This is a genomic window from Bacillus sp. UNC322MFChir4.1 (assembly GCF_000746135.1).
In the GTDB taxonomy this organism is placed as follows: domain Bacteria; phylum Bacillota; class Bacilli; order Bacillales; family Bacillaceae_G; genus Bacillus_A.
Window position 1 is genome coordinate 1 of the sequence record NZ_JQKQ01000035.1, and the last position, 45,617, is coordinate 45,617.

Consider the following 45,617-nt stretch of genomic DNA (forward strand, 5'->3'; position numbering starts at 1 on the left):
CCGTTCTCCATTCGGATCAAGGCTATCAGTATACGTCTTATGCATACAACAAGCGATTAGAAGCATATGGCATAAAAGGCAGCCACTCTCGCAAAGGAAACTGCCTAGATAACGCCTGTGTAGAATCCTTCTTTTCGCACCTCAAGACAGAGAAGTTGTATCTACACCAGTGTAAATCAGAAAGTGAGTTAAGACAAGCCGTCGAAGATTATATTTACTATTATAATTATCAACGATTTCAATCTAAACTCAATCAGCGTGCGCCGATTGAGTTTAGACACGCACTAGCTGCATAGCTTTTTTATATTGTCTACTTGACAGGGATAAGACCACCGATAGTCTTTCCGTGAGACGTGAGCGGAATCACAATTGCCGCTTGTAATAAACACCCTCCATGCTGACAATTAATTTCTTCGCGTGACTTTGCTTTCATAATTTCCCCGGTCTTTAGCACATCTTTTGACAATTCGGTAATTAAGCTATGGGAAGGAATATGATGATCAGATCCTAATCCAACATGTGCTAATATTTTTTCCGTATCTGTTAGAGATACTGCATCTGTTCCTGTAAAGTGGTGGATAATTTGTGCTACATGCGTACATGATTCTTCCGTTAATCCTTGGCGAAAATACGGAAGTGTTTTATCAGCAATGCGCAATACTTTATGCGTTTGTAATGCCTTCGCATGTTCTTCTTGCCGTAAAATAGACTGAATCATTGACATTAAAATAAAACTTCCGAAACCATTTACGATAATCATTGGGATTGCAATTGTTTTCACAATACTCCAGCCGTCATTGATTATGAAAAGAATCATAAGCATTTCCAGCGATACCATGCAGATACTAAGCATTGCAGAAAATTTAGGAGTTACAACGCGATTTCGTTTTTGATATAAATAACCAATATAACCTGTCACAATCCCAGCCAAAATAGAAGAAATTGCACAGCTAAGCGCAGTTGTTCCTCCTAGTACATAGCGATGAATACCGGCTATAAACCCTACTCCTATTCCAACAATTGGACCTCCAAGTAACCCGCTAATCCCAATTCCCATAATACGCGTATTCGCAATCGTACTAGAAGAAGAGACGCCCTGAAGCCAATTTTCATTCATAATTGTATTGCCAGAAATCTCAATACCTGTGTAGTTGCTTACAATTGTAAATAATGAAAATATGCCAATTAACATAAAGCTACCTTTATAGCCATCTTGCTTATGCAGCAGCCAACGGAACACTTTAATATGTGAAAGTAAAAATCCTAAAATAACAATTAAACCAACGCGTTCAATCATCATTAATAATAAATTTCCCATTTTACGTCCATCCTTCGTGTATTCACTTTATTTCATTCAATATATTACATCATTATGTCTATATCTGCAGGATATATTTATTTTATGGAAATAACATTATGATATAGGAATAATTTAACAATGGTACAAAAAAGAAGCTCCCTCAAATGAGGAGCTTCTTCTTTGTATTATTTATGAAAGAAAATTGGTTTCAGCACTTGATTTGGATATGGCTTATTCCAGCCAAGATTTTAACAAAAATTTGTAAAAAGGAGTAAATAGAAATTACCAATCACACCCTTCTCAAATTTCTAATCTTTCTGCTTATAGAGTAAAAACTTAGTATCCGATCCTTCTACAAGTTGCTGTTGCTCAGCAACTAAACGATAATTTTTGTGAAGGTAAGGAACGTCAACCTCACTTGGAATCGTCTTTGGATCAACTCTTAATACAACAAATTTAATCTTTTTCTCTTTTATATAACGATGTTGCTCATCCATATTTTCAGGATATTCTTCATAGTTAATGTTTTGTCTTTCAAAATAGCGGATATTCGGTACAATATCTGCAGCTAAATAAAATCCACCGTCTAAAGAACCATAATTTAATAACGTTGGATTCGGTTCTTGATTCATGATTTCAGCAAATGTTTCCTGTGCAAGAGGCCCCTTCTGATAGAACTTTGAAGCCTTCATATTGGAATTATAACCGAAGCAGAAGAAAATCGTTGCCATCGCCATCATTGATAGAGCAAACCATTTACTTTTACCAAGAGTAATCTGCGACTTTATGTTAGCATTTTGAATAAAATGAGCGATTGCTATCAATCCAAATAGCCCTAAAGGCGTTATAATAAGGAAATAGTATGGATAGCCTCTTCCTCCAATATATACTCCTACAATTAAGAAAATGATAGTACTTAAAAGCATCCATTTTTGACTTCTATCTTTAAAGTACTTCCATGTAAACATAAAATCAATTAAACCGACAATAATCAACACTTTACTTTCAAAATTACCATTAAATGCATCGCCAAAAGTAAATGCGAAATTCATAAGTTTCTCAGCTTTACCTACTTGTGATGAATAAGTACCAAGATTAAATTTCAAATACACATCTATCAAATCTTGAATTGCATGATTCATACCAAAATAGATAAACCATGGAACACTTGCAAGAGCTAGTCCCGCAAACGTGAAAACAATTGCGTTCATTAAGTCCTTCCATCTTTTTTCACCTATACAAATAATTAAAATTGCAAGGTAGAATCCGATCCAAGCTCCAACAAGGGTAAATTTAATCCAAAACACACAGGCAATCATAATCCCATTTAAAAGATAAATTCTCCGGTTAAAAAGTGAGTCAGAGCCATACTTAAAATATTTAAATATCATATAAAGAAGAATCATTATAAAAGGAATCGAAAATTCTTCAGCACTATCCCCAAAACGAAATGCATTTTGATTTAATACTAATACTGGGAAAAAAATAGATATGAACGCAGAAGGCATCCAATTCAAATATAGGCGGGAAATCTTGAATGCTAAAACAACGTTAACAAACATTGCAAGACTTTCCAGTATGTAAACTCCAACGAAAGTGGAATGAGAAAACGAATAAGCTAATGCATGCAAACCATATAGCAAAGGACCCTTCTGTTCAAAAATATCTTGATAAGGAACTAATCCATTCGCCATAGCTTTTCCAACTGTAAAAAAGGCATTAGAATCTACCCACTCACTTAACGTAAAGAATGGGGATGTCTGTGTAAAAAACAACATAATAAAAAAGGAATAAAAAAATAAAAAGATATTTAGTTTTTCAAATGATGATTCATTTATCCTGAGATCATTAAACCTAACTGACTTTTTCATTTCTTTTAAGTCTTCCTCTCATTCATTTAATTAATGCCGGGGCCATTTTATAACAAGCTTATCCCCCGTTAAAACTTCATACCTATACTAAAAATTTATCCCCATCTTCAGATACGTGCTAGGCAATAACCCAGCAGTAAGATGGGGATGATTTTAATTAAACACAGCCTAAAATAATTAATAGTAAATATTTATAAGGTTTGTCCAGCCTAAGAATATTTTTATGAGGATGGGCCTTCTTAGTTTCTATTTACTTTTTAATCAAGTCTGATACGTATTCTTTTTGTTTCTCAAGAACGCTATTCTTTTCAATTGTATATCTCGGACGCCCTTTTGTTTCTTTAAAGATTTTTCCTATATACTCACCAATAATTCCAATTGCCAACAACTGTACTCCTCCAACAATCCAAATGGATAGCATCAATGAAGTCCAGCCACTAGTCGTATATGAAAAAACTTTTGCAAATAATGCATAAAGAGCAATTCCGATTCCGATAAGCACCATCAAAAATCCTAAATATGAAACGAATCTTATTGGTGCAACGCTAAATGAGGTAAGTCCATCAAAAGCAAAAGCAATCATTTTCTTTAATGGATACTTTGATTCACCAGCAAATCTTTCTTTACGGTCATAATAAACATTAGTAGATTTAAAGCCTAATAGAGGAACAATTCCTCGAATAAATAAGTTTTCTTCTTGATATTTTATAAATTCGTCTAACGCTCTTTTACTCATTAAACGATAATCTGCATGATTGGGTACTAACTTAACACCCATTTTCCCCATAAGACTGTAAAACCATAAAGCGGTGTTTCGTTTAAATTTTGTGTCCGTGTCTCTCTTATCTCGAACTCCATATACAATCTCATAACCTTCTTGATACTTATCGATAAATTGATAGATAACGTTAACATCATCTTGAAGGTCTGCATCTATTGAAACCACACAATCTGAAAAATCTCTTGCTGATTCTAAACCAGCGATTAATGCTCCTTGATGGCCAAAATTTCTACTTAATTTTAATCCTTGAACATAAGGATTTGTTTCGGTTTTTTCTTCAATTATGCCCCATGTATTATCAGAGCTTCCATCATCTACATAAAAAATGATACTTTCATTACTTATTTTGTTATTTACAACTAAATCGTCCATAACTCTTGTTAGTTCTTTTGTTGTTTCCTCTAATGTAGCTTCTTCATTGTAGCAGGGAACAACAATCGTCAATAGAGGTATATTGTGCGCCATTTTTCCACTCCTTAATTTTAAAAAACCCATTTAATATATCTTAAAATTTACAAGATTCTGTACGCACAAATTATCTTAACATATTTAACTATAAAATGTAATAATACCCATTGACCTTTCGATTAAAATTCCTTAACAATACCATAAATTTAGCTTACTTATATATATAAATTAAAAAAACAACATAAAACCCTCTTCTTTTTTATGGGAGGACGAGAGTGTCTGGCTGTGCATAGGAGCGGTCAGTGCCTTTTCCTGCCACATGCAATGTTGTAAAACAAAGGGAGCGCCAGTAGCGGTCATGATGTATTCTACATAACAACAATTTATATGCCGAAACATTAAAACGGATTTATATAGTTAAAAATTAAACATCTTCTTGATTCGGCCCAATCCCTATGTACTTCTAATCTCAACGTATCATTTATTTATCCATACTGCCTTCAATATCATTAACTATTCATAGATTTTCATATTACTTATATACATAGAATATATATAACGTTGAATATATTCTTGTCCTTCTTCGAATTGACTGAGGTATAAACAATAAACAGTTAAGGGAGGAAATAGATGTTATATACCGACGAGTTTATGGAGAGTTTACGGATGGAAGGTGACCCTATTCCGGATGAAATTATTAAAGAATTGTTCAAAAATGGTCAAGTTGATGCAGTAAATTCTTTGTTGAAACAATTAATTAACAATGACCAGTCTTATCCAGGGGAACTTCCTGATAACATCGAAAGTTGGCTGAGAGATACAGCTTATTGTCCAGAAGGAGTTGACTGGGCCCGAATGAGAAACGCAACTGACTTATTTCGAGAACATGGTATTGCTATCACTTTACTATTAGCAACAGGCTCACTTGTATATTGTTATGCAGCACGCAAAGGTGTTAAGGTCCTTACATTCAGTTATCGCTTAGGTCAAAATGCCTATCGCAGGATCGCTGAAACAGGACAATTCGTCCTTCATGTCATGGCACCAGATGGTCTTGAATCCGAAGGACAAGGAATCAAAGCGATCCAAAAAATCCGTTTAATGCATTCGGCTATTCGTCACTTGGTCCAACAAACCGATAGATGGGACGAAAAAGAAAATGGTATCCCCATTTGTCAGGAGGATCTGCTCGGTACTCTATTAACTTTCTCTAGTGTTATCATTGATGGCCTTCGTCGTTTAGGTATGAATATAACAGAAAAACAGGCCGAAGATTACCTGTATTTTTGGAAAATCGTAGGATCCATGTTAGGAGTTCGGGAGGACATTATCCCAGAGACCATGGAACAATCAATAATGTTAACAGAAATTATTGGAAGAAGGCATCATGGTCCGTCTCCCGAAGGAATTGAGATGACTCAGGCTCTTCTTGAATATCATGCAGATCTAATTCCGGGTCAGATGTTTGATAATATTATTCCTGCTCTAATTCGAGAAATCGTAGGGGACGAAATTGCTGATTGGATGGAAGTTCCCCGCTCCAATTGGCAAAAGTTAATGAAACTTAAAGAACTAATGGGTTTTCTTGATTCTGATTATTCAGGTGTTTTTGGAAGTATGGCTAATCATCTCGGTCTGGCATTGCTCAGACGTCAGTCACTTGCTATGACCGATTATGAATATACCCCGTTTCTCATACCAACAGAGCTACGAAAGGCATGGGGAATAGATGGAGATGCAAAAAAAGTGGGTAAAAATGAATAAACCATGCACACCCTTATACTTGGCAGATGATATGTGGTAGGCTGCATCCATTGGTAGTCATACCGCTGTTGGAGATAATAACCGATTACTTGAATAATATGACTCCTGATTTAATATAGGGATTATGTGTAATATTCCATAATCCCCATCCCATATGTATAAAAATAGAGGAACATCGCCTAATTATAAAGGGAGATGATATGCGACATTATTTAACATTTACATGGAACAAAAAAGACCAACTCTCAATTGTAAGAGTTAGTCATAATTTTGGTTAATTTATTAATCTTCGGCCTTCTTTTACTTATGGTAAGGTTCATTCCGATTAATTCGAAATGCTCTATACACCTGCTCTAACAGTACCAAACGCATCAACTGGTGAGGCAACGTCATTTTCGAGAACGACAATGACTCGTTGGAGCGTTTCATCACTTCCTTACTTAGTCCAAGCGATCCTCCAATAACAAATGCCACTTTGCTCTTCCCATATGTAGCGAGACGGTCTAAGTTTGCAGCAAATTCTTCTGATGATTTTTGTTTCCCTTCAATTGCTAATACAATCACATGCGTATCATCAGAAATTCTATCTAAAATGCGAATTCCTTCTTTTTCTTTTACCATTTGCATTTCTGCTTCACTTAAATTTTCTGGTGCTTTTTCATCTGGTAATTCAACAACTTCCACTTTCGCGTATGAAGATAATCGTTTTAAGTATTCTTCAATGCCTTGTTTTAAATATTTTTCTTTTAATTTTCCGATTGAGATAATTAAGATATTCACATGTACTCCCCACCTTACAAACACATTATCCACAGAAGTTATCCACATATCCACATACATCATCCACATATTGTGTGGGAATCTGTGTTCGACACAACATATATCGCCTTATTTTGACAAAATTCACATGTTTTTTTCTCATCACTTTCGTTATCCACATTGTGGATAACTGGAGCTACTTCACATTCATCCACAATAATATCTAGCGCTAACTCTACATGTTCTAAACAACAAGGTAACTTCATAATTTCACCTCACTTATCCACAACAGAAAACAGGAGGGGCCGCCTCCTGTTTTAATACTGCTGACTGCCTAATTTTATAGTTGTTGTTTCTCGCTTTGCACCACGATAATATGTAATCGTCATCTTATCGCCAATTTTTTTATTGTATAGAGCTTTTCGAAATGCAATAATATCCTGAACTGTTTTTCCATCAATTGCTACAATGACATCATATTCATGTAAACCAGCATCGCTACCTGGCGATGGGCTTTTTACATCTAAAATACATACACCTTCCGTTACATTTGCTGGGAGATGCAATGTTTTATCCCAATAATAAGTAGGAATTTCATTTAAAGATCTAAGCTCAACCCCAACATATGGCCGTCTTACTTTCCCATACTTTTCGAGCTCATTCATCACTGGGACAGCTCTTGCAACAGGAATTGCAAGGCCAATTCCTTCTACCTCTTTTGCAGCAATTTTCATGGAGTTAATACCAATAAGTTGCCCTGCTTCATTTATTAAAGCTCCGCCACTATTACCAGGATTAATAGCAGCATCTGTCTGCAATACTTCTACTTGCCAATCATAATGTCCATCTTGATCTAGATCAACTGGTACAATGCGTTCATTTGCGGAAATAATCCCTTGTGTTACAGTACCTGAAAATTGTAAACCAAGCGGATTTCCGATTGCAAGTGCAGATTCACCACGTTTTACTTTCGTAGAATCACCAAGGTCAATGACCTTTTTCGCATATTTTTCATCAATTTGTACGACAGCTAAATCTGTTACAACATCAGTTCCTAAAATTTTTCCCGGAACCTTTTTTCCATCGCTCAAACTTACTTCAATACGATTGGCTCCTGCTACAACATGATTATTTGTTACAATATACGCGTGCCCATTTTCTTTCTTATAAATCACTCCAGACCCTGTTCCAGCCTCAGCATCTGCTTCTGAAAAATTATCACGCTGGATATTAATAATACCAACTACTGCTTCTGAAGCACGGTCAACAGCCTTAACAAAGCCATCCCCTGTATTCACAACCTGAGGAGTAGACTGCGCTATATACTGTTTCTCTTCACTTGCTTCTGTTTCTCTAATTGTAGTCCAACCTAATTTCGAAAACGTTGGCATAGCAAAAGCAAATAATGTAGCACCAATGACAGTTCCCGCTACACCAGAAATAAAAATATGTTTATGCTTTTGCTTTCTCTTTCGTTTCCTCTGAACATCTTCTTCATCAATAAAGGACATTTATGCTCACCTAACCTTCCGAAAGCATTTATATTCCCCTTTATTGTTTACCAAAATGAAGAATTATACGTATTGAATTTTAGTTGGCGTTTTCGGATCGGTATCGTGCAGTTGGAACGCTTCTCCTACAGCAAGTCCTCTCTCTTCAAGCACTTGCGCAACAGACATACGAGCAAGCTCTTTCATATTGTTATCTAAACTAAGATGAGCCAAATATATATGCTTTGTTTCATCTGTAATTACATCAGTCATTGCCAGCGCTGCATCTTCATTACAAACATGCCCTACATCACTTAAAATTCTTCGTTTAACACTCCATGGATAACGTCCCATTCGGAGCATCTCAACGTCGTGATTACTTTCAAATACAAAAGCATTAGCTCCCTTAATAACCCCTTTCATTCGGTCACTAACATACCCTGTATCTGTAATAAGCGCTAACTTTCTTCCGTTGTGATGAAACGCATAAAACATTGGCTCCGCAGCGTCATGTGAAACGCCAAACGATTCGACTTCAATATCTCCGAATGTTTTCACTTCTCCAATAGAGAAAATAAATTTTTGCTCTGTTGGAATATTACCGATTAAGTGCTCCATCGCATTCCATGTTTTCTCATTTGCATAAATGGGTAAATGATACTTACGAGCTAATACACCTAGCCCTTTAATATGATCACTATGTTCATGTGTGACAAAAATACCAGATATACTATTTATATCTAATTCAGCTTGCTGGAACAAAGATTCCATTGCTTTTCCACTCAATCCCGCGTCTACTAATAACTTTTCACGTTCTGTCCCTACATACAGCGCATTTCCCGTACTGCCGCTTGCAAGTACACTAAAATGTAGACTCATTTTCCCTCACTCCATTGCTCAATTTCCTTGTTGTCCTTACCTAATTGAATAATTTGTCCTTCTATCGCGTTTACAAAGTAGTCCACTTTGTCTGTATACAGATTCCAGGTTGGAACAAGGACTTGTACATTTGAGGAAGAAGGAGCTACGACTGTTGCATATCCTAATTTTGCTCCTTTTATATGAATTCCTTGTTTCAATCCAGTTTTCGTATACAACGTTTCTAATGCATTGCGGGCAGAAATAATATCTAAATCTTTATTTCGATCTCCCATCTCTTTAAAGTCATATAGCATTGTTTGTGTATACGATATAATTTCTTTCTTTTCATTTAGTTCGGCAACAATCATCCCATGTTGATTATAAAAAAGTGGTTTATCTTTATATTTTTGAAAAAAATAAACTCTTGATCCTTCTACTTTTCCTATAGCATTGTATTTTTGTCCATCAACTACATAAGAACGCAAAAATTCGCTATAGTTATCACCTGTCGTTGCTTTCGCATTCCAAAATGGTTCCTTAAGCTTACTTACAAGTGTATTTGGCTCTTGTAAGGACACCGTTTGATTTTTTAAAGGATGTATATCTTCATCGGAAAAAGCTCTATTTTTCGCCATAATATACGTATCTTTCGGCGACTCTTTTGGTAAATCCTCAAATGTAATTTTATCCGCCTTCATTTGGTCTTCAATATTCGTTTCCGTCATATAATCAAGTTGATTACTATCCTTTTTTTGTACAAACTGAAAGATAAGGAAGAGATCTAAAATGAAAAAGGTAACAATAAAAATTGTTTTAATCCTATTCCAATCCAATGAGCTCTCCTCCTTTCTCTTCGCACCATTCTTTAACCTTATTGTCTTCACCGTACACAACATACCAAACGGGTTTTAAATTTATTGCAGCTATATTTTTTCCATCTGTTCCTGACTGTGGTGTAAGCTTATATCCTAATCGAATATCTTCAATTAATTTCATATCCACATTTTCATTCTTCTCTAGAGAGCGTATAACTGTCTTACCATCCGCAAGAGAGATTGTTTGGTCATCAACATATTTTAATAATAGCTTAAATAATGGACGCTTATAGGAAATTAATTCTTCTCCCCCCCATACTTCATCTAATGTTGCCATGCCATTTTCATTAAATACAGGTAAGCTATCAACATATAAACGATACGTTGTTTGTCTTTTTCTAGAGCTCATATATTCAAAACGATAAGAATCTGTTAAACCACTATGACCGTTAATAAAATCAAAACTGCGTTGAATAAGCGCATTTCCAGATATATTCGCTTGTTCTGATACAGCTGAATTTGTGTACTGTAACATTTGATTTTTCTTTAATACTTGCATGAGGCGAATTCCATCTGTATATGTGTTTTCACGTTCACCAGGTATTTTTTTTACATAACGAGGATCTGTAAATAATGCATTTATAAATACATCCTCGGTAATTTCATTTACTAAATACCCCATACTCTGCACATCCGTTTTCGTATCTGGTAAAAATATTTCTCTCGTATCACTTAATGTGTATTGAGAGTAATCCCTCGCACTAGCTGCAAATTGGTCACGTGCCGTTTCAAGCTCTCGAAGCATTATTCCTTTTAACACCATATGATATACCTTGCGATTTTCATATGAGATAAAGTAGACAGAAATATTACCATCGCGACTTTTTGATAAGTCAATCATTATACGATTAAAGCTATATGAATCTGGGATTTTTTCCTTGATGGCAAAAACGCCCCTCATAGAATCCAATGGGATATGTGTAGGGAAAAGCATTTCAATCTTGTTTTTCCCACGAACAAAGGAGAAAAATTGCTGTTTCGGAATATCATTTGATATATCTTTAAAATCGTACAATTCTCCTCGTTGAAGTAATTTATATAATGGATCAATAGCGTCTATATTTTCGCTTCCAAGATGTGTATTCTCTTTATGGAAAAGAACAACAGAAGGTAAAATGACATTCGCAAGATTCTTCTGTTCTCCCTCCGTATTTTCTTGAAGATATTTCGCATTTTGCAATTTGCTGGAATCAGGTACATAAGTCCATAAATTAAAAGTAAGAAATACGCTAATAACAACTAAGTTAATTAGCAAGACTGATTTTAAGTTCTCCATATTCATTCCCAGTCATCCTCTTCTTCCTTTTCCATCGGAAGCGTGAAATAAATGGTTGTCCCTTTTCCTTCTTCACTTTTTGCCCAAATCGAACCGCCATGAGCTTGAATCATTTCCTTGGCAATTGCTAGACCTAATCCTGTTCCACCTAATTTACGTGAACGCGCTTTGTCAACGCGATAGAAACGCTCAAAAATCTTATCAACGTTCTCTTTCGGAATCCCCATTCCTTGGTCGCTGATGCTTATTTCTAACATATCTTCTCTTTCTCGTAAACGATATGTTATTGTTCCGCCTTCTGGAGAATACTTTAAGGCGTTTGAAATAATATTATAAAGAACTTGTGTAATTTTATCCTCATCAATCTCAATAAAACGTGTTCTCTTAGAAAATGAACGTTTAAACGATACATTCTGCTCTTTTGACATTTCAAAACGATCAATGATATTACTAAAGAATTGTGTAAAATCTACCCATTCTTTCATTAAACGATATTCTGTACTATCTAATTTTGAAAGCTGTAGCAGCGCATTAACAAGTCGAATCATTCGCTCCGTTTCTTCTTGCGTCACTTGTAAGAATTGCGGTGCAATATTCGGATCTTGCCACGCACCTTCACCTAATGCTTCCAAATAGCTTCGCATCGTTGTTAATGGTGTACGAAGTTCATGAGAAACGTTTGCCACAAATTCTCGGCGCTCGCCCTCGATTCGCTCTTGTTCCGTCACATCATATAATACCGCAATGAAACCATTTACCTTTCCATTGTCTTTTTGAATAATAGAAAAGCTAGCTCGTAAAATATACGGCTCATCTCTTGTACTAAAATCTAATATAACAGAGTCTGGTTCTTCATATAAATTATCTAATGTGTACTCTTCTTGAATGCCTAATATTTCTAAAATCGACTGATCTAATGCTGTTTCACGTGAAACGTTAAGCATTTTTTCAGCTGGATCATTTAATAAGATAATATCTCCTTTTCGATCCGTTGCAATTACTCCATCTGTCATATGAGATAATACAGACGAAAGCTTTCTTCTCTCGCTCTCCGTAGAAGAACGAGCTTGCTGCAACTTCTTCGATAAATTATTAAATGCCAATGCTAATTGGCCAATTTCATCATGACCATGCACTTTTACTTTCCGAGCGTAATTTCCCTTTGCCATTTCAATCGCTTGCTTTCTCATATCTGAAATTGGTCTTGTAATAGTTTGTGCTAATAAAATACCTAGCACAGCTGTTACTAACAATGCGATAACCGTTCCCGTTGCAAAGATTTGATTAATGAGTTTCATTTGTTTATAAACATCTTCCATAGAAGCAACAATATAGATTACACAAGGTTTATCATTATTTGCTTGGATGGGTACCTTGATTGGAGTAGCAACAACCTGCACACGATTTCCTGTGTTGCGGTCTAGTTCCATTTTATCAACAGGTTTTTCTTGCACTAATGCTCGTTTTACCAATAAGTCTGTTGTTTTTTTTCCGACAATACTTTGATTATATTGAAGTGATGTTGCTAACACACGACTATTCTCATCAATGACCCGAACCTCTTGAATATCAGCTTTTCGATCAGAAGCAAAACCTTCCAGACTTGTTTTCAGTGCCTCTTCAATGGTAGGATCTTTTGGTCTATCTCTTTCTTTTCCAAATTCTTGCTTTAAGTTGTAAGCAAGTAAATTCGTTCGTTGTGTTAATGATTCTTTAAAACTCTTCACAAGATTTTTCTCTAACTCCCGAACAAAATAAACACCAATAATTTGCATTGCCATTAAAATTAATAGCATGTAAATTAATACGAACTTTAAATGAATCGACTGAAAAAAACCAACTTTCTTCATATATTACTCCTGCTCTGGATCGCGTAAGTAATATCCCACACCACGTCTTGTTACAATTAAAGTTGGATGACTTGGATTATCTTCAATTTTCTCACGTAAACGACGAACTGTTACATCTACTGTACGCACATCACCAAAATAGTCATAACCCCAAACAGTTTGTAATAAATGTTCGCGCGTCATAACTTGTCCTAAATGCTTCGCTAAATAATGAAGCAATTCAAATTCGCGATGTGTTAACTCAATATTTTCTTCGCGCTTTGTTACACTATATGCATTGGGATTGATTACAATCGGTCCAATAACCATCTCTGCATTTTCTTCTTTTTCAGCTGCTCCACCTTGTTGATGACGACGTAAATTCGCTTTTACGCGTGCTAATAACTCACGTGTACTAAACGGCTTTGTTACATAATCATCTGCCCCTAGTTCTAATCCAAGGACTTTATCAATTTCAGAGTCTTTTGCTGTTAGCATAATAATTGGCATTTCATAGTTTTTTCGTATTTCACGACAAACTTCTAAACCATCTTTTCCCGGTAACATAATATCTAATAAAACCATATCTGGTTGTTCTTCATTTGCTTTTTCAATGGCTTCATCACCATCATGAGCCATTACAATTTCAAAACCTTCTTTTTCTAAATTAAACTTTAAAATATCTGCAATTGGTTTTTCATCATCAACGACTAAAATTTTCTTTCCCATCATTTTAGTTTCCTCCTGAACATTTAATTGCCTTCTTTACAGAAAAACCTCTAGCTTCAACTGCTAGAGGCTTCCCTTCCTTCTATTTTAAAAGAACTAATCTCATTTGTAAAATTGTACAATATAAAAAGGATATTAAGCGGGCCCTCTTAATATCCTGAAAGTGGCTCGGGACGGAATCGAACCGCCGACACGAGGATTTTCAGTCCTCTGCTCTACCGACTGAGCTACCGAGCCAAAACATATATATAAAACCACTAATTGTGGTATTAAACAAAAGTGGCGGTCCCGACCGGGGTCGAACCGGCGATCTCCTGCGTGACAGGCAGGCATGTTAACCACTACACCACGGGACCAAAATAAAACAAAAAAAAAAGTGACCCGTACGGGATTCGAACCCGTGTTACCGCCGTGAAAGGGCGGTGTCTTAACCACTTGACCAACGGGCCACGAAAATAAAATGGTGAGCCATGAAGGACTCGAACCTTCGACCCTCTGATTAAAAGTCAGATGCTCTACCAACTGAGCTAATGGCTCATGTTCACCAATGTCATGTTTTCGTGACGACAAGAGTTATAATATCATGAAATGATATATTTGTACAATACTTTTTTATATTTTTTTATAAAAACATAAAAAAAGAACCCATTTAAATTGGGTTCTTTTTTCATATATCGTATTTTTAAGAAAAAAACAAGATTAGATACCGTATACGTTACGAACAATATTTGTTTGGCTACGGTCTGGACCAACAGAGAACATAGCTAACGGAATACCTGTTAATTGAGACACACGTTCTACATAATGTCTTGCATTTTCAGGAAGTTCAGCTAGTGTTTTTACGCCTGTAATATCTTCTGTCCAACCTGGAAGCTCTTCGTATACTGGCTCACATTTCGCTAAAATATTTAAGTTTGCTGGAACTTCGTCAATAACTTCACCGTTATATTTGTATGCAATACAAATTTTCACAGTTGGAATACCTGTTAATACGTCGATAGAGTTTAAAGACAAGTCTGTAAGACCGCTAACGCGACGAGCATGTCTTACAACAACACTATCAAACCAACCAACACGGCGTGGACGACCTGTTGTTGTACCGTATTCACGACCAACTTCACGAATTTGATTACCAACTTCATCATGAAGCTCAGTTGGGAATGGACCGTCACCTACACGGCTTGTATATGCTTTACATACACCTACTACGCGTTTAATTTTAGAAGGTCCTACACCAGAACCAATTGTTACACCACCAGCAACTGGGTTAGAAGATGTAACGAACGGGTACGTACCTTGATCAATATCAAGCATAACACCTTGTGCACCTTCAAATAATACGCGGCGTCCTTCATCTAATGCATCATTTAATACAACAGACGTATCACATACGTATTGTGCAATTCGTTGACCATATTCGAAATATTCTTCGAAAATTTCTTCTGCACTAAATCCTTCTGCATCATACATTTTTTCAAACAAACGATTTTTTTCTGCTAGAGTACGCTCAAGCTTTTCTTTAAATGCTTCACGATCTAAAAGGTCTGCCATACGAATACCTGTACGAGCAGCTTTGTCCATGTATGCAGGACCGATACCTTTTTTCGTTGTACCAATTTTATTATCACCTTTACGCTCTTCTTCTAACTCGTCTTGCTTTAAGTGATAAGGTAAGATAACATGTGCACGGTTACTAATACGTAAATTATCAGTGCTTACACCGCGATCATGTAAATATTTTAATTCCTCAAGCAAAGCTTTTGGATCTACTACCATACCGTTTCCGATAACACAAACTTTTTCTTTATAGAAAATACCAGATGGAATTAAGTGCAATTTATATTTAACACCGTTAAAAACAATTGTATGTCCTGCGTTATTTCCGCCTTGATAGCGCGCAACTACTTCTGCATGTTCAGAAAGGAAATCAGTAATTTTACCTTTTCCTTCATCGCCCCACTGTGTTCCTACAACTACTACTGAAGACATTATTCAAGCACCTCCGAAATTTTCAAACGAACTTTTCAAACAATATAATTGTACCAAAATGCAAAGAGAAGTCAATTTAAAAACGAACATTTTTTTCTCTTTTATCTTTTTTGTTCGTAAGAATTTCATTTTACGCATGAAAACATTATTTCACAAACAAAAAAAGAAACACATTTTATTATAAGAAATGTGCTTCTTTTTTATACTCTCGCTATGCTTGCTATGCATGCCCATCCTCAAAACGTCGTTCTAAGTTTACGAATTTGTTAAACTCCTTTACAAACGCCAGTTCAACCGAACCTACTGGACCATTACGCTGCTTAGCAATAATAATTTCAATTGTATTTTTATTTTCTGTTTCTCGGTCATAGTAATCTTCACGATATAAGAATGCTACTATATCAGCATCTTGCTCAATACTTCCTGACTCACGAATATCCGACATCATCGGACGCTTATCTTGACGAGATTCTACACCACGAGAAAGCTGCGATAAGGCAATAACCGGAACTTCTAGTTCACGCGCCAATCCTTTTAGTGTACGAGAAATCTCCGATACTTCTTGCTGACGGTTTTCACCAGATTTCCCGCTACCTTGAATAAGCTGCAAATAATCGATTAAAATCATTCCAAGACCATGTTCTTGTTTTAAACGTCTACATTTTGCCCGAATTTCACTAACACGAATACCTGGCGTATCATCAATAAAAATACCTGCATTTGAGAGACTGCCCATAGCCATCGTCAGTTTCGCCCAGTCTTCTGAAGTTAAAGTCCCTGTACGAAGACGCTGTGCATCAATATTCCCTTCTGCACAAAGCATACGCATAACGAGCTGGTCAGCCCCCATCTCTAAACTAAAAATCGCAACATTTTCGTCCGTTTTCGTCGCAACGTTTTGAGCAATATTTAAAGAAAATGCTGTTTTCCCTACAGATGGACGCGCCGCTACAATAATTAAATCATTGCGCTGGAAACCTGCTGTCATACGATCTAACTCGGTGAAACCCGTTGGAATTCCTGTAACTTCACCTTTTTGATTATGCAGTAATTCAATTTTATCGTAAGCTGCTACAAGAACATCTTTAATATTTTGGAAACCTTTTGTATTCGTACGCTGAGATACCTCTAATATTTTTTTCTCAGCTTCATTTAATAGACTCTCTACATCATCTTCTCGTTCATAACCATCCGACACAATATGTGTTGCTGTCCGAATAAGCCGACGCAAAATCGATTTTTCTGCGATAATGCGCGCATAATATTCTACGTTAGCAGCTGTCGGTACAGCTTCCGCTAGTTCAGCTAAATAAGAAACACCGCCAATTTCTTCTAACAAGTTTTGATCAGCAAGTGCTGCTGTTGCGGTAACTAAATCAATGGGCTCTCCTTTATCAGAAAGATCAAGCATCATTTGATAAATTTTTTGATGCGCCGTTCGATAGAAGTCTTCTGGCATTAGCATTTCCGAAGCTGATGTTAACGCTTCTTGATCAAGAAAAATGGCTCCTAATACAGCTTGTTCAGCCTCAATATTATGCGGAGGGGTACGATCAGCAAACATATCACTCATGCGCAATCCTCCTTTTCAATCTTTTCTTTATTGTTCAGTAACATGAACCTTTACTGTTGCTGTTACTTGTGGATGTAATTTCACAGTAACGTTCGTATATCCTAATGCACGAATTGCATCGTCCATTTCAAATTTACGTTTATCAAGTTTAATATTATGAGCTTTTTGTAAGCTATCTACAATTTGTTTACTTGTAATAGAACCAAATAAACGGCCGCCCTCACCTGATTTTGCTTTTAATTCTACTGTTAATTTTTCTAGCGTTTCTTTTAATTCCTTGCATTTTTCAAGCTCTAATTCTGCATCTTTTTCTTCTTTACGCTTTTTCGCATCTAATGTCTTCATATTTGCATTTGTCGCTTCAATTGCAAGTCCTTGTTTTAATAAAAAGTTATTAGCATAACCGTCTGGTACGTTTTTCATTTCCCCTTTTTTCCCTTTACCTTTTACATCTTTTAAAAAGATTACTTTCATGATTGTGTTCCTCCCTCTAAATACTCATTTATAATAGATTTTAAGTTTGCTTCTGCTTCATCAATCGATATGTCTTGTATTTGCGTTGCGGCATTTGTTAAATGGCCGCCCCCGCCTAAATTTTCCATAATAAGCTGTACATTTACTTCTCCTAAAGAGCGTCCACTAATCCCAATTACCTTTTCACCGCGCTGTGCAATTACGAAAGAGGCAATCACTCCAGTCATTGTCAGTAATGTATCAGCCGATTGGGCAATTAATACTTGATCATAAACCCCATCACCATCTACCTTTGCAATTGCAATCCCGTTTTTATAAATGTACGCATTTCGAATTGTTTTTGCAATTTGTAAATAATGGGCCATATCTTCTTTTAATAACTTTTGTACCAATATAGTATCTGCGCCGTGAGAACGAAGATATGAAGCTGCATCAAACGTACGTGCTCCGGTACGGAATGTAAAACTCTTCGTATCCACGATAATACCTGCCAGTAAAGCCGTTGCCTCTAACATATTCATTTTCAAACGCTTAGGCTGATACTCCAACAACTCTGTTACAAGTTCTGCTGTAGATGATGCATATGGCTCCATATAGACAAGCAACGGATCTTCAATGAAATCCTCACCGCGGCGATGATGATCAATCACCACAACATTTTCAATCTTATCAAGCAACCTTTTTTCCATAACCATAGATGGTTTATGCGTATCTACTACAACAAGAAGTGAATCATCATTCGCAAATTCAAGAGCCTGCTGCGGCGTAATAAAGCGAGACCATAACTCCTCATGCTGCTTAACTTCATCCATTAAACGCTTAATTCCTTTATCAGAATCATTTTCATCTAACACGATATATCCTTCTCGCTCATTCAACTGTGTTACTTTTAAAATCCCAATTGCAGCTCCAATTGCATCCATATCCGGTGCTCGGTGCCCCATAATAATGATATTGCTACTTTCTAACACAAGATCTTTTAAAGCGTGAGAAATTACACGTGCACGTACACGAGTACGTTTTTCTACGGGATTCGTCTTCCCACCATAAAACTTCACTTTCCCTGTTGCTTGTTTAATAGCCACTTGGTCTCCACCTCGGCCAAGTGCTAAATCGAGACCAGATTGCGCCATAGATCCAAGTTCTACCAGGGACAAATCACCAGAACCAACACCAATACTAAGAGTAAGGGGAATATTTCGTTTAGACGTTTCTTCACGCACTTGATCTAAAATATCAAATTTCCCTTTCTCCATTTGTGTTAAAATACTTTCATTTAACACAACAAAATATCGTTCAGATGAAGCACGTTTCAAATACGCACCATGCTTCACAGCCCATTCATTTAGTAAAGATGTAACGTGACTTGTAATATTTGTACGCAATTGATCATCTAACCCTTGCGTTACTTCATCATAGTTATCTAAATAGATAACAGCAAGTACCGTTCTTTGATCTTCATACATTTTCTCAATTTCTGTTTGCTCTGTGACATCAAAGAAATAAATTAACTTCTCTTCTTTCCTCGCAAACACACGAAATTTCCGATTGTTTAAAGACACAATATCATTAGCTGTTTCCCCTTTTGTAAATAAAAGTAAGGCTTCTGATAAATCATACAAGTGCCATCCAGCTAACGCATGTTGTCCTAAACAAGAAGATAGATATGGATTTGCCCAGTCGATTCCATAATCCTTATTATATAGTAAAATTCCAATCGGCATTTGATTGAAAGCCTCATTACTTACCTTTTTTACCCTTGTAATCGTATCATTTGTATACTTTTCAACGCTTCTTTGAAATGCAAGTTCAAATTTAATAACGAAAAAGAAGACAATACAAAAAACAACAAAGGAAATCATCCCGGTCATCCAATGAAAATAAACGAGAATCGTAATGAGTAAAAATGTTAAAAACGCCAATACATAAACAGGATACAAAAACCGCTGTTTCTTATAAAATTCAGGCATATATACAACTCCTATAAAGTGAAACTTCCATCAGGGAACTTTTCTGCCTACCCACTGATGATTAGTTGAACCAATCGGCAGTTTATCCTCTACCGATATTTAATCGGGTCAACACACTTATTCCTCGCTTACAGAGTCTAATCGTTCCATTAAACGTAGGATAAAAGCTTCAATTTCTATGCTTCGTTACAAAAAGGTTTATATTTCACATACTTATTTCATCTGTATTTTCAATCGTAACGAAAAGCCTAAATCAATTATACCTAAGATTGTCATAAGAGGAAACAAAACTGGAACAAACAACCCTACAACAAAAGTTAAGATCAGAATAGCTTTAGTATATCCTTTTGCATGTGTAAAAAAAGCAAGGAACGAAAAGCCTTGAAACAACAGCAAAAAGGTAAAAATTGTTGATAAATTTAAGAACACCATTTCTACATATGACCCTGCCTCTATTTTTGCAAAAGAAGCAAGCAAAATAATCACGACATACAACCAAACAATGCTCTTTGGAATTTGTATATCACGAAATTTAGGCCAAGATGCCGCCGTGTACTTTAATCGTTTTAAAACACGATTGGCAATTAGAATAGTAATCCAAGAAGAGAATAGCGAAGCCATAGCAAGTACAGTTGGTAAAAGCATCCCAATTGTATTAACCGCTTTTTTCAATTCAGCTAGCTGCCCTTCATTTACAGATGCACCCGCCATTTTCATAAACTTCTCGCTTTGTTCCATCGATTGTTTGAACATATCTTGCATCTGTTTCACAATATCTACATTAAAGAACTGCACGCTAACAATATACAGCAATACAAAACTTACAAGATATACAAGTGTTCCGACCAATAAAATTTCAATAACACTTTTTTTCTTTTTATACATATGTCCTAATATAACACCTGTTACTCCGAACATAAGTGTATTCGCAATACTAAGAGGCGAACTCACAATAAGCGTTACAAGAATCGCTGCCCCGAGTAGCATACAAGCACTACTTAACTGATATCTTATCGTAAAAATAAGAAATGGTAACGGCAATACAAATATAAATATAGCCCCTAAAACGGGCATATACAGAGAAGCAAGAAGCAAAATAGCATATAAAGCAAGTAATACCGCTCCTTCTGTAATGAGTCGTGTGCGCTTCATTCTCCACACCCTCTTTCTATAAAGTAAAACTTCTATCATAGTTAACAAAAAGAAGAGAATAGCAAAATGCACAGTAGAGTAATACTCTACTGTGCATTTCATACGTTATTATTCACCAACATATGGTAAAAGTGCCATTTGACGAGCACGTTTAATTGCAACTGTTAATTTGCGTTGGTATTTTGCGCTAGTACCTGTTACACGACGTGGTAAAATTTTACCACGCTCAGAAACAAAGCGTTTTAATAAATCAACATCTTTATAGTCGATGCGAGTGATGCCGTTAGATGTAAAGAAACATACTTTACGACGTTTCGCACGTCCACCTTTGCGTCCTCCTGCCATGTCCATTTCCCTCCATTTCATGTTAAAATATCCGGTCTATACCATTAGAAAGGTAAGTCATCGTCTGAAATATCAATCGGTTGACCTACATTTGCAAATGGATCGTCATTTCTAGTAAACCCGGCATTATTGCCATTGTTACCAGATTGACCAAATGGGTTTTGGGAGCCTTGATTTCCGAATCCTGCTCCCGATGGTTGCGGATTAAATGAACCACGTTGTTCACCAGCGCTACTGCGTGGCTCTAAAAATTGTACGTTCTCTGCAACCACTTCTGTTACATATACACGTTTTCCATCTTGTCCCTCATAATTACGAGTTTGAAGACGACCATCTACGCCTGCTAAACTACCTTTTTTCAAGAAGTTCGCTACATTTTCTGCTTGCTTACGCCATATAACACAGTTAATAAAGTCAGCTTCACGCTCACCTTGCTGATTAGTATATGTGCGATTAACAGCTAATGAAAAAGTAGCTACTGCAACACCGTTTGGCGTGTAACGTAAATCAGGGTCTTTAGTTAAACGACCAACGAGTAAAACGCGATTCATCAATCGAACCACTCTCCCTATATATCTTAATTATTATTCTTCATCTTTAACAACGATGTGACGAATGATGTTTTCATTGATCTTAGCTAAACGATCGAATTCTTTAACTGCTTCTGAGTTAGAATTTACGTTTAAGATCATGTAGAAACCTTCACGTAAGTCGTTGATTTCGTAAGCTAAACGACGCTTACCCCAATCTTTTGTGTTAATGATTTCTGCACCATTTTCAGTTAAAACGCCTGCAAAGCGCTCAACTAAAGCTTTTTGAGCTTCTTCTTCCATGTTTGGACGAATGATGTACATGATTTCGTACTTTTTCATTACACTTTCACCTCCTTTTGGTCTAAACGGCCCATATTGGGCAAGGAGCAATTAATTTATAGTAATTACTCACGAGTTTAGATTATATCATAGTAAGTTAGAGGAATCAACTCACGAAAACATAAAAAACTTGGCAAACTCAATGAATTTGCCAAGTTAGATACTTTATTTTTTCCTAGGAAATAAAAAATTATACATTAAAGCGGAAGTGTACAACATCTCCGTCTTTCATAATGTATTCTTTTCCTTCTAAACGTACTTTTCCAGCTTCTTTAGCAGCTGTCATAGAGCCATTTCCTACTAAATCATCATAAGATACTGTTTCTGCGCGAATAAATCCACGTTCAAAATCCGTATGAATGATTCCAGCACATTGTGGTGCTTTCATTCCCTTTTTGAATGTCCAAGCACGAACTTCTTGTACCCCAGCTGTAAAGTAAGTAGCCAGTCCTAATAAATCATAAGCTGCACGAATTAATTGATCGAGACCAGACTCTTCAATACCTAGCTCTTCAAGGAAAACCTTTTTCTCTTGTTCATCTAATTCTGCAATTTCTGATTCAATTTTTGCACAAACAACAATTACTTGTGAGTTTTCCTTCGCAGCAAACTCTTTTACAATTTGTACATATTCATTTCCAGATGGGTCGATTATATCGTCTTCAGAAACGTTTGCTACATACAGCATTTCTTTTACTGTTAATAAGTGAAGACCTTTTACTACTTTCATTTGCTCTTCAGTAAATTCAACTGTACGAGCCGGATTTCCCTCTTCAAATGCTTCTTTTAAGCGAACTAAAATTTCATGTTCAAATACAGCATCTTTATCTTTTTGTTTCGCTAATTTTGTAACGCGTTCCAGACGCTTATCAACAGATTCTAAATCCGCTAAAATAAGCTCTAAATTAATTGTTTCAATATCTGCAATTGGATCTACTTTTCCTGCTACGTGCGTAATATTCTCATCTTCAAAGCAACGAACCACTTGGCAAATTGCATCTACTTGACGAATATGAGATAAGAATTTATTTCCTAATCCTTCCCCTTTACTCGCACCTTTTACAATACCTGCGATATCTGTAAATTCAAAGACAGTTGGTACAGTTTTCTTCGGTTCTACAAGCTCAGTTAATTTATTTAAACGGTGATCTGGAACTTCTACGATTCCAACGTTTGGATCTATTGTACAGAATGGGTAGTTCGCAGATTCTGCACCTGCTTGTGTAATTGCATTAAATAATGTTGACTTACCTACGTTCGGTAATCCAACGATACCAGCCGTTAATCCCATATCATTCACTCCTATGACTCAATCTTCCATCATTATAGATAGTAACGAATAAAATGACAAGCTTCATCCAAATTTATCAAGTGAAGCAAATAGTCTTTTACAGACAATTTCTCCCCTTCTATCCTCTGCGGATTTCCTACAAATTTGAAGCGGGAATCTTCCTGCCCATTAATTGCTAATAAAAAACAGCAGCAACAATGCCACTGTTTCTTATTTCATCTATTCTTCATGTTTTACAAGTATTTTCTTCACCTTACGATCAAAATCTCTTCGAGGAATTAATACCGAATGGTTACACCCCTCGCACTTAATACGGATGTCCATTCCCATACGGATAATCTTCCAACGATTTTCACCACATGGATGAGCTTTCTTCATTTCCACTATGTCATGCAAGTTATATTCTCTTTGCTCCATTCTCTAAACTCCTCTCACCACTAATTTACTGTCTCATTCATCAGTTCTTCACGGTTATATAGAACCATACGTGGATACGGAATTTCAATCCCATGTAAATCAAGACGATTTTTAATTTCTTTGCGTAGCGCTCTCGCTACTACAAAATGTTGCATCGGTTCTACTTCAGCTGTAACCCTCAAAACAACCTCTGATGCCGCTAAACTCTGTATACCTAATAATTGCGGACGATCAACCATTTGCTCATACCTTGTTGGTAATTCATCTAACAATGTTTCAAGAACTTGTTCTGCATGTTCAATATCACTTTCATATGAAATAGCTACATCTACAAAGGCAACGCTATTACTAACAGAGAAATTTGTTACTTCCTTAATACTTCCATTTGGAATAATATGAATTTCTCCTGTCCATTTCTTCATTTTTGTTGTTCGCAGGCCAATTTCTTGAATAACTCCTTCAAATTGCCCTAAGCGTACATAGTCCCCTACTGAAAATTGATCCTCTAATAAAATAAAGAATCCAGTAATAACGTCTTTGACTAAGTTTTGTGCACCAAAACCAACCGCCAAACCAACAACCCCTGCACCAGCTAATAATCCTTTTGTATCAATTCCAAATACACCTAACAGCGCAATTATTACAATAAAAAAGATAACATATGTTAAAATGTTTTCTAATAATTTTGCTACTGTCATCGTTCGTCTTTCAGAAATTTGAATCGGCGATTTGGCCTTCATTTTGAAAGCATTCCGGATAATCACTCTGCCAAGTCGAATAACTACACTCGAAATAATAAAAATAAGTATGATTTTCAGTAAACCGAGACCGATATTCTCCCATAATCCTGCATTTAATAACCAATTTGTAAAGTCTGTATATAAGTCGTGAATTCCTTTCATCGCGACCTACCTTTCTATCTTATATTCATTATTCATTGTAACAGAATTTCTCCTATATTTTACGAAAAAAGTTCTCTCATAACACTTTTATTTTCGCATTCCATGAGGTATAAAATCACACATTTTTTTATATACTAGTACTAGTATTCTACAGAATACATGATACGCTTCATCCTTTTTATACTTTATAAATCTATATACAAGAGTGCCCTCCTCTTCTGCTCATATCTTTTAAAACACTCTTATCCCATAAGAAAATGAAGTTTCCTCTAAACGAACAGCAAAATAGTTCTTATCTTAAGAGAAATATGTAATCTGCAAAAATCAAATTTATCCCGCTACTTTAGAGCAGTAAGACTCCCATCTCAAGATTTTGAGAAAACGGTGTCCAGCTCTAGCGGCTAGATTCTTCGGTCGTTTCGCCCCCTCGGATGAGACAAAAAGTACCTCTCTGCCTTTGGTGTGGGCGTCCTGCGATTCTGAGCGAGCCACTTCCGCTTTTCTAAAGAAGACAGGTGGGAGATATAACTGATGGTTAGTTAAACTTTATATGAAATATACTAAATTCTATTAAAGGATGGATGCTTCGTGAATATTGGAAGTTTTCGTTTACCTTTTTTTGAAAAAGATTCGCAACAGATTATGTATCATGATGTAAATTGCAATCAAACAATTAGTAGTTTTCTACTTTCTCATCTCCCAATCGAACAAAACTCTCCACTTATCATACTGTGTATTGGAACAGATCGCTCAACTGGTGATGCATTAGGGCCCCTTGTCGGCTCAAAACTACAGGATTATAACATCCAAAATTTTCATTTATACGGGACACTAGAATCACCCGTCCATGCTTTAAACTTGGAAGAAACAATTACAGAAATACACAAATCATTTATGAATCCCTTTATTATTGCGATTGATGCTTGTCTAGGGAAATCACAAAATATTGGTTCAATTACAGTTGGAACAGGTCCTAGTAAACCTGGAGCAGCTATGAATAAAAACCTTCCCTCAATTGGTGATATGCATATTCATGGTATTGTAAATTTAAATGGATTTATGGAGTTTTTTGTCCTACAAAATACAAGACTAAATCTTGTTATGAAAATGGCTACCGGCATTGCAGAAAGTATTATTGAAACTGATAAAAAAATTGCGGTAATGAAAAAAATAAACCATCTATAACTGAAGATGGTTTATTTTTTATCATTCTCCCGCTAAAAGTTCTAAAATACGTTGCAAGTCATCTTTATTGAAAAATTGAATTTCGATTTTTCCTTTTTCTTGTTTTGTTTCCTTAATTTTCACGGATGTTCCAAATCGATCTCGCAACACCGTCTCTTGTTCCTCAAAGAAGATATTTTTTTGTGGTTTTTGTCTCTTTGTTTCACGTGAAACATACTCATTCATTTGCTGAATAATTTGTTCCAACTGACGGACATTTAACCCTTCTTCTTTAATTCGTTGCAATAAATTATTGATTTTTGTTTTATCTTTTAATGCAAGTAGTGTTCGTCCATGTCCCATAGAAATACTTCCATTGGCAATCATATCTTGTACGAAAGGTGGGAGGGTAAGTAAACGAATGTGGTTTGCAATATGCGGTCTGCTTTTTCCAAGCCGCTTTGCTAACTGTTCTTGTGTTATCTTAAGCTCCTCCATGAGCATTTGATAAGCTAATGCTTCTTCAATTGGCGATAAATCTTCGCGTTGCAAATTCTCTAGTAACGCAAACTCCATCATTTGTTGATCATTTAACTCTCGAACCACGGCAGGAACTGTTTTAAGATCTGCTTCTTTTGCAGCACGAAATCTCCGTTCTCCTGCAACGATTTCATACCCCTTAATACTTTTCCGAACGATAAGAGGTTGTAAAATTCCATGTTCTTTAATAGATAACGCTAATTCTTGAATTGCTTCATTATGAAAATATTTACGCGGCTGATACGGGTTAGGACGCAATTGATTTATCTGCAATTCTTGAATTGTTTCTCCCTCTTTCACATCTAAATCTGGAAAAAACGCATTAATTCCTCTTCCTAGTCCTTTAGCCACCTGCAATCACTTCCTTTGCTAAATCTAAATACACTTCTGCCCCCCTTGACTTAGCATCATACATCATAATTGGTTTTCCATGACTCGGTGCTTCACTTAAACGTACATTACGCGGAATAATAGATCTATATACTTTATCTCGGAAGTATTTCTTCACTTCATCAATTACTTGTAGTCCTAAATTTGTACGAGCATCTAGCATTGTTAGTAAAACACCTTGAATTGCTAAATTTTTGTTTAAATGCTTTTGTACAAGACGAACTGTATTTAATAATTGACTTAACCCCTCTAGGGCGTAGTATTCACATTGAACAGGAATAATAACAGAATCTGCAGCAGTTAATGCATTAATGGTTAATAAACCTAAAGATGGGGGACAATCAATAATAATATAATCATATTCATCACGAATTGGCTGCAGCGCACGCTGCAGGCGAACTTCCCGGGAAATTGTCGGTACAAGTTCTATCTCGGCTCCTGCTAGTTGAATGGTAGCAGGGAGTACATCTAAATTCTCAGTTTTTGTTCGCTGTATAACTACACGAACATCCATGTCTTCTACAAGCACATTGTAAATACATTCATTTAACTCTGATTTTTCAATTCCGACTCCTGTCGTTGCATTCCCTTGTGCATCAATATCAACAAGAAGTACTTTTTTTCCTACTTGCGCCAATCCAGCTCCTAAATTTACCGATGTTGTTGTCTTTCCAACTCCACCTTTTTGATTAGCAATGGCAATGATTTTTCCCATGATGTCACCTACTTTCAACCTTTATATCTTTTTCTGCAAATGATTACTTTCATTTTAACATGAAATAATCATGCTTCTTTATTCTTCTGTATATTAAACTTCAAAATTTATTTACAAACTCCTTCTTAATTTTAAAAGAAAATATAGTACTTATACAGTGAAACCTCCATCAATGGGATGCTTTATTCCCCACTGATGGTTAGCCCACCCAATCGGGCGCATGCCAGCAGCTTTCTTCCCTGCTCTTCTCCAGCCTTTACTGCCCACGAATAGTGGGATAAAAATGGACTTATACCTTGCTTCCTTTCTTTGTTTTAAAACTTTGCGCGTGGCAAGAAAAGGTCCTGACCGCTCCTATACATAACCAGTCCCCCCTGACCATTTAAAAAATTGCTTTTCTGCCTTTTTTCATAGAGTTACTAGTTTTTAATGCATGACAAAACAAAAAGACCTCTACCGACGGTTTGAGGTCTTTCTATTTTCTTACTTCTTCTTTGGAATTTTAATTGTAATTTGATAGTATTCATCAAATTCTTCTTCTTCTGAATTTACATTTAAACCACTATTCGCAACCATTTGTAAAGATTGACGAATCGTATTCATTGCAATACGCATATCGCGACTTACCGCTTTTTGTTTTGCTTTTCGTTTCGGCTTCGTTTCTTCTAACAATTTAGCAATTCTATCTTCTGTTTGCTTCACATTCAATTGCTTTTCAATGATTTCTTGTAAAATTGTTAATTGAATCTCTTTATTTTTAAGTGGAATAAGAGCACGAGCATGACGTTCTGTAATACTCTTCTCTAATAGAGCTTGTTTAATTTCTTCAGGTAATTTTAATAGTCTCAACTTGTTCGCAATTGTAGATTGTCCTTTACCTAGTCGCTGTGCTAATGCTTCTTGCGTTAAATTATGTAATTCAATTAACTTTTGATAAGCAACAGCTTCTTCAATTGCTGTAAGTTCCTCTCGTTGCAAGTTTTCAATTAAAGCAACAGAAGCAGTCTCAGTATCGTTCAAATTTTTTATAATAGCCGGAACAGTTTCCCAACCTAATTTTGTAGCAGCTCGAAAACGTCTTTCACCAGCAATAATCTCATATTTTCCCTCGCCATACTGCCGAACAACAATTGGTTGAATTAATCCATGTGTATGAATTGTAAGAGCAAGCTCTTCAATACGCGCATCATCAAAAATTGTCCGTGGCTGATAGCGATTAGGAACGATATTTGCTAACGAAATTTGTTTGATTTCTTCATGGCTTTCTTCTTGTAGTGCTAATTCAGCCTCTTTATCTCCAAAGCCAAATAAACGAGAAAATGTGTTTTTCATACATATTCCACCACCTTGAATCCTATTGAATACTCTATACAAAAATGTTTCATGTGAAACATTTACGTTCTTATTCCACAGTAACGGACAGTAATATCCCCATCTCAAAATTTCCTCATACATAAAGTTAGGCAGGTAAAAATAAACTGTCCACAAAAGCCCAATTTGTTGAACTAGCGATTAGTAAGAGGTTCAGCTTCCCTACTAATCAAAGTTTCCCTTTATTTCTTTCGCTCTAACGGGCAGTAAGCCCACGCCTCAATATTGTAAGAAATCTAAAAAGATAGGTGGTGGATAACTGCCTGTAAAAGCTCGATTCGTTCAACTAAGCATCAGTGCTAATAAACAAGCTTACTGATATATAACTTAATCTTACGTCTAATAAGATTTATTTTTCAATAGGTAATTTATTCGGTGTTCCTGGCTTACGCGGATATTTCTTTGGCGTTTTTCTCTTTTTATCAATCAATAAAATGTTACGTTCGCTTTCCTCGAATGGTAATTGGAACGTAGACATCTCTTTTAATTCCCCACCAAGCACTTGCAGAGCATACTTACCATTTTCAATTTCTTCGTTTGCAGCTGCACCTTTCATTGCAATAAATGTTCCTCCTACTTTCACAAGCGGTAGGCACAATTCACTTAAGACAGAAAGGCGAGCAACAGCGCGTGCCATTACAATATCAAAAGATTCACGTACTCCTTCTTTTTGTCCAAATGTTTCTGCACGATCATGACAAAACGCTACGTCTTGTAATTCTAATTTTGTTGCTAAATGATTTAAAAACGTAATACGCTTTTGCAAAGAATCGACAATTGTAATTTTTAAATTTGGAAAACATATTTTTAATGGAATACTCGGGAACCCTGCCCCTGCGCCAACATCACAAATAGAAAATGGTTTTGAAAAATCATAATAAAAAGCAGCTGTAATAGAATCAAAAAAGTGTTTTAAATACACATCTTCTTTCTCTGTAATTGCAGTTAAGTTCATTTTTTCATTCCATTCAACTAATGTTTCAAAATAGATTTCAAATTGTTCTAACTGCCTAGCAGAAAGAGTAATCCCTCTTTCCACTAGCATAGATTGAAATTGTTCTATATTCATCTCGCTATATCTCCTGACTATTTATTGGTTCGATACTCGTGCAATTTTTCCTTGTTCTATATACACAAGTAAAATGGAAATATCAGCTGGATTTACCCCAGAAATACGAGATGCTTGCCCCATAGATAGCGGACGGACATCTTTTAATTTTTGACGTGCTTCAGAAGCTATTCCAGAAATTGCATCATAATCAATATCAACCGGAATCTTTTTGCTTTCCATACGTTTCATACGTTCTACTTGTTGTAAAGATTTTTCAATATATCCTTCATATTTAAGCTGGATCTCAACTTGCTCTGCTACTTCATCACTAACTTCTACTTCACTTGGAGCAAGAAGATGGATATGCTCATATGTCATTTCTGGACGGCGTAATAAATCACTCGCACGTATACCATCCTTTAGTTCACTTCCGCCAGCTCCGCGGATAAGTTCTTGTACTTCAGGACGCGGCTTAATAATAATACTTGCTAAACGTTCTTTTTCTTTTTCAATTTTCTCTTTCTTTGCTGTAAAACGTTCATATCGTTCTTCTGGAATCAACCCAATTTCATGCCCAGTCTCTGTTAAACGCAGGTCCGCATTGTCATGACGTAATAATAATCGATATTCTGCACGGGACGTTAACAAGCGATATGGCTCATTTGTACCTTTTGTAACTAAATCATCGATTAAAACACCAATGTATGCATCTGAACGATTTAAAATCACTTCTTTTTTACCTAATGAACGACACGCAGCATTAATACCGGCCATTAAACCTTGCCCTGCCGCTTCTTCATAACCAGAAGTTCCATTAATTTGACCCGCTGTATATAAATTTTGTATTTTCTTTGTTTCAAGTGTTGGCCAAAGCTGCGTTGGTACAATTGCATCATATTCAATTGCATATCCTGTGCGCATCATTTCTACGTTCTCTAGGCCAGGAATGGTCTTTAACATCTCACGTTGTACATCTTCTGGTAAACTTGTTGATAAACCTTGTACGTATACTTCTTGTGTATTGCGACCTTCTGGCTCTAAGAAAATTTGATGACGCGGCTTATCGTGGAAACGAACAACCTTATCTTCAATAGAAGGACAGTATCGTGGGCCTGTTCCTTTGATCATGCCCGAATACATAGCAGAACGATGTAAGTTTCCATCGATTAAACGATGCGTTTCTTCACTTGTGTATGTTAACCAGCATGGAATTTGATCCATGATGAACTTTGTTGTTTCAAAAGAGAATGAACGCGGTATATCATCACCTGGCTGAATTTCTGTTTTGCTATAATCAATTGTACGACTATCTACACGCGGAGGCGTACCCGTTTTAAAACGAACTAGTTCAAACCCAAGCTCTTCTAAATGCTCCGATAATTTCACAGATGGTTGTTGATTATTTGGACCGCTTGAATATTTTAAATTCCCAACAATAATTTCACCGCGTAAAAACGTACCAGTTGTAATAACAACTGTTTTCGCTGTATATTCTCCTCCAGTTTGTGTAACAACGCCTTTACATACACCATCTTCCACAACTAAGCGTTCAACCATTGCTTGACACAATGTTAAATTTGGCGTTTCTTCGATTGTTTTTTTCAATTCATGCTGATACGCAAATTTATCTGCTTGGGCACGAAGTGCACGTACTGCTGGACCTTTCCCAGTGTTTAACATACGCATTTGAATATGCGTTTTATCAATATTTCTTCCCATCTCGCCGCCAAGTGCATCAATTTCACGAACAACAATTCCTTTTGCAGGTCCACCAACTGAAGGGTTACACGGCATAAATGCGACCATATCTAAGTTAATTGTTAACATTAATGTTTTTGCTCCCATACGAGCTGCTGCCAAACCAGCTTCACATCCTGCATGGCCTGCACCGATTACAATCACATCATAAGAACCAGCATTGTATCCCACTTTCCATTCCTCCTTACAATTACTTTCCTAAACAAAATTGAGAGAATAACTGATCGATTAAGCTTTCGTGTACAGTGTCTCCCGTAATTTCACCGAGTATTTCCCATGTTCTTGTTAAATCAATCTGTACCATATCAATTGGCACGCCGCTGTGAATAGCCGCAATTGCATCACCAATCGTCTTTTCTGCTTGTGTTAATAAACCAATGTGACGAGCATTCGATACATATGTCATATCAGTCGCTTCAATTGCTCCTTCAAAGAAGAGATCGGCAATTGCCCGTTCTAGCTCATCTACACCTTTCTCTTCAAGTAAAGCTGTTGTAATAACACGAGCTGAACCCGCCAATTTTCCAACGTACTCCATGTCAATTTGCTGCGGTAAATCTGTTTTATTTACAATGACGATAAAGTCTTTTCCTTGTACCGCTCGGAATAACTCTTCATCCTCACTTGTTAACGCTTCGCTATAATTTACAACAAGAAGAACTAAATCTGCTTTATTCATCATCTCTTTTGAGCGTTCGACACCAATTTGTTCTACAATATCATCTGTCTCACGAATACCAGCTGTATCAATCAATTTAAGCGGTACACCGCGCACGTTCACATATTCTTCAATAACATCTCGAGTTGTTCCTGCTATATCTGTTACAATTGCCTTCTTTTCCTGTACAAGGCTATTTAATAGCGATGACTTTCCAACATTCGGTCTTCCAATAATAGCCGTTGCAATTCCTTCGCGCAAAATCTTCCCTTGCTTTGAAGTTTGTAACAACTTTTCAATTTCTGACTTAACATAAGTCGCCTTCTCAATTAAAACACCATGCGTCATTTCTTCTACGTCATCGTATTCCGGATAATCAATGTTCACTTCAACATGAGCTAACGTTTCTAAAATCTCTTGTCGCAAACGACCAATTAATTTTGATAATCGGCCTTCCATTTGATTAATCGCAACATTCATTGCACGATCTGTTTTAGCACGAATTAAATCCATAACCGCTTCTGCTTGCGATAAGTCAATACGCCCATTTAAAAAAGCACGCTTTGTAAATTCTCCAGGCTCTGCCAAGCGAACACCTTGTGATAAAATAAGCTGTAATACTTTATTTACAGAAACAAGGCCACCATGACAATTTACCTCAACAATATCCTCACGCGTAAATGTCTTTGGTGCCCGCATAATCGAAACCATAACTTCTTCAATCACTTTATTTGTATCTAAATCCACAATATGCCCATACTGAATTGTATGAGATGGAACTGTCGTTAAATCTTTTCCTTTAAAAATACGGTTTACCTTTTCTACCGCATCATCTCCACTTACTCGAACAATGGCAATTGCACCTTCCCCAAGAGCTGTGGAAATCGCAGCAATTGTATCAAATTCCATGTTCTTTCACCTCACTTGCTTATTTCTCTATATTTCAACACGATTTTTTCTTTCACTAAATTATTAGGATACCATAACGAAACTTCGTAAAAAAGAATAATAACTTATTTTATTATGTCCTCACCTAAATCGCACTAAACTTATGCACAGTGGATAAGTTTAGTGCGATTTTTTTATCCACAGATCATTTCTCTGTCTTCATATTTTATCCAGTAAAAAACCGGCACTCAAACGAGTTACCGGTTTATCCCGCTATTCGCGGGCAGTAATATTCCCACCTCAAATTTTGGTGAAAGCATTGTCCAGTTCTAGTGGCTAGAATGTTCGGTGGCTTCGCCTCTTCCTAACATTCTGGACGAGCCACTTCCACTTTTCTTAAGAAGTTAGGTGGGAGATAAACTGCCCGTAAAAGTTTGATTGATTCAACTAGCCACCCATCTAGAATCAATTCCTCAAGATGGGTGTTTCATGTTATTTCGGAGATACAACAACATGTCGATGTGGTTCTTTACCTTCAGACGTTGTAATCACATATGGATGATTCGAAAGTGCTTGATGTATAATTTTTCTTTCAAAAGAAGGCATCGGTTCTAACACAACCCTTTTTTTGGTGTTGCCCACTTGCTTTGCTAACCGAAGCGCAAGCGATTCTAACGTGTTTTTTCGTTTATCACGATAATTTTCAGCGTCAATTGTTACACCGATATATTGTTTCGTACTACGATTTGCAACAAGTTTTGTTACATATTGTAAAGAATTTAATATATTACCTCTTTTTCCAATTAATACACCAATATCACTACCAGAAAGCGTAAAATGAATCTCACGCCCTTTTACATCTGTTTCAACAGTTACATCAACATCCATTGCTTTTATGATACTTTTCAAATAAAGTTCTGCTTCTTCTACAGGATCTTTTGTTACAATGACCTCTACAATAGCAGGTCGTCCTCCAATAAACCCAAGAAAAGCTTTTTTTCCTTCATCAATGACATGTATCTCAACTTTATCTCTTGGTACTTGTAATTGTTCTAATGCAAATTGCACTGCCAGTTCGACGGTTTGTCCTTTAGCAGTAATCATACTCACTTACTTGATCCTCCTGCCTTACTAGCCTTAAGATCCGGCCCTTTGATCAAATATGTTTGAGCAATACCAAAGATGTTACCTACTACCCAGTAAAGAGATAATGCAGCTGGGAAGTTAATTGCGAAAACCAAAATCATGATAGGCATAAGCCAAAGCATCATTGCCATTTGTGGATTTTGCCCCGCAGTACCAGCCATTGCTAGCTTTTGTTGAATAAACGTTGTGATCGCTGCAACGATTGGAAGAATATAATATGGATCAGCATGACCTAAATCAAACCATAAAAAACTATGTTGTTTGATTTCTGCCGTTCTGATAATTGCATGATAAAATGCAAATAAAATTGGCATTTGAATAAATATTGGTAAACAACCTGCTAATGGATTGATGCCATGCTTTTGATACAATTGCATCATTTCTTGTTGCAACTTTTGTTGAGTTGCTTGGTCTTTAGAGCTATATTTCTCTTTTAATTTTGCCATTTCAGGTTGTAATACTTGCATCGCTTTCGTGCTCTTCGTTTGCTTAATCATTAATGGTAATAACGCAAAACGAATGATAAGAGTTGTAACAACAATCGCTAAACCATAGTTATTGCCAAATATGGTTGCAAAATACGTGATTAACTGAGAAAGTGGATATACGAAATATTCATTCCAAATCCCTGTACTTTGCGGTGTAATCGGCTGATTTGTTTGATTACAGCCAGCGGCAATTGCCATAACAACAATAAGCATAACTAGTAAGCCTATCTTTTTTTTCACAGCCTGCTCCTCCTTGTTTCGGTATGTATATTGTGTAATTCATTTTCCTCTTTTTCCGCCATTTTTTGCCCGTTTTACTCCCGAGCGTTGCAGAGCATGAATTAAGCTTTTCTTTAATTGTTCATAGTCCATGTCTGAACAAGGCTTCCTTGCTATTATAACAAAATCTTTCCCAGAATCTATCTCATCTTTTAATTCTGTAAAAGCCTGACGGATCATACGCTTAATGCGATTACGCATAACTGCATTTCCTATTTTTTTACTAACGGAAAGACCAATTCGAAAATACGGTTGATCAGGCTTCTCTAACTGATAGATAACAAATTGACGATTGGCATTTGATTTTCCATTTTGAAAAACAGCTTGAAATTCCTCATTCTTCTTTACACGATTCTTTTTCTTCATATCAATTGAACACTCCTGTATTTCGCCAGTGGAAAATTCATAATTACTAGAAAAAAAGACCACTGAACGATCAGTGGCCTACGCAGATAATACTTTTCTACCTTTACGACGACGAGCTGCTAGAACTTTACGTCCGTTCGCTGTGCTCATACGGCTACGGAAACCATGTACTTTGCTGCGCTTACGTTTATTTGGTTGATAAGTTCTTTTCATTATATGACACCTCCCTGAGGAATAACTGTTAAAGACAGTCCTATAAATTATAGTTAATTTGTTAGGAAAATGTCAATGCCTCTAGAAATTTTCATAAAATATTCATTTTCTCTCTATTCACAAGGTTGTTCACAGCGTATTCCATTTGTTGTGGATAATTTTTTTCGCCACTTTTTTCTATCCACAAATATTTTTTTGTTTTCACACAGTATATCGTACTGTGGACAAGTTTATTCCACAAGGTATTGATTTTGTGGATAACTTTCCGAATTACATTGCTATTGCTATCTTTTTTTGATATTATAGTTGTGTTTTCACCTTGAACAAGTTTTTAACAATTATTATTTATCCACAAAGTGTGCATAACTTGTGGACATGTATAATCACATGTGCATAAAAAGTTTTCCACAACGTGTTTTTTTGTCGAAAACTCTATTTCGGATTTTAAATGCTTTTTTCTTTTAAAAAGTGTTTCGTATAAATATACAGCGTTTTTCGCTTGCGTTATACAAATATTAAACACCCTGTTGTATCATCGTCTTTTGTAAAGGAGGGACACCTTTGGAAAATATTTCGGATTTATGGAATAGCACCTTAAAAGAATTAGAAAAGAAAGTAAGTAAGCCTAGTTATGAAACGTGGCTTAAGTCTACAAAAGCGTATTCTTTAAAAAAGGACGTTTTAACAATTACTGCGCCGAATGAATTTGCACGTGATTGGTTGGAATCCCATTATTCTGATCTTATTTCAGAAACAATTATTCATTTAATGGGAGCGGAACTTACAATTCGCTTTATCATTCCACAAAGTCAAACAGAAGAGGAATTTGACTATCCTCCTGTTCAAAAGAATAAAACAATGCATGGTGAGCCTAATCATTTCCCACAAAGTATGCTTAATCCTAAATATATATTTGATACCTTTGTAATCGGTTCTGGCAATCGTTTTGCCCATGCTGCTTCTTTAGCTGTGGCGGAGGCGCCCGCTAAAGCATACAATCCCTTATTTATTTACGGGGGAGTAGGACTAGGAAAGACGCATTTAATGCATGCGATTGGTCATTATGTCATCGAACACAATCCAAACGCAAAAGTCGTTTATCTATCATCTGAAAAATTTACAAATGAGTTTATTAATTCTATTCGTGATAATAAAGCAGTTGATTTTCGCAATAAATATCGAAACGTCGATGTTCTGCTTATCGATGATATTCAATTTCTTGCTGGAAAAGAACAGACGCAAGAAGAATTCTTCCATACGTTTAATGCATTACACGAAGAAAGTAAACAAATTGTAATTTCAAGTGATCGTCCACCAAAAGAAATTCCAACATTAGAAGATCGCTTACGCTCACGTTTTGAATGGGGACTTATTACAGATATTACTCCTCCAGATTTAGAAACAAGGATTGCGATTTTACGTAAGAAAGCAAAAGCTGAGGGGCTTGATATCCCGAATGAAGTTATGCTTTATATCGCTAATCAAATCGACTCTAACATTCGTGAATTAGAAGGTGCCCTAATTCGTGTTGTAGCGTACTCCTCTTTAATTAATAAGGATATTAATGCGGATTTAGCTGCTGAAGCACTAAAACATATTATTCCAAATTCAAAGCCAAAAATTATTTCAATTTATGACATTCAGAAGGCTGTAGGGGATATTTTCCAAGTGAAATTGGAAGACTTTAAAGCAAAAAAGCGCACAAAATCTGTCGCTTTCCCTCGTCAAATTGCAATGTATCTGTCTCGTGAATTAACGGATTCCTCTTTACCAAAAATCGGTGAAGAGTTCGGCGGACGTGATCATACTACAGTCATTCATGCCCATGAAAAAATTTCAAAGTTGTTAAAAACAGATACACAATTACAAAGACAACTGGAAGAAATTCGCGATATTTTAAAGTAATAATTAAATAATGTGAACAACGTGAATAACTATTCTTGTTTTACACACAGTCTATCCACATGTAGATAGACTGTTTTTCCGTCTTTTTATTAAGTTATCCACATATCCACAAGCCCTATTACTATTACTACTAATTTTTTATTATTATTAAATAAACTCAATTTTATACTTACCGGAGGTTTTCGATATGCATTTTTCAATTCAAAAAGACTACCTTGTCAGAAGTGTACAAGATGTAATGAAAGCTGTTTCCTCTCGTACAACAATTCCAATTCTTACAGGGATCAAAATTGTAGCAAATGAAGAAGGTGTTACATTAACAGGTAGTGACGCAGATATATCCATTGAATCTTTTATCCCAGTCGAAGAAGATGGGAAAGAAATTGTAGAAGTAAAACAATCTGGAAGTATTGTTTTACAAGCAAAATATTTCAGTGAAATTGTAAAAAAATTACCGAAAGATACAGTTGAAATTTCTGTAGAAAGTCATTTTATGACAAAAATAAAATCTGGAAAATCTGAGTTTAATCTAAATGGTTTAGATTCAGCTGAGTATCCATTATTACCACAGATTGAAGAACATCATGTATTTCAAATCCCAACAGATCTTTTAAAGCACATGATTCGTCAAACTGTATTTGCTGTATCTACATCAGAAACACGTCCGATCTTGACAGGTGTAAACTGGAAGATATATAACAGCGAGTTGACTTGCATTGCAACAGATAGTCATCGTTTAGCACTTCGTAAAGCAAAAATTGCAGGACAAACGATTGCAAATGAGTTTCAAGCTAATGTTGTGATTCCAGGAAAAAGTTTAAATGAATTAAGTAAGATTCTTGATGAATCAGAAGAGATGGTAGATATTGTTGTAACGGAGTATCAAGTTTTATTCCGTACAAAACATTTGTTATTTTTCTCTAGACTATTAGAAGGCAGCTACCCGGACACTACAAGACTTATTCCGCCTGATAGCAAAACAGATATTTTTGTAAATACAAAAGAATTTTTACAAGCGATTGATCGAGCGTCGTTATTAGCGAGAGATGGACGTAATAATGTTGTGAAATTATCAACTTTAGAAAATGAAATGTTGGAAATTTCATCGAATTCTCCAGAAATCGGAAAAGTAGTAGAAGAAGTTCAATGTGAGCAATTTACTGGGGAAGAGTTAAAAATTTCGTTTAGTGCAAAATATATGATGGATGCATTAAAAGCATTGGATAGTACAGAAATCAAAGTTAGTTTTACTGGTGCGATGAGACCATTTTTAATTCGTACTGTGAACGATGATTCCATTATTCAACTAATTTTACCGGTACGTACGTACTAAAATTATGGTGAGGGTTACTAGTGTGGATTTACTGGTAACCCTTTTGATTTCTCGCTATTACTTTCCTAATGCTTGTTTATTTAGTACAATGAAAGAATGAACACTTTTAGAAAGTGAGCGATTTATGATGAAACGTATTCAAATTTCGACAGAATATATTACATTAGGACAATTTTTAAAACTGGCTGACGTGATTGATACAGGCGGAGCGGTAAAGTGGTTTTTACAAGAGTATGAAGTGTATGTAAATAAAGAACTTGAAAATCGACGAGGCCGAAAATTATATACAAATGATATTGTTGAAATTCCGGAGATCGGAACATTTCAAGTTCAAGGATAAAGGGGGATCCCTTTGTATATTACAGAATTACATTTACAGAACTATCGCAATTATGAGAAGTTAGATCTTTCCTTCGAAGATAAAGTAAACGTAATTATTGGTGAAAATGCGCAAGGAAAAACCAATTTGATGGAAGCAATCTACGTATTAGCGATGGCGAAATCTCATCGAACTTCTAATGATCGTGAACTTATCCGATGGGATGAGGATTATGGTAAAATAAAAGGGAAACTACAAAAGAGAAACAACTCTTTGTCTTTAGAACTAAATGTTTCTAAAAAAGGGAAAAAGGCAAAGTTAAATCAACTTGAGCAACAAAAATTAAGTCAATATATTGGTGTGATGAATGTTGTTATGTTTGCACCAGAAGATTTAAATCTTGTTAAAGGAAGTCCTCAAGTACGAAGACGTTTTTTAGACATGGAGCTTGGACAAATAGCTCCTGTGTATTTGTATGAATTAAGTCAATATCAAAAAGTCCTTACACAGCGTAATCATTTGCTTAAAAAAATGCAAGGAAGCAGTAAAAGTGATGAAGCTATGCTAGATGTGTTTACAATTCAACTCGTTGAGCATGGTGTAAAAGTGTTAAAAAAACGTTTTGAATTTTTACGTCTATTACAAGAATGGGCAGCTCCAATTCATCAAGGAATTAGCAGAGGACTTGAAGAACTAGAAATAGTTTATAAACCAAGCATAGATGTATCAGAATCCATGGATTTGTCGAAAATAGAAGAAGTATACTATGAAAGTTTCCAATCTGTGAAACAACGTGAAATCTTCCGTGGTACAACCTTAATTGGTCCTCACCGTGACGATTTGCAATTCTTTGTTAATGGGAAAAATGTTCAAGTTTTTGGTTCGCAAGGACAACAACGAACGACCGCGCTTTCCCTAAAGTTAGCTGAGATCGAATTGATTTATTCAGAAGTTAACGAATATCCAATCCTTTTATTAGATGATGTGTTATCGGAACTAGATGATTACAGGCAATCACATCTGCTTAATACGATTCAAGGAAAAGTGCAAACGTTTGTAACAACGACAAGTGTTGATGGAATTGAGCATGATACATTAAAACAAGCAAAAACAATTCATGTAACGAACGGCACAGTGGATTGTGGAGAAGAAGATAAATAACTTCTGTCTAAATGGAAAAGTAGGTGATCTTTGTGTCAATGGAACAAAAGGAAATGCAAGAGAATGCATATGATGAAAGTCAAATACAGGTATTGGAAGGACTAGAAGCGGTTCGAAAACGTCCAGGGATGTACATTGGTTCGACGAGTGGAAAAGGTCTTCATCATCTTGTATGGGAAATTGTTGATAATAGTATTGACGAGGCATTAGCAGGATATTGTGATGAGATTAATCTAGCTATTGAGGAAGACAATAGTATTACAGTAACAGATGATGGTCGTGGTATTCCGGTTGGGATGCACGAGAAAATGGGTCGTCCCGCTGTAGAAGTTATTATGACAGTCCTTCATGCAGGTGGGAAATTTGGCGGCGGCGGTTATAAAGTTTCTGGTGGTTTACATGGTGTAGGTGCTTCTGTCGTAAATGCATTATCAACGGAGCTAGAGGTATTTGTTCACCGTGACGGGCAAATTCATTATCAAAAATATGAACGTGGTATTCCGGTTGCAGACTTAAAGGTGATTGGGGATACAGATCACACAGGAACAGTAACGCGTTTCAAACCAGATGCAGAAATTTTTACTGAAACTACGGAATATGAATTTGATACGTTAGCAACTCGTTTACGAGAACTAGCGTTTTTAAATCGTAATATTAAACTAACAATTGAAGATAAACGTGAGCATAAACAAAAGAAAGAATTCCATTATGAAGGCGGTATTAAGTCTTATGTTGAGCATTTAAATCGCTCTAAAGAGCCGATACATGAAGAGCCGGTATATGTAGAAGGTGCAAAAGATGGAATTCAAATTGAGGTTGCTCTTCAATATAACGAAGGATATACAACTAACATTTATTCATTTACAAATAATATTCATACGTATGAAGGTGGTACGCATGAAGTTGGATTTAAAACAGCATTAACACGTGTGATTAATGATTATGGCCGGAAAAATAATATTTTAAAAGATGCTGATAGTAATTTAACGGGTGAAGATGTTCGTGAAGGTTTAACGGCTATTGTATCCATTAAACATCCAAATCCGCAATTTGAAGGGCAAACGAAAACGAAACTCGGAAATAGCGAAGCGAGAACAATTACAGAATCAGTTTTCTCTGAAGCACTTGAAAAGTTTTTACTTGAAAACCCAAATGTCGCTCGAAAAATTGTAGATAAGGGAACGATGGCAGCTCGCGCACGTGTGGCGGCGAAAAAGGCTCGTGAATTAACGCGAAGAAAAAGTGCACTAGAAGTATCAAGCTTGCCAGGAAAACTTGCAGATTGTTCTTCTAAAGATCCTTCTATTAGTGAAATTTATATCGTAGAGGGTGATTCTGCGGGTGGTTCAGCAAAACAAGGGCGTGATCGTCATTTTCAAGCAATTTTACCGCTTAAGGGAAAAATTATTAACGTCGAAAAAGCTCGTTTAGATAAAATTTTATCAAACGATGAGGTGCGTACAATTATTACTGCGCTTGGTACAGGTATTGGCGGAGACTTTGATATTGAAAAGGCGCGTTATCATAAAGTTATTATTATGACGGATGCTGATGTCGACGGTGCTCATATTCGCACCCTATTATTAACGTTCTTCTACCGTTATATGCGTCAAATTATTGAGCACGGTTATATATATATTGCACAACCGCCATTATATAAAGTGCAACAAGGTAAGCGAGTTGAATATGCTTACAACGATAAAGAACTTGAAAGTATATTAGCGGAAATTCCGAAACTACCAAAACCAGGTATTCAACGCTATAAAGGTCTTGGAGAAATGAATCCAGCGCAGTTATGGGAAACAACAATGGATCCAGAAATACGTTCACTTCTTCAAGTTTCGCTTCAAGATGCAATCGAAGCGGATGAAACATTTGAAATTTTAATGGGTGATAAAGTTGAACCACGTCGTAACTTTATCCAAGAAAATGCAAAATATGTGAAAAACCTTGATATTTAATGACTGATGACAGGAATCGGAGTATTCCTGTCTTCTACGTATAAATGAACATGATATATCGATCGGAAATGTAATGAGGAGGTGCTGGTTGATGTCAGACAACCAACAACAAGGCCGAATTCGAGAAATTAATATTAGCCAAGAAATGCGTACCTCGTTTTTAGATTATGCGATGAGCGTTATCGTATCTCGTGCACTGCCAGATGTTCGTGATGGATTAAAACCTGTTCACCGCAGAATTTTATATGCGATGAACGATTTAGGGATTACTGCTGATAAGGCGTATAAGAAGTCTGCGCGTATTGTTGGTGAAGTAATTGGTAAGTATCATCCACACGGTGATTCGGCGGTATATGAAACAATGGTGCGAATGGCCCAAGACTTTAGTCAACGTTATATGCTAGTAAATGGACATGGTAACTTCGGTTCTGTCGATGGTGATTCGGCGGCTGCGATGCGTTATACAGAGGCAAAAATGTCCAAGATTTCTATGGAACTATTGCGTGATATCACAAAAAATACAATTGATTATCAAGATAACTATGATGGTTCGGAAAGAGAACCGATTGTATTACCTGCGCGCTTTCCTAATTTATTAGTAAATGGTGCAACAGGTATTGCGGTTGGGATGGCAACGAACATTCCTCCGCATCAGCTTGGTGAAGTAATTGATGGGGTATTAGCGTTAAGTCATAATCCGGAGATTACGATTGCGGAATTAATGGAGTATATTCCCGGCCCAGACTTCCCAACAGCTGGTCAAATTCTTGGACGAAGTGGAATTCGAAGAGCGTATGAAACAGGGCGTGGTACAGTAATTCTTCGTGCAAAAGTAGAAATCGAAGAGAAGGCAAATGGGAAACAATCTATTATTGTGACTGAACTACCATATCAAGTGAATAAAGCAAGATTGATTGAAAAGATTGCGGAGCTTGTTCGAGACAAAAAGATTGATGGTATTACAGATTTACGTGATGAATCAGATCGAACTGGTATGCGTATCGTTATGGAATTACGACGAGATGCTAATGCAAATGTGTTATTGAATAACTTATATAAACATACAGCACTTCAGACAAGCTTTGGTATTAATATGCTATCGCTCGTAAATGGAGAACCGAAAGTATTAAATTTAAAAGAATGTCTATATTATTACCTGGATCATCAGAAGGTCGTTATCCGTAGACGTACTGCATATGAATTAGAGAAAGCGGAAGCTCGTGCTCATATTTTAGAAGGTTTACGCATTGCGTTAGATCATCTTGATGAAGTAATTACTCTAATTCGTAATTCGAAGACAGCAGACATTGCAAAGCAAGGATTAATGGAACGTTTTGGCTTAAGTGAAAAGCAAGCCCAAGCAATTTTAGATATGCGTTTGCAACGTTTAACAGGGTTAGAGCGTGAAAAAATCGAACAAGAATATCAAGAACTACTTGCATTGATTGCGGAGTTAAAAGCAATTCTCGCAGATGAAGAGAAAGTTCTTGAAATTATTCGTGAAGAATTAACAGAAGTTAAAGATCGCTTTAATGATACACGAAGATCAGAAATTACAATTGGCGGTATGGAAGCAATCGAGGATGAAGATTTAATTCCAGAGCAAAACATTGTAATTACACTTACTCATAATGGGTATGTAAAACGATTACCAGCTTCTACGTACAAAACGCAAAATCGTGGCGGACGTGGAGTTCAAGGTATGGGGACGAACAATGATGATTTTGTAGAACATTTGTTAACAACATCTACACATGATCATATTCTATTCTTCACAAATAAAGGGAAAGTATACCGGACGAAGGGATATGAAATCCCAGAGTATAGCCGTACAGCTAAGGGTATACCGATTATTAATTTATTAGAAGTAGATAAAGATGAATGGGTAAATGCGATTATCCCAATCCGAGAATTCAGTGATGACCATTACTTATTCTTTACGACGAAACAGGGTATTGCAAAAAGAACACCACTTTCATCGTTTGCTAACATACGTAATAATGGTTTAATTGCAATATCACTTCGTGAAGATGATGAAGTTATTTCTGTTCGATTAACAACAGGCGAAAAAGATATGATTGTGGGAACGAGTAACGGTATGTTAATTCGCTTCCATGAACAAGATGTTCGCTCGATGGGACGTAATGCAGCGGGTGTGAAAGCTATTACGTTAGGTGAGGAAGATCAAGTAGTTGGCATGGAAATCGTTGAAGATGAAATGGATGTTTTAATTGTAACGAAAAATGGTTATGGCAAGCGAACGCCAGTTGAAGAATATCGCCTCCAAAGCCGTGGGGGTAAAGGACTTAAAACATGTAATATTACAGATAAGAATGGTAAGTTAATTGCTGTTAAGTCTGTAAATGGTGAAGAAGATATTATGCTGATTACAGCAGCGGGTGTTTTAATCCGTATGCCGGTTGATCAAATTTCTCAAATGGGACGTAATACACAAGGTGTTCGTTTAATTCGTTTAGAAGGCGAGCAAGAAGTAGCAACGGTAGCAAAAACACAAAAAGAAGATGAAGAAGAGATACAAGAAGATCAAGAAAGCTCAGAAGAATAAGGGAACTTCCCTTATTCTTTTTTTTATAAAAAGGGCTTGCGTAGGAGAAGCAAAGTCTATATAATAGGCAGAGTCAGCAATTCGTTGAAACAAAATGTTAAAACAATTTGTTGACGAACATGAAATGTTATGTTATATTATGAAAGTCGCCAAAACGCGACATTGAACTTTGAAAACTAAACGAAACAAACAACGTGAAACGTCAATTTTTATTTATGATGCTAGACAAACACTTTATTGGAGAGTTTGATCCTGGCTCAGGATGAACGCTGGCGGCGTGCCTAATACATGCAAGTCGAGCGAACCGATTAAGAGCTTGCTCTTAAGAAGTTAGCGGCGGACGGGTGAGTAACACGTGGGTAACCTGCCTATAAGACTGGGATAACTCCGGGAAACCGGGGCTAATACCGGATAACA

General features: G+C 36.2%; 40 protein-coding genes, 4 tRNA genes, 1 rRNA gene and 1 pseudogene. 10 read left to right on the forward strand and 36 right to left on the reverse strand.

Features of this window, described 5'->3' with window-relative positions; genetic code table 11:
• On the forward strand, positions 1-296 hold a 296-nt coding region (locus BR72_RS24990; RefSeq protein ID WP_156107945.1), incomplete at its 5' end, for an IS3 family transposase.
• Between the two features lie 29 nt (positions 297-325).
• On the opposite strand, the pseudogene BR72_RS13880 reads toward BR72_RS24990, so the two are convergent.
• From BR72_RS13880 to BR72_RS13890, 3 genes and pseudogenes are all read right to left on the reverse strand, one after another.
• A pseudogene (locus tag BR72_RS13880) lies at positions 326-1,318 on the reverse strand (LytS/YhcK type 5TM receptor domain-containing protein); the annotation flags it as partial.
• Positions 1,319-1,608: 290 nt separating this feature from the next.
• The gene (locus BR72_RS13885) at positions 1,609-3,171 is read right to left on the reverse strand and encodes an ArnT family glycosyltransferase (RefSeq protein ID WP_035433769.1); all 1,563 of its coding nucleotides are present in this window, start codon (positions 3,169-3,171) and stop codon (positions 1,609-1,611) included.
• A gap of 250 nt (positions 3,172-3,421) precedes the next feature.
• Complete coding sequence (locus tag BR72_RS13890; protein ID WP_177206958.1) at positions 3,422-4,417, reverse strand: glycosyltransferase family 2 protein; 996 nt, start codon at positions 4,415-4,417, stop codon at positions 3,422-3,424.
• Between the two features lie 573 nt (positions 4,418-4,990).
• Between BR72_RS13890 and BR72_RS13895 the strand changes: the two genes are divergently transcribed.
• A complete protein-coding gene (locus BR72_RS13895) occupies positions 4,991-6,124 on the forward strand; it encodes an oxygenase MpaB family protein (protein ID WP_035433771.1) in 1,134 nt (377 codons plus the stop codon).
• A gap of 300 nt (positions 6,125-6,424) precedes the next feature.
• On the opposite strand, the gene rlmH is transcribed toward BR72_RS13895, so the two are convergent.
• The 23 genes from rlmH to BR72_RS14010 all read right to left on the reverse strand — a co-directional run bounded on the left by rlmH (position 6,425) and on the right by BR72_RS14010 (position 24,928).
• A complete protein-coding gene (rlmH, locus tag BR72_RS13900; protein ID WP_035433773.1) occupies positions 6,425-6,904 on the reverse strand; it encodes a 23S rRNA (pseudouridine(1915)-N(3))-methyltransferase RlmH in 480 nt (159 codons plus the stop codon).
• Between the two features lie 59 nt (positions 6,905-6,963).
• Positions 6,964-7,149: a CxxH/CxxC protein gene (locus BR72_RS13905; RefSeq protein WP_035433775.1), complete on the reverse strand. Its 186-nt coding sequence runs from the start codon at positions 7,147-7,149 to the stop codon at positions 6,964-6,966.
• A gap of 51 nt (positions 7,150-7,200) precedes the next feature.
• Positions 7,201-8,394: a S1C family serine protease gene (locus BR72_RS13910; RefSeq protein ID WP_035433778.1), complete on the reverse strand. Its 1,194-nt coding sequence runs from the start codon at positions 8,392-8,394 to the stop codon at positions 7,201-7,203.
• A 63-nt stretch (positions 8,395-8,457) separates the two neighbouring features.
• A complete protein-coding gene (locus BR72_RS13915) occupies positions 8,458-9,252 on the reverse strand; it encodes an MBL fold metallo-hydrolase (protein WP_035433779.1) in 795 nt (264 codons plus the stop codon).
• Positions 9,249-10,067, reverse strand: a complete 819-nt coding sequence (locus BR72_RS13920; protein WP_035433781.1) for a two-component system regulatory protein YycI — start codon at positions 10,065-10,067, stop codon at positions 9,249-9,251. Before BR72_RS13920 ends, BR72_RS13915 begins: the two co-directional genes overlap by 4 nt.
• Positions 10,054-11,391, reverse strand: a complete 1,338-nt coding sequence (locus BR72_RS13925; protein WP_035433783.1) for a YycH family regulatory protein — start codon at positions 11,389-11,391, stop codon at positions 10,054-10,056. The genes BR72_RS13920 and BR72_RS13925 overlap by 14 nt, the downstream gene beginning before the upstream one ends.
• Entirely contained in the window at positions 11,388-13,235 is a 1,848-nt protein-coding gene (walK, locus tag BR72_RS13930) for a cell wall metabolism sensor histidine kinase WalK (RefSeq protein WP_035433785.1), read from the reverse strand. Before walK ends, BR72_RS13925 begins: the two co-directional genes overlap by 4 nt.
• 3 nt (positions 13,236-13,238) lie before the next feature.
• Complete coding sequence (walR, locus tag BR72_RS13935; protein WP_081904889.1) at positions 13,239-13,946, reverse strand: cell wall metabolism DNA-binding response regulator WalR; 708 nt, start codon at positions 13,944-13,946, stop codon at positions 13,239-13,241.
• A 161-nt stretch (positions 13,947-14,107) separates the two neighbouring features.
• A tRNA-Phe gene (locus BR72_RS13940) sits at positions 14,108-14,180 on the reverse strand.
• Positions 14,181-14,223: 43 nt separating this feature from the next.
• Positions 14,224-14,299 (reverse strand) — tRNA-Asp (locus BR72_RS13945).
• Positions 14,300-14,320: 21 nt separating this feature from the next.
• Positions 14,321-14,392: transfer RNA gene (locus tag BR72_RS13950), tRNA-Glu, on the reverse strand.
• A 12-nt stretch (positions 14,393-14,404) separates the two neighbouring features.
• Positions 14,405-14,480, reverse strand: a tRNA-Lys gene (locus BR72_RS13955).
• A 162-nt stretch (positions 14,481-14,642) separates the two neighbouring features.
• Positions 14,643-15,932: an adenylosuccinate synthase gene (locus BR72_RS13960; protein WP_035433787.1), complete on the reverse strand. Its 1,290-nt coding sequence runs from the start codon at positions 15,930-15,932 to the stop codon at positions 14,643-14,645.
• Positions 15,933-16,152: 220 nt separating this feature from the next.
• Positions 16,153-17,505 (reverse strand): replicative DNA helicase, encoded by a 1,353-nt coding sequence (gene dnaB / locus BR72_RS13965; RefSeq protein ID WP_035433788.1) that lies wholly within the window; start codon positions 17,503-17,505, stop codon positions 16,153-16,155.
• Between the two features lie 27 nt (positions 17,506-17,532).
• Positions 17,533-17,979: a 50S ribosomal protein L9 gene (gene rplI, locus BR72_RS13970; RefSeq protein WP_035433790.1), complete on the reverse strand. Its 447-nt coding sequence runs from the start codon at positions 17,977-17,979 to the stop codon at positions 17,533-17,535.
• Complete coding sequence (locus BR72_RS13975; protein ID WP_035433792.1) at positions 17,976-19,949, reverse strand: DHH family phosphoesterase; 1,974 nt, start codon at positions 19,947-19,949, stop codon at positions 17,976-17,978. The genes rplI and BR72_RS13975 overlap by 4 nt, the downstream gene beginning before the upstream one ends.
• Positions 19,950-20,162: 213 nt before the next feature.
• Complete coding sequence (locus tag BR72_RS13980) at positions 20,163-21,101, reverse strand: YybS family protein (protein WP_035433794.1); 939 nt, start codon at positions 21,099-21,101, stop codon at positions 20,163-20,165.
• A gap of 108 nt (positions 21,102-21,209) precedes the next feature.
• Positions 21,210-21,446, reverse strand: coding sequence for a 30S ribosomal protein S18 (gene rpsR, locus BR72_RS13985; RefSeq protein WP_020059677.1), 237 nt, complete (start codon positions 21,444-21,446; stop codon positions 21,210-21,212).
• A 44-nt stretch (positions 21,447-21,490) separates the two neighbouring features.
• Positions 21,491-22,000 (reverse strand): single-stranded DNA-binding protein, encoded by a 510-nt coding sequence (gene ssb, locus BR72_RS13990; RefSeq protein WP_035433797.1) that lies wholly within the window; start codon positions 21,998-22,000, stop codon positions 21,491-21,493.
• 30 nt (positions 22,001-22,030) lie between these two features.
• On the reverse strand, positions 22,031-22,318 hold the full coding sequence (gene rpsF, locus BR72_RS13995; protein ID WP_035433799.1) for a 30S ribosomal protein S6: 288 nt from the start codon (positions 22,316-22,318) through the stop codon (positions 22,031-22,033).
• A gap of 190 nt (positions 22,319-22,508) precedes the next feature.
• Positions 22,509-23,609: a redox-regulated ATPase YchF gene (gene ychF / locus BR72_RS14000; RefSeq protein WP_035433801.1), complete on the reverse strand. Its 1,101-nt coding sequence runs from the start codon at positions 23,607-23,609 to the stop codon at positions 22,509-22,511.
• A 219-nt stretch (positions 23,610-23,828) separates the two neighbouring features.
• Entirely contained in the window at positions 23,829-24,026 is a 198-nt protein-coding gene (locus tag BR72_RS14005) for a DUF951 domain-containing protein (RefSeq protein ID WP_035433803.1), read from the reverse strand.
• 20 nt (positions 24,027-24,046) lie between these two features.
• A complete protein-coding gene (locus tag BR72_RS14010; protein ID WP_035433805.1) occupies positions 24,047-24,928 on the reverse strand; it encodes a mechanosensitive ion channel family protein in 882 nt (293 codons plus the stop codon).
• 588 nt (positions 24,929-25,516) lie between these two features.
• Here BR72_RS14010 and yyaC point away from each other — a divergent pair.
• Positions 25,517-26,113: a spore protease YyaC gene (yyaC, locus tag BR72_RS14015; protein WP_035433807.1), complete on the forward strand. Its 597-nt coding sequence runs from the start codon at positions 25,517-25,519 to the stop codon at positions 26,111-26,113.
• A gap of 21 nt (positions 26,114-26,134) precedes the next feature.
• On the opposite strand, the gene BR72_RS14020 is transcribed toward yyaC, so the two are convergent.
• The 10 genes from BR72_RS14020 to rpmH form a co-directional block, all read right to left on the reverse strand.
• Positions 26,135-26,983 (reverse strand): ParB/RepB/Spo0J family partition protein, encoded by an 849-nt coding sequence (locus BR72_RS14020; protein WP_177206959.1) that lies wholly within the window; start codon positions 26,981-26,983, stop codon positions 26,135-26,137.
• Positions 26,976-27,737: a sporulation initiation inhibitor protein Soj gene (gene soj, locus BR72_RS14025; RefSeq protein WP_035433811.1), complete on the reverse strand. Its 762-nt coding sequence runs from the start codon at positions 27,735-27,737 to the stop codon at positions 26,976-26,978. Before soj ends, BR72_RS14020 begins: the two co-directional genes overlap by 8 nt.
• 483 nt (positions 27,738-28,220) lie before the next feature.
• Complete coding sequence (gene noc / locus BR72_RS14030) at positions 28,221-29,069, reverse strand: nucleoid occlusion protein (protein ID WP_035433813.1); 849 nt, start codon at positions 29,067-29,069, stop codon at positions 28,221-28,223.
• 388 nt (positions 29,070-29,457) lie between these two features.
• Positions 29,458-30,177 (reverse strand): 16S rRNA (guanine(527)-N(7))-methyltransferase RsmG, encoded by a 720-nt coding sequence (gene rsmG, locus BR72_RS14035; protein ID WP_035433815.1) that lies wholly within the window; start codon positions 30,175-30,177, stop codon positions 29,458-29,460.
• 21 nt (positions 30,178-30,198) lie between these two features.
• Positions 30,199-32,088, reverse strand: coding sequence for a tRNA uridine-5-carboxymethylaminomethyl(34) synthesis enzyme MnmG (gene mnmG, locus BR72_RS14040; protein ID WP_035433817.1), 1,890 nt, complete (start codon positions 32,086-32,088; stop codon positions 30,199-30,201).
• 19 nt (positions 32,089-32,107) lie between these two features.
• On the reverse strand, positions 32,108-33,484 hold the full coding sequence (gene mnmE, locus BR72_RS14045) for a tRNA uridine-5-carboxymethylaminomethyl(34) synthesis GTPase MnmE (RefSeq protein WP_035433819.1): 1,377 nt from the start codon (positions 33,482-33,484) through the stop codon (positions 32,108-32,110).
• A 471-nt stretch (positions 33,485-33,955) separates the two neighbouring features.
• A complete protein-coding gene (gene jag, locus BR72_RS14050; RefSeq protein WP_035433821.1) occupies positions 33,956-34,573 on the reverse strand; it encodes an RNA-binding cell elongation regulator Jag/EloR in 618 nt (205 codons plus the stop codon).
• Positions 34,570-35,337, reverse strand: a complete 768-nt coding sequence (spoIIIJ, locus tag BR72_RS14055) for a YidC family membrane integrase SpoIIIJ (protein WP_035433823.1) — start codon at positions 35,335-35,337, stop codon at positions 34,570-34,572. Before spoIIIJ ends, jag begins: the two co-directional genes overlap by 4 nt.
• Before the next feature lie 39 nt (positions 35,338-35,376).
• On the reverse strand, positions 35,377-35,742 hold the full coding sequence (gene rnpA / locus BR72_RS14060) for a ribonuclease P protein component (RefSeq protein ID WP_035433825.1): 366 nt from the start codon (positions 35,740-35,742) through the stop codon (positions 35,377-35,379).
• A 78-nt stretch (positions 35,743-35,820) separates the two neighbouring features.
• Positions 35,821-35,955 carry a 50S ribosomal protein L34 gene (rpmH, locus tag BR72_RS14065; RefSeq protein WP_000831901.1) on the reverse strand — a complete coding sequence of 45 codons (135 nt, stop codon included), beginning with the start codon at positions 35,953-35,955 and terminating at the stop codon, positions 35,821-35,823.
• A gap of 561 nt (positions 35,956-36,516) precedes the next feature.
• On the opposite strand from rpmH, the gene dnaA reads away from it, so the two are divergent.
• The 7 genes from dnaA to BR72_RS14100 form a co-directional block, all read left to right on the forward strand.
• Entirely contained in the window at positions 36,517-37,860 is a 1,344-nt protein-coding gene (dnaA, locus tag BR72_RS14070; protein WP_035433827.1) for a chromosomal replication initiator protein DnaA, read from the forward strand.
• A 187-nt stretch (positions 37,861-38,047) separates the two neighbouring features.
• The gene (gene dnaN / locus BR72_RS14075; RefSeq protein WP_035433830.1) at positions 38,048-39,193 is read left to right on the forward strand and encodes a DNA polymerase III subunit beta; all 1,146 of its coding nucleotides are present in this window, start codon (positions 38,048-38,050) and stop codon (positions 39,191-39,193) included.
• A 127-nt stretch (positions 39,194-39,320) separates the two neighbouring features.
• Entirely contained in the window at positions 39,321-39,533 is a 213-nt protein-coding gene (gene yaaA / locus BR72_RS14080) for a S4 domain-containing protein YaaA (protein WP_035433842.1), read from the forward strand.
• A 12-nt stretch (positions 39,534-39,545) separates the two neighbouring features.
• Positions 39,546-40,673, forward strand: a complete 1,128-nt coding sequence (gene recF / locus BR72_RS14085; protein WP_035433831.1) for a DNA replication/repair protein RecF — start codon at positions 39,546-39,548, stop codon at positions 40,671-40,673.
• A 38-nt stretch (positions 40,674-40,711) separates the two neighbouring features.
• Positions 40,712-42,634, forward strand: a complete 1,923-nt coding sequence (gene gyrB / locus BR72_RS14090; protein ID WP_035433833.1) for a DNA topoisomerase (ATP-hydrolyzing) subunit B — start codon at positions 40,712-40,714, stop codon at positions 42,632-42,634.
• A gap of 91 nt (positions 42,635-42,725) precedes the next feature.
• Entirely contained in the window at positions 42,726-45,200 is a 2,475-nt protein-coding gene (gene gyrA / locus BR72_RS14095; protein ID WP_035433835.1) for a DNA gyrase subunit A, read from the forward strand.
• Positions 45,201-45,434: 234 nt separating this feature from the next.
• Positions 45,435-45,617: ribosomal RNA gene (locus BR72_RS14100) — 16S ribosomal RNA — on the forward strand; the annotation flags it as partial.

Coding starts and splice junctions, on each gene's coding strand:
- BR72_RS13885 (WP_035433769.1), bottom strand. CDS start 3,171: ATGAAAAAGTCAGTTAGGTTTAATGATCTCAGGATAAATGAATCATCA.
- BR72_RS13890 (WP_177206958.1), bottom strand. CDS start 4,417: ATGGCGCACAATATACCTCTATTGACGATTGTTGTTCCCTGCTACAAT.
- BR72_RS13895 (WP_035433771.1), top strand. CDS start 4,991: ATGTTATATACCGACGAGTTTATGGAGAGTTTACGGATGGAAGGTGAC.
- BR72_RS13905 (WP_035433775.1), bottom strand. CDS start 7,149: ATGAAGTTACCTTGTTGTTTAGAACATGTAGAGTTAGCGCTAGATATT.
- BR72_RS13910 (WP_035433778.1), bottom strand. CDS start 8,394: ATGTCCTTTATTGATGAAGAAGATGTTCAGAGGAAACGAAAGAGAAAG.
- BR72_RS13915 (WP_035433779.1), bottom strand. CDS start 9,252: ATGAGTCTACATTTTAGTGTACTTGCAAGCGGCAGTACGGGAAATGCG.
- BR72_RS13925 (WP_035433783.1), bottom strand. CDS start 11,391: ATGAATATGGAGAACTTAAAATCAGTCTTGCTAATTAACTTAGTTGTT.
- walK (WP_035433785.1), bottom strand. CDS start 13,235: ATGAAGAAAGTTGGTTTTTTTCAGTCGATTCATTTAAAGTTCGTATTA.
- walR (WP_081904889.1), bottom strand. CDS start 13,946: ATGATGGGAAAGAAAATTTTAGTCGTTGATGATGAAAAACCAATTGCA.
- BR72_RS13960 (WP_035433787.1), bottom strand. CDS start 15,932: ATGTCTTCAGTAGTAGTTGTAGGAACACAGTGGGGCGATGAAGGAAAA.
- dnaB (WP_035433788.1), bottom strand. CDS start 17,505: ATGAGTGATATGTTTGCTGATCGTACCCCTCCGCATAATATTGAGGCT.
- rplI (WP_035433790.1), bottom strand. CDS start 17,979: ATGAAAGTAATCTTTTTAAAAGATGTAAAAGGTAAAGGGAAAAAAGGG.
- BR72_RS13975 (WP_035433792.1), bottom strand. CDS start 19,949: ATGCCTGAATTTTATAAGAAACAGCGGTTTTTGTATCCTGTTTATGTA.
- BR72_RS13980 (WP_035433794.1), bottom strand. CDS start 21,101: ATGAAGCGCACACGACTCATTACAGAAGGAGCGGTATTACTTGCTTTA.
- rpsR (WP_020059677.1), bottom strand. CDS start 21,446: ATGGCAGGAGGACGCAAAGGTGGACGTGCGAAACGTCGTAAAGTATGT.
- rpsF (WP_035433799.1), bottom strand. CDS start 22,318: ATGAAAAAGTACGAAATCATGTACATCATTCGTCCAAACATGGAAGAA.
- ychF (WP_035433801.1), bottom strand. CDS start 23,609: ATGGGATTAACGGCTGGTATCGTTGGATTACCGAACGTAGGTAAGTCA.
- BR72_RS14005 (WP_035433803.1), bottom strand. CDS start 24,026: ATGGAGCAAAGAGAATATAACTTGCATGACATAGTGGAAATGAAGAAA.
- BR72_RS14010 (WP_035433805.1), bottom strand. CDS start 24,928: ATGAAAGGAATTCACGACTTATATACAGACTTTACAAATTGGTTATTA.
- soj (WP_035433811.1), bottom strand. CDS start 27,737: ATGGGAAAAATCATTGCCATTGCTAATCAAAAAGGTGGAGTTGGAAAG.
- noc (WP_035433813.1), bottom strand. CDS start 29,069: ATGAAAAACACATTTTCTCGTTTATTTGGCTTTGGAGATAAAGAGGCT.
- rsmG (WP_035433815.1), bottom strand. CDS start 30,177: ATGAATATAGAACAATTTCAATCTATGCTAGTGGAAAGAGGGATTACT.
- mnmE (WP_035433819.1), bottom strand. CDS start 33,484: ATGGAATTTGATACAATTGCTGCGATTTCCACAGCTCTTGGGGAAGGT.
- rnpA (WP_035433825.1), bottom strand. CDS start 35,742: ATGAAGAAAAAGAATCGTGTAAAGAAGAATGAGGAATTTCAAGCTGTT.
- rpmH (WP_000831901.1), bottom strand. CDS start 35,955: ATGAAAAGAACTTATCAACCAAATAAACGTAAGCGCAGCAAAGTACAT.
- dnaN (WP_035433830.1), top strand. CDS start 38,048: ATGCATTTTTCAATTCAAAAAGACTACCTTGTCAGAAGTGTACAAGAT.
- yaaA (WP_035433842.1), top strand. CDS start 39,321: ATGAAACGTATTCAAATTTCGACAGAATATATTACATTAGGACAATTT.
- gyrB (WP_035433833.1), top strand. CDS start 40,712: ATGGAACAAAAGGAAATGCAAGAGAATGCATATGATGAAAGTCAAATA.
- gyrA (WP_035433835.1), top strand. CDS start 42,726: ATGTCAGACAACCAACAACAAGGCCGAATTCGAGAAATTAATATTAGC.